Below are 57125 nucleotides of genomic sequence, written 5' to 3'. Positions count from 1 at the left end.
AACCACTGGGCGGTGATGTAACGCCTGCGCATCACGCGGCGTCCTCGGCGTGACCTGACACGTGCGCGCACGAAGCGCCCGTCCGGCGGCACTGGCCATCGGCCTCCAGCCAGGGATGGGCGTGGCCGACGCAGCCGGTCTGGCAGATGACATTGCTGGCCTCGGCCATCGCGACGGCCTCGGCAGCGGCACTCGCCACGCGGGCGCGGCGCGCCAGGGGACGCATCACGCCGGCCGTGTTCAGGCCCCAGAGCATGCAGCTGCGCGCCATGACGAGCTGCGCGCGCAGCTGCACCACCTCCCTCTCGAGTGCGTCCATGCGCTGCGTGCAGGCCTGCACCTGTTCGCTCAGGCGGCGTTGCGCACTGGCGAGCTGGCGCGTGAGCACGGCATGTTCGATGGCGATCTCGCGCGCGGCCATGCTGTCGTGCCGCGCGATGCGCAGCGTGGTGGTGGTGTATGTCATGCGTTGTGGTCCTTCCCTGGCAAGGGCGGACCGCCGGCCGCGATGAGCAATTGCGGCACGCCGTCGGCCGCGCGCGCGGTGCTGGCCTGCACCTGCCACACGCCCTGCACCAGCGCGGGTTGCAGCACGCGCACCGGGTGGCCGCTGGCGCGCAATGCGCCACCGTCGAGCACCCACACGCGATCGGCATAGCGCAGCGCGAGGTTGGGGTCGTGCAGCACCGCGAGCACACCCACGCCCTGCTCGCGCGCCCAGCGTTGCACGGTGCTCAGCGTGTCGTGCTGGTGGCGCAGGTCGAGGGCGGCGGTGGGTTCGTCGAGCAACAACCAGCGCGGCGCACCATCGGCGCTGGGCTCCCAGATCTGCGCCATCACACGCGCCAGTTGCGCGCGTGCGCGCTCACCGCCGCTCAGGCTGGCGATGGCGCGCTGCGCCATGTGCGCCACACCGGTGGCCTGCATCGCCGCCCGCACGATCGCGGCCTCGTTCGGTGAGGGCTGCAGGTGGTGCGGGTAGCGCCCGAGTTCCACCACCTCCTGCACGCGAAAGTCGAACGCCACCGCGGTCTCCTGCGGCAACACCGCGCGGTGGCGCGCGAGCTGGTGCACCTGCGCGGGCGAGACGGCCTGGCCGTTGAGCGTCACGCGGCCGCTGTCGGGCGCGCGCAGGCCTGCGAGCACCGAGAGCAGCGTGGACTTGCCCGCGCCATTGGGACCGAGAATGGCACCGACCTCGCCGGGCGCGAGTTGCAGGTCCACGCCCTGCAGCAGCGTGCTGGTGCCGACGCGCACGCCCACGCCTCGCGCGCAAAGGCCTTCGCCCTCGGTCAGCGTCGGCGTGTCGAACACGTGGTCATCGGCTTCGACGCCGCTGTCAAACCAGTGCGGACTTTCACCACCGGGCATTTCGCAACACGCGCTGCGCCAGTCGGCGTCGAAGCGGCGCGCGTTCACAAGCGCCTCCCGTGTGCGCTGCGCAGCAACAGCAAAAAGAACGGCACGCCCACCACCGCCGTGAGCACGCCCAGTGGCAGCTCGGCGGGTTGCAGGATGGTGCGCGCGACCGCGTCCGCCAGCAGCACGAGCACAGCACCGAGCAGTGCGGAGCCGGGCAGCACCCAGCGGTGATCGGGCCCGGCCACCAGGCGCACCATGTGCGGCGCGACCAGGCCGATGAACCCGATGATGCCGGTGGTGGCCGTGACCGCACCCACGGCCAACGCCGTGGCCACGATGGCGATCTGCTTCACGCGTTCGATCGACACCCCGAGCAGCACGGCCTGCGCTTCGCCGAGCGCGAGCGCGTTGAGCGGGCGCGCCAGGCGCAAACCCACCGCACCCGCGATCAGCGTGATGGCACCAACCAAGGCCACCGCGCTCCAGCGCGCGCCGCCCAGGCTGCCGAGCAACCAGAACTGCAGGTTGCGCAGTTGTTCGTCGGTGGCCAAAAAATTCAGCAAGCCCAGGCCGGCACCGGCCAGGGCGTTGACCGCGATCCCGGCCAGCAGCATCAGTCCCACGCGGGTGCCGCCCTCGCCGCGCGAGAGCAGGTAGATCAGCACCGTGACCGCGAGGCCACCGCCAAAGGCCATGAGCACCAGCGTCCAGCTGCCGAGCGAGCGCGGCATGTCGGGGAACCAGGCGTTGCCCATGACGATGGTGAAGCCCGCGGCGAGCGCTGCGCCGCTGCTCACCCCGATCAGCCCGGGGTCGGCCAGCGGGTTGCGGAACAGGCCCTGCATGAGCGCGCCGGCCATGCCCAGACCCGCGCCGGCCACCAGCCCCAGCACCAGGCGCGGCAAGCGGATGTTGAAGAACACGAGCTCGGCGCCGCTGCCGTTGCTGTTGCCAGTGAGCGCACCCAGCAGCACGCCCGGCAGCTCATGCAGGGGCAGGCTGTACGCGCCCTGGCCCGCGGCCCACAGCAGCGTGACCAGCAGCAGCGCACCGAGCGACCACAGCAAGGCGGGGCCCGGGAGGCGGCGTGGCGCGAGCGACCTGCGCCACAGGGGCAGCGCCGTGGTGCTCACGCACGCACCACGCGGTTGTGCAAGCGCTCGACCACGTCGGGCAGGCGCGGGCCGAAGCCGAGCAGTTCCAACGCGTCCAGGTGCACCAGTGCGTTGGTCGAAGCGCGGCGCGCGTGCGCGGGTGTCAACGCGAGTTCGGGGCGTAGCCAGAATGTCGCCTCGCCGCCGATGGCATCGATGCCCTGGGTCGTGGTCAGGACGATGTCGGGCGCCGCTTGCGCCATGGCTTCGGCGGTCATGGGCCGGTAACCCTTGAAGCCGCTGAGCGCGTTGCGCGCGCCGATGAAACGGATCATCGCATCGGCCGCCGTCTGCTCGCCCGACACCATGGGGCTTGCGCTGTGCGAGAGCACGAACAGGATCTTCGGCCCGGGGCCTTTCGCCGAATGCACGCGCGCGCCCACCGCCTGCCAGCGCGCGTCGAGCCGCGCTTGCAGTTCGCGCGCGGCGGCTTCGCGGCTCGCGGCGCGCCCCACGGCCGCCACCTTGCGGCGCACCTCGTCCCAACTGTGGTCGGCGTGGATAAGTTCCACGCGCACACCGGCACTGCGCAACTGGTCGAGCACCACCGGCGGGCCGGCGTCGGTGCCGGCGATCAAGGCATCGGGCCGCAACGCCAGCAGGCCTTCGGCGGAGAGCTGGCGCATGTAGCCCACCTTGGGCGTGGCCAGCGCAGCGGCGGGATAGAGGCTGGTGGTGTCGGTGCCCACGAGCTGGTCTTGCGCGCCGAGCGCGTACACCACCTCGGTGATGCCGCCGCCCACGGTGATCAGGCGCGGCGCGCCGGTGGCGGCCATCAGAACCAGCGGCGACCCCGCCACGGCCATGGCCGAGAGCCCTTGCAGCGCGCGCCGGCGAGTGAGACAGGATGGCACGGTCATGGCAAGCGCCCCACGGGTTCGAAGCCGGGCGTGTTCTGCCCGATGTGCCAGCACACGCCCGAAGGGTCGATCACCACGAACTCGGTGATGCCCCAGGGCTGCGCCTTCACCGGCGTGATGCGCACGCCGTAGCGGCCGGCGATGTCCCGCGCGTCGACGTGCGCGCGCCAGGCCTGCACGTCCGGCACCAGCAGGTGCATGGCGAGGTTCTCGGCGAGTGCGGCCTCGTAGAAGTCCTGCAGCAGGAAGGCACTGCTGTCGACGCAGAAGTACGCCACGCCGCCGCCTTCGGAACGCTGGGTGAAGCCCAGTTCGGCATAGAAGCGCTTGGACAGTTCGAAATCTTTCGCGGGCACGAAGGCCTTCAGTTCAACCGCGCGCAGCGCGGTGGCGGTGCCGGCGCTCATGCCGCGGCCGCCACGCGGGGTTGCTGCAGGTGCGCGACGATCTGGCGCCACGCGGGCAGTTCGTTCTGACCCGGCTTGCGCGCGCCGAAGAACATGGCCATCAGTTCGCCGCGATCATCGAACGCCTCGACCGACGTCACCACGCCATCGGCGGTGGGTTTCTCGACCACCCACACTTGTTCGATCAGGTCTTCGCGCAGGTGCAAGTTGAAACCCGGGTCGAGCACGTTGAGCCAGGTCTTGCCGTGGTTCTCCATCGGCTCGATGCGCTGGACCGGGCCGGTGTGGATCTGGATGCAGCCCGGGCTGCCGACGAAGACCATGATGGGCGTGCCATCGAAGGCCGCTTCCATCAGCAGCTCGCGCAGCGCCGCCTTCTCCACGCGGTGCGTGAAGCGGCCCTCGACCAGGCGAAAACTGTGCTGGCGTTCGAGCCCGAACTGCTTGAGCAGGCCAAAGAACTGGTGCGTGTCGGCCATCGCGCCCCACGCGGCGCTGAAGGCGGCGACATCGGGTGCGGGTTGCGGTGCGGGTACCGTCGGCTCGGTCCGTGTGACGAACTCAAGCGCGGGTTGCGTGTCGGTGTGCTGCTCGATCAGGGCTTGCCACGCATTCAGGTCGGTCTGTTCGCGGACATAGATCTTGTGCACCGCCACGCCATGTCGGTCGAAGAACTGCAGGCTCGGCGGGCCCATGCCGGGTCGCGACTTCAAGGCCTCGGCCACCGCGAAGCCGGCGTGCCATTGCGCGAAGAACAGCCGCAGGTCGATGTCTTCACCCAAGGCCAGTCCAACGGGGCCACTGGCCGAGACCTTCTGGTACACGCCGGTCTTCTCATGCACCACGGTCTCGTTGCGCGTGAGCGCCATGAGCGGGCCAAAGACCTCGAGTGCCTGCAGCAAACCCAACCAGTCGCTGCGCAACCCCGTGGCGTGCAAGGGTGCGTCGTGCGTGCCGGTGTGGGCTGCGATGGCAGCGCCCTCGCTCAGACCGATCGCTTCGGCGGCTTCCTTGGCGCGCAGACCGCTGGCGCGTGCGGCCTGGAAAGCGGTTCGGATGTCGTGGGTGTTCATGGTTTTCTCCTGGCGGTGGGCGCGTCACTGCACGCTGGTGGGAATGGGGTGCCACAGGGGCGTGGGTCGACGTTGTGCGGCGGCGGCCTCGGCGGTGTTTTCCAGCTCCAGCTGCCAGCGCGTGCGCAGGTTCGCCACCATGATCTGCATGGGCGGCGAGAGCTGCGGGTGCGCCGACAGGTAGAGCAGGTTGGAGACCAGCTTGCGCGCCATGAGCGCTCTGTGCGGGCAATCGCGCGCGCTCTGCGCGTAGCCGGTCATGAGCGCGAGCGTGCCGGCCAGCAGGGCCTCCATGCTGGGCAGCGTGTACTCCTCGTCCTGGGTGTCGAAGCGGGCGTCGTGTGTGGCGGCGGGCATGGCGTGTGGCTCCTGTGAAGTGGCTGTCTGAAAAGCGGAGGCTAGAAGTCGGTGACCAGCGCCACCGAGATGGCGCGGCCCGGCGCGGTGTAGGCGTCGAGCACCGGCGAGTTGGCGGCCACGCCGATGACGTTGCCCCACTCCCAGTACTTGCGGTCCGTCACGTTGTGGAGCGCGGCACTCAGGCGCGTGGAACGGTTGAGCTGCCAGCTCGCGCGCAGGTCCAGCGTGGTGTACGACGGTGGCGCGAACTGGTTGGCGATGTTGGGCGTGGTGGTGTTGATGTCGCTCATCGACTTCTTCGCCGTGTGCGCCAGCGACGCGCCGAGGCGCCAGTCGCCGACGCGGTGGTCCACGCCGAGCACGAGGCGCGCCGGGTTGACGCTGTTGAGCGGCACGCCCAGGCGCGTGTCCTTGCCCTTGGTCTGTCCGTAGGCCAGGCGCAAGTCGGTCGCCGCGCCCAGCGCGAGCTTGCCCTTGAGTTCGAAGCCGCTCAGGCGCACCTGGCCGCGGTTGATCGCCTGGTAGGTCAGCGGGTTGGCGGGGTTGCCCGCCGTGCCGCTCACGGGCACGAGCTCGTCGATGAAGTCCTTGTAGCGGCCGCTGAACACCGCCGCTTCCCATTGCACCGGGCCCACCTTGTCGCGCGCGCCCAACTCCAGCGTGCGGCTGGTCTCGGGTTTGAGGTTCGGGTTGGGAATGGTGCGGTAGCTCGCCGGGATGTTCTGGAAGTTGTTGTTGAGCTGCAGCGCGCTTGGCGCCTTGAAGCCGGCGGCCACGTTCGCGAACAGATTGAGTTCCGACGCTGGCCGGAAGATCACGCCGAGCTTGGGCGAGAGCGCGGAGTCCGACAGACTGGCGGGCTGCAACGGGTACAGCGGGTGGCTCTCGGCCTTGAGGTCGAAGCGGTCGTAGCGCAGCGCGGGAATCACGCTCCAGTGCTCGGTGGCGAACTCGCTCTGCACGAACAGCGCGGAGTTGGTCTCGCGCGTGGGCGGGAAGCGTTTGAGCGGGTAGGTTTCGTAGCCCGGCGCGCCGGTGCCGGTGACGAGGTTGTCCATCTTCGAGACCGACACGTCGACACCGTAGACCAGCTTCTGGCTCCAGTCGGCGCCCAGCGCGCGCGTCTTCTCGGCTTGCAGCACCCCTTGCCAGAGTTTCTCGGTGTAGGCGACGTCGCGCGAGCGGCTGGTGGGCGCGGGCGATGTGCGCAGCTCGCTCGCCAGCTCTTGCGATTCGGCCTGCTGGTAGCCGACGGTGGCACGCAACTCATCGGCCCAGGCCGTGCCGAGCTTGAAGCGGCCGTCCCAGCTCAGGCGCGTGCGCTGCATGTCGGTGGTGCCGTCCAGATCCAGGGTGCCCGTTGCGGTGGCGGTACGGCCGCTGTAGGCCTCGACCTCGCCCGACTTGTCGACGTGCTCCAGCGCCAACGTGTGGCGCTGCCCGCCACCGGGCGTGAGCACCACCTTGCCCAGTGCGGAGACGCTCTTGTCTTTCTGCGGGTTGGGTGCGGTGCGGTCGCTGTTGAGGGCGTGGTTCTCGCCCATGTTGTCCAGCGCTTCGCTGCGGCCCAGTTGCACGCTGCCCAGCCATTGCAGGGTGTCGCTGGGTTGGCCCACGAGCGTGACGCCCACGCCGCGGCTGTTGTCGTCGGAGCTGGCCTTCAGGCCCACGCGCCCGCCGAAGGCCTGACCGGGCTTGAGCAGGTCCTTGGGCTCGGTGGTGAACATCGCCACCATGCCGGCCAGGCCGTCCGAGCCATACAGCGCCGAACTCGCGCCGCGCACGATCTCCACGCGCGAGATGAGGCCGAGGTCGTAGTAATCACGACCGAACGAGGCCGAGCCGAACACGCCACTGGTGAGTTCGCGCGGCACACGGATGCCATCCACCGTGAGCAGCACGCGGTTGCCATCGAGGCCACGCAGGTTGAAGCCGGCGTTGCCCTCGCGCCCGTTGGAGCCCACCTGCGGGCCGTTGACCGCGCTAAAACGCTGCGCCGCGCGGCGCACGCTCATGTTCGGGATGTCGCGCGCCAGGTCGCGGATGTCCTGCACGCGCGCCGGATCGAGGTCCTCGCCGGTGATCACGTCGACGCTGGCGGGCACGTCCTCGATCGCGCGCTCGCTGCGCGATCCACTCACCACCACTTCGCGCAAGGTGGTGGGGGCGCTGGTCTGCGCCTGGGCCGAGCCCGCCATGAGCGCAAGGCAGGCCAGACACAGCGGGCTGAACGCCTGGCGGGGGCGGGAAAGAGAATGGGGGAGTTTGAGATGGGGAGCAGCCAAGACGGCACCTGAATCCAAAGAGGGTTGGAGGACGAGGCTGGCGTCATGGCCACGGGGCTTGGCCCATGGACTGGCTGGCAGAGGGCCCATTATATGAGAACGATTCTCATTTGCAAGCTGTACCGATTCTCAAAACTGAATCGCCGATGCACTGCGCGCACAATGCGCGCCTGTCAACAAAAAAATGGAAGGAACACCCATGAAAGGCGACGCCAAAGTCATCGGCCATCTACAAGCCCAGCTCAAGAACGAGCTCACGGCGATCAACCAGTATTTCGTCCACTACCGCATGCTCAAGCACTGGGGTCTGGACAAGCTGGCGGCCAAGGAATACGAAGAATCCATCGGCGAAATGAAGCACGCCGACAAGCTGATGGACCGCATCTTCACGCTCGACGGCCTGCCCAATCTGCAGGACCTGGGCAAACTCAACATCGGGGAAGACGTGCCCGAGATCCTTCGCAGCGACCTTGCGCTGGAAACCGGCGCGCAGCACACCATCAAGGACGGCATCGCCCACTGCGAATCGGTGCGCGACTACGTCTCGCGCGATCTGCTGCAAACCATCCTGGACGACACGGAAGAACACATCGACTTCCTGGAAACCCAGATCGATCTGGTCGATAAAGTGGGCATCCAGAACTACCTGCAAACCCAGATGGGCGAGACCAGCTGACCAGCGGCGTCCCGTATTCACCACAAAGCCCCGCCTTGCACGGGGCTTTTTTACGCCTATTGAATACGATCAATTATCATTTGCGAACTTGTTGCGGCCAGCACGGCCTTTAACCCGGTTCCAACACCCATGATCGTTTGCGTTTGCCATCGCGTCAGTGACCAGACCATCGCACGTTGTGCGCGGTCGGGCATGGCGTTTGACGACATCCAGCTCGAGCTGGGCGTGGCCACGCAATGCGGCCAGTGCGAGTCCGGCGCCCGTGCGCTGTGGTCGGAATGCACGCCGCACCAAGCGGTGGTGCACCTGCAGTTGCACCCTGCCTCGCTGCCCGCCCAGGTCGCAGCGACCTGATCGCCGCTCGGCGATCCACCCCCTGGCTTTCCCTGCCCGCCCCATTTCGGGCCACAACGCTGCCGCATACTGCGGCCAGCGGTGCTGGATCGCATCGGCATTCCCTTCTGATATGTCACAAACACTTCAACGCCTGATGCAGTTTTAAAAGCAAGGGTTTTCCCGATCGTCGCTTTAGAATGCGCAATTCATTTCCGCATTGCAAGACAACAACTCGCCGGAGACACGAGCATGAGCATGGAAAACACCGTTGAGAACAAGCGCGCCGAACTGCGCCGAGCAGCACTCAAGTACCACGAGTTCCCGGTTCCCGGCAAAGTGGCCATCGCCGCCACCAAGCAACTCGTCAACCAGCGCGACCTGGCGCTGGCTTATTCGCCCGGCGTGGCCGCGCCCTGCGAAGAAATCGTGGCCGACCCGGTCAACGCCTTCAAATACACCAGCCGCGGCAACCTGGTCGCCGTCATCACCAACGGCACCGCCGTGCTCGGCCTGGGCGACATCGGCCCACTGGCCGCCAAGCCGGTGATGGAAGGCAAGGGCGTGCTGTTCAAGAAGTTCTCGGGCATCGACGTGTTCGATATCGAGATCAACGAAAAAGACCCGGACAAGCTGGTCGAGATCATTGCCTCGCTCGAACCCACCTTCGGCGGCATCAACCTCGAAGACATCAAGGCACCCGACTGCTTCTACGTCGAGCGCAAGCTGCGCGAGCGCATGAAGATCCCGGTCTTCCACGACGACCAGCACGGCACGGCCATCGTGGTCGGCGCGGCCATCCTCAATGGCCTGAAAGTCGTCGGCAAGGACCCCAAGAAGATCAAGCTCGTCACCTCGGGCGCTGGCGCCGCCGCGCTGGCCTGCCTGGGTCTGCTGGTCAAGCTCGGCATTCCGCGCGAGAACATCTGGGTGACCGACCTGGCGGGCGTGGTCTACGAAGGCCGCACCGAGCTGATGGACGAGGACAAGATCCAGTTCGCCCAGAAGACCGATCAGCGCACCCTCTCCGAGGTGATCGATGGCGCCGACATCTTCCTGGGCCTCTCGGCCGGCGGCGTGCTCAAGCCCGACATGGTCAAGAAGATGGCGGCCAGGCCGCTCATCCTGGCGCTGGCCAACCCGAACCCCGAAATCTCGCCCGAAGACGTGAAGCTGGTGCGCGACGACGCCATCATGGCCACCGGCCGCACCGACTACCCGAACCAGGTCAACAACGTCCTGTGCTTCCCCTACATCTTTCGTGGCGCGCTCGACGCCGGCGCCTCGACCATCACCGACGAAATGGAAATCGCGGCGGTGCACGCCATCGCCGAACTGGCGCAGGCCGAGCAGAGCGAAGTCGTGGCCGCGGCCTATGCCGGTGAAAAACTGGCCTTCGGCCCCGAGTACCTCATCCCCAAGCCGTTCGATCCGCGCCTGATGATGAAGATCGCGCCGGCCGTGGCGCAGGCCGCCGCCGACAGCGGCGTGGCCTTGCGGCCCGTGCCCGACATGGCGGCCTACCGCGAGAAGCTGCAGAGCTTTGTGTTCGCCTCGGGCACCATCATGAAGCCGATCTTCGCGGCGGCAAAAATCGCGGCGCGCAAGCGCGTGGCCTATGCCGAAGGTGAAGAAGAGCGCGTGTTGCGCGCCTGCCAGATCGTGGTCGACGAAGGCCTGGCGCGCCCCACGCTGATCGGCCGCCCCGAAATCATTGCCCAGCGCATCGAGAAATTCGGTCTGCGCCTGCGCGAAGAACTCGACTACGACATCGTCAACGTCGAACAGGACAGCCGCTACCGCGACTTCTGGCAGACCTACCACCGCCTGACCGAACGCAAGGGCGTGACCCAGCAGCTGGCCAAGATCGAGATGCGCCGCCGCCTCACCCTGATCGGCGCCATGCTGCTGCACAAGGGCGAGGTCGACGGCCTGATCTGCGGCACCTGGGGCACCACCCAGCACCACCTGAAGTACATCGACCAGGTGATCGGCAAGCGCGTTGGCGGCAGCCCCAGCACGCCACAAGACGTTCAGATCTATGCCTGCATGAACGGCCTGATGCTGCCGGGCCGCCAGGTGTTCCTGGTGGACACGCACGTCAACTACGACCCCACGCCCGAGCAGCTGTGCGAGATCACCGTCATGGCGGCCGAGGAAATGCTGCGTTTTGGCCTGCAGCCCAAAGTGGCGCTGCTCTCGCACTCCAACTTTGGCTCCAGCGACGAACCCAGCGCCGTGAAGATGCGCCGCACGCTCGCGCTGCTCCAGGAACAGGCTCCCTGGCTGGAGGCAGACGGCGAAATGCACGGCGATGTGGCACTGGACGCCGACGCGCGCGCTGCGCTCATGCCCAACAGCCCGCTCAAAGGCGCGGCCAACCTGCTGGTGCTGCCCAACATTGATGCGGCCAACATCGCCTACAACCTGCTCAAGACCGCCGCTGGCGGCAACATCGCCATCGGCCCCGTGTTGCTCGGGGCGGACAAACCGGTGCACATCCTGACGCCCAGCGCCACCGTGCGCCGGATCGTCAACATGACAGCCCTGACGGTTGCGGACGCAAATGTGTCGCGTTGAAGCCCGTTGAAAAAGCAAGCACTAACTCTTTCACACATTTCCGACGCCAAGGCTTGCTGATGAATTCAGCAAAGCCTTGCAATTCACCCCCATCTCAGGCACACTAGCGCGCTTGGATTTCAGGGTTAACCCGCCCTCTCAATGCGAAAAAATTGCTGCTTTCGTGCTATTTTTTGCAAATCAGTGGCGGGTTGGCGTCATCAGGAGCTTGGGATTTCATGGATCTGAAACAGATCCGGGCTCGTTTCAGAAGCACCAGGGAAGTGGCCATCAAGGCCTTAGCGACCGTGATGGTCGTCGCGCTTGGCACCGTTGCGGTGCAGGCCCGCTCCCCCGATGCAGCAACGGTCAGACCGAACCCCGTGGTGGTGGTGTCGGGTTTGCCGTTGCAGGGCCAGGAGGTCATGGGCCGGATTCTGCAAGGTGGTCCGTTCCGCTACGACAAAGACGGCTCGGTGTTCGGCAATCGCGAACGCTTGTTGCCGGGCGAGAAGCGTGGGTACTACCGGGAATACACGGTGCCCACTCCCGGGGTGCGACACCGGGGAGCCCGACGGATCGTTTGTGGCGGGTTCAAGCCCCGAGCCCCTGAAGCGTGTTATTACACCGAAGACCACTACAGCAGCTTCCGGCTGATCGTGCAGTGACCCTTCGGTGGTGTGAACAGTTTTTTAACTTTGACCTTAGAAAGAGACGCGGAGATGGATACGCCACTTCGTAACGTACGCCCCAATATCGTTCAGTCGATTCGCGCCCACGGCGTGAAAGACCTGCAGGCTGCGGCCGAGCATTTGGGGCATCACTTTCTGTACGCCAACCTGGCCAAAGCCCAGAGCAAGCAGGACGTGTTGGAACTGATCGCAGCGCAGTACACCTTGCCCTCGCACTTCGGCAAGAACTTCGATGCGCTTTACGACTGCATGACCGACATGGTTCACAAGTCGGGCCCGCAAACCGGCTTCATCGTGGTGCTGGAACACATTCCCGCGCACGCCAAGTTCGACAAGGAAGCGCGCGAGCAATTGCTCGACATCTTCCGCGACGCCGCCGACTACTGGTCCGACCGCAAGATCCCCTTCCGCTGCTTCTATTCGTTTTCGGTAGCGCGCGCCCCCAAGGGTGAAGAACCGATCGAAGTGCAGACCGACGAGCCCATGCCCACCGACAAGATTCTGGACGTGAGCCCGATGGCGCTGCGCATGAGCAGCCCGTTCAACGCGGGTTACTGGCTGGCAGCCGCCTGACAGTACGCACCTCGCGGTGCAACGCAAAAAGCCCCGACCTTGTCGGGGCTTTTTTATGTCTGTGTGGTTTGCACCAACGCGACGTACTCGGCCACAGGCACCTCTTCGGCCCGGCGCTGCAGGTCGAAGTCACCGCTGTAGCCCTGCTCGTCGAGCCAGCGGCCCAGGGTGTTGCGCAGAATCTTTCGGCGCTGGCTGAAGGCGACTTGCACCATCGTTGAAAAGCGCCCGATGTCGATCGCTGGCGGCTCTGCAAGCGGCAGCATGCGCACGATGGCGCTGTCCACGCGCGGCGGCGGATCGAAGCTCTCGGGCGGCACGAACAGAACGTTATCCATGGCGTAGCGCCACTGCAGCATCACGCTCAGGCGGCCGTAGTCGGCGGTGGCGGGACGCGCCACCATGCGGTCGATCACCTCCTTCTGCAGCATGAAGTGCTGGTCCTGCACCACCGCGACGTGGTCGAGCAGATGGAACAGGATGGGCGTCGAGATGTTGTAGGGCAGGTTGCCAACCACGCGGATCCTGGGCACGGCCAGCCGCTCGGCCAACGCGCTGAAGTCGACCTTCAACACGTCGGACTCGATCACGTCGAGCTGCCCGTGCGAGCGCAGGCGCGCGGCCAGGTCGCGGTCGAGTTCGATCACGGCCAGCCGACCCAGGCGCTCGACCAGGGGTTGTGTGAGCGCGGCCAGCCCCGGGCCGATTTCGACCATGGCATCGCCCGGTGAAGGCGCGATGGCCGACACGATGGCGTCGATGATCGCGGCGTCGGTCAGGAAGTGCTGGCCAAAGCGCTTGCGGGCGATGTGCTTCATGTGTTGTCGCCGTCCCTCGCCCGGCCAGCCTTGTGCGTCACGGCTGCGGCGCTTCCCGGAGTTCGACGAACGCGCGGCCTCGCACGTCCTGCGCCCAGGTCGTCAAGGCCTCGTCGACCTTCTTCTCGCGCACCAGACCGCGCACCATTTCGCGTTGCTCACGTGGCGACAGCGCGCTCTGCCGACGCTCTTCCACGCGGATGAGGTGCACCCCGAAGCGCGACACCAGCGGCGCGGACATTTCACCCGGCTTGAGATCGCTCATGGCCTGTTCGAACTCGGGCACGAACTGGCCGGGATTGGCCCAGCCCAGGTCACCACCCTGGCTGGCCGAGCCGTCCTGGCTGTTTTCGCGGGCCAGGGCCTCGAAGGTCGCCTGGCCGCTGGCGATTTGTTGGCGGTAGGTGGCCAGGCGCGCCACCGCGTCGGCTTCGCTGAGCTGGGCACTGGTGCGCAACAGGATGTGGCGCGCACGCGTCTGCGTGATGGCAGTGCCCGGCATGCCGGCCTGGCGTTTGTCGACCACTTTGAGCACGTGAAAACCGGCCGGGCTGCGCAAGGGGCCGGCCACGCCACCCACGTTGAGCGAGCGCGTGGCGTTGACGAACAGCTCGGGCAGGCGGTTTGCTGCTCGCATGCCGAACAGGCCGCCGCTTTCCCGCTCGGGCGCATCGGAAAATTCGCGAGCCACCGCGGCGAAATCGCCACCGGCGCGGGCCTGGTCGGCCGCCTTCTGCGCGCGCGCCTGCAATTCCTGGACGCGCTGCTCGCTGGCGCCCTCGGGCACCGTTACGAGCACGTGCCCCAGATTGAGTTCGAGGTTCTCGACCGTGCCGGTGCCTTGCTGTTCGCGGATGAAGTCGTCGATGTCGGCCTCGGTCACGCGCACGCGCGTCTCGACCTGGCGCTCGCGCACGCGCTGCAACAGGAGTTGCTGGCGCAGGTCGGCGCGAAAGCGGTTGATGTCCAGGCCTTCGGTGACAAGGCGCCGGCGCAACACCTCGGGCGTCATCTGGTTTTGTGCGGCGACGCTCAACTCGGCTTGCGTGACAGCGGCTTCGTCCACGGTGATGCCGAGTTCGGTGGCCTGTTGCAGTTGGACGCGCTCGTTGATGATTTGCTCGAGCACCTCGCGCGCCAGCACGTCGCGCGACGGCAGGGCGCCGCCTTGCTGGCGCAGCTGCGGCTCCAGGCGCAGCAGGCGCTGGCGCACTTCGTTGTTGGTGATGGGCTCCGAGTTGACCAGGGCGACGATGTAGTCGGCCGTGGCTTGCGTGCCGGACGGTGCGGCGGCTGCGCTGGCGTTGCGCGGCAGATTGAGCTGGCCCGACGGGCGTAGGCCTTGTGCCTGCGCTGCACAAGCCCAGAACAGGGAGGCGCACAAGCACCAGGTGGGCAGGCGTGAGGAAGCGATGAAGCGGTCAGTCATATTGTGTGAACCGGCTGGGCGGGTTGATTTCTTCGCGCAGGTATTGGTAACGCGGCACGTTTTCCTTGAGGGTCTTCAAGGGGTTGGAGCCGAGACGGGAGAAGCCGCTGAATTCCAGCTGGAACAGGATGCGCTGGTTGGCGGTGAGTGCGCTGCGTTGCAGGCGCTCGACCACGACGCGGCCAATCCAGCAACCGGCATCGTACTCAAAACCGGCCACGAGATCGACGACCTTGCGGTCGGGCACGCTGTAGTTGATGCGGCCGACGGCGTACCACTGGCCCTCACCGAGGGCACGCCCTGGCACGCTGGTGCGCGGCGTGTCCCACAGGTCGTTGAGCGGCCATTGCCAGCCGAATTCGTATTGCTCGCTCACACCGCGCTGCAAGCGGTAGGCGGCACTGAGCACGCGGTAGCGGCTGGGCGTATAGCGCGCGGCCAGCGTGGTGCGCACCGACTCGCGGCTACCTGGGCTGTACTGGAAGTTGGTGTCCACCATCCACTTCGGGCTCCACTGCACGCGCGTGGCGAACAGGATGTCGCTCAAGCGTTCGGCCACCGGGTCGCCACCGGGCAGGCCGCTGGCGTTGGGCAGGAACACGTTCTGGTTGCGAATGAGGTAACGCTGTGCCAGGCCGACGCGCACGATCTCGGCGCCCGAATCCGGGTCGAGCAGGCGCGAGCTTGCGCCGACGGTGATGGCACGGGTGTCGGAAATGCGGTCGTTGCCACCGAACACGTTCTCCGAAAAGATGGTGGCGAAGTTGAAGTCGTTCGCCGCCGAGTCGTAGTTGGGCAGCATGCTCTGGTCGCGGTACGGCGTCCAGGTGAAGAAGGCGCGCGGCTCCAGCGTCTGCACGAAGTTGCGGCCGAAGTAGCGGGCGTCGCGTTCGAAGATCAGCCCGCCATCGAGGCTGACGGTGGGCAGCACGCGCGAAGCGGTGCGCGATCCCGTGGAGATCGGGTTGTCGAACTGGTACTGGGTGGCGTGCAGTTGCGCGCGCGGCTTGATGAACCAGCCCGGCGCCTCCCAACGCCGGCTCAGGTCGGCGATGGCGAGCGAGCGCGAACCATTGGTTTGCCTGGTGAGCAGCGGATTGGACTCGAAGCGCGTGTACTCGCTGGTCACCGACCAGTTCCAGTCGTTGATGCCCGCGATGCGGGCATCACCACGGCTGTAGCGCAGCGCAACCGACGGCATGCGGTCGTAGGGCGGCGTGATGGGCGAATCGATGTCCTGCAGCGTCTGCCATTTGTAGGCGCCTGCGCTGAACGCCCAGGGGCCCCGGCCCCAACTGTAGATGGCATTCGCGGCCAACAATCGGTTGGTCAGCGAAGCGGTGGCGCGCGGAAAGTCGCGCCAGTAGTTGTCGTCGCTCACCCGGTTGATGTCGAGCCGCAAACCGGCCGATCCACCCAGCCCCAAGGGCGAGCCACTCAGGTTCTGATCGTGCAGCCAGGCGTAGCCCCAGCGGTTGGCGTCGCGCAGCGGGTCGGACGGCATGAACGCGCCGCGCACCTGGCCGGCGTAGTTCGGCTGCAGGTAACGCACCTCGGCGCCCAGGTCGACACCGCGCTTGCTCATCAGCGTGGGGTAGAGCGTCGCGTCCAGGTTGGGCGCGATATTGAGGTAGTAGGGAACCGTGAGCTCGAGCCCGTTGACGTTGTCGAGATTGATCGTGGGTGGCAGCAAGCCCGACTTGCGCTTGTCGCTGAGCGGGAAGGTGAAGTACGGCCAGCCCAGGATGGGCACGCCTTTGAACTCGACCACGCCGCCCGTGGCTTTGCCCATTTCCTCGACGTTGTCGAACTCGATTTTGGTGGCACGCACAAGCCAGGCGGGCATCCAGTCGGCACCGGGCGTGCGCGGGCAGGTGGAATAGCGCGCGTTGTGCGCCACGCCATGGTCTTCGTCCAGAAAATCGATCCGGCTGGCGTCGCCCTTCCCTTCGTTCTGCAGCAACGTGAACTCAGGCTTCTCGAACTGGCCTTTGAACGTGTCCACGTTGAGCTGCAGCTCCGGGCCTTCGAAGCGGTCGCCACCGCGGTTGATCAACACATTGCCCGTGGCCTTCGCCTCGCTGTTGCGCTGGTCGAACTCCAGCCGGTCGCCCTTGATCACCATGTCGTGGCGGCGCAGCTCGGCGTTGCCCTCGACGGTGGTCACGCTGTCGGTCTGGCTCTCCAGGCGGTCGCCCGAGACAAAGGTCGGCGCCTGCTTTTGCACATCTTCGGGCAGGTTCTCCTGCAACATGCCGCTGCTCTTGAGCTGAGCCGCTGGCGCGGGCGCCACGGGTTCGTCGCCATCGCCCGACTGCGCATGCACCCAGCCGGGTGCGACAAGTGCGCCGAGGGCGATCACGGCGAGCAGGCCATGCACCGCCCGCGTCACGGGCGCTGCCACGAACAACGGGGCGGCGAGCGGGCCGCGCATGCGGTGGGTGGTCGGCGGAACGTTGCGGCGGTTCAAGGAAATGGGCTTCGATGGCCAGGCCGCCAGAACAGGCATGAAAGCCGGCTGCCGCCTGCAGAGGGGTTTGTAGAATCTTCGGGCATTATCCACTGCCCGACCACCGGTCGCGCCCTTCGGAAAACTCCTCCCACCCCAGCACCCGCATGACCCCGTCTCACCCCGCCGTTGCCTGGGCCGAACCCGCTCGCGAAGCTGCCTTTCACGCCTGGCTCTCGCCGCTGACCACACGCCTGGGTCTGTTGCCCGACACGCTGCGCCCGGCCTCGGCGGACGCGAGCTTTCGCCGCTACCTGCGCATCGACGCGCAAGCCGGTGGCAGCCTGATCGTGATGGACGCGCCGCCCGCGCACGAGAACTGCCAACCCTTCGTGCACGTGGCCGAGCTGATGCGCGGCGCCGGCCTGCTGGTGCCCGAGGTGCTGGACTGGGACGCGCCGCAAGGCTTCATGCTGCTGAGCGATCTGGGGCACCAGACCATGCTCGACGGCATCGACGCTGCCCACCCGCAAGCCAACCATGCGCGCTACATGCAAGCGCTGGACGCGCTGCTGGCCTGGCAACTGGCCTCGAAACCCGGCGTGCTGCCGCCTTACAACGAGGCGCTGCTGCGCCGCGAATTGCAGCTGTTCCCCGACTGGTACCTGCAGCAGCACAAAGGCCTCACGCTGAGCGCCGCGCAGGCACAGACGCTGCAGAAAGCCTTCGACACCGTCGTCGCGCACAACCTCGCCGCGCCGCAGGTCTACGTGCACCGCGACTTCATGCCGCGCAACCTGATGTTGCCACTGCAACCCGGTGATACGCCGGCGCAGCAGCTGGGGGTGCTCGACTTCCAGGACGCGGTGCATGGCCCCATCACCTACGACATCGCCAGCCTGATGCGCGACGCGTTCCTGACCTGGGAAGAAGACTTCGTGATCGACGTGACCGTGCGCTACTGGGAGAAGGCGCGCAAGGCCGGCCTGATGGACTTCGAAGACTGGCACAGCGACTTCGGCGCGTTCTACCGCGGCGTCGAATGGATGGGCCTGCAGCGCCACCTGAAGGTGGCCGGCATCTTCGCGCGCCTCACGCTGCGCGACGGCAAGCCCAAGTACCTGGCCGATGCGCCGCGTTTCATTGGCTACATCCGCCACACCGCGCACCGCTACCGCGCGCTGGGTCCGTTCCTGAAGATGCTCGACGAGATCGAAGGTCTGCAGGCGGCATCGGGCTACGCCTTCGGGCGCGTCTGAGCGCCATGCCGCGCTTCTTCTGCCCGACACCGCTGCTGGAAGGCCAGCCTCTCGCGCTGCCCGCCGCATCCGCCCGCCACGTGCAGGTGCTGCGCCTGCAGCCGGGGCAGACCATCACGCTCTTCAACGGCGACGGCGGCGAGTGGGATGCCTCCATCACCCGCATGGGCCGCAGCGATGTGGATGTGACGGTGGGCACCCACCACGCCACCGAGCGCGAGCCGCAGCGCGCGGTGCACCTGGCCATGGGCATGCCGGCCAACGAGCGCATGGACTGGCTGGTGGAGAAAGCCGCCGAGTTGGGGGCGACCAGCCTGCAACCGCTGCACACCGCGCACAGCGTGCTGCGCCTGAGCGGCGAGCGCGCGGCGAAGAAGCAGGCGCACTGGCAGTCGGTCGCGGTGGCGGCCTGCGAACAATGCGGTGGCAACCGTGTGCCTGCGGTGCATGGGGTGGCCGATTTCGCGGCCTGGCTCAAGGCGCTGCCGTCGGGCGATGGCGCGCTGCGCTGCCTGCTGTCGCTGGCCGAGGGCACCCAGCCTCTGGCACAAGCGCTCGCCCGGGCGCCGCTTGAGGCCGATGCTTTGTTCCTCAGCGGGCCCGAGGGTGGGCTCAATCCCCAGGAAGATGCGCTCGCGCGCGCGGCGGGCTTCGTGCCGGTAACGCTCGGTCCGCGTGTGCTGCGTGCCGAAACGGCCGCGCTGGCGGCCCTGGTGCTGGCGCTGGGCGGCTAGGTCAGCCGCCGACCGCACGCGCCAACGCGGCGCGCGCGAGCAGGCGTGTGGAATCCAGCGTGGGCAGCGGTGAATTCGCGTCGCTCATGATCAGCGGGATCTCGGTGCAGCCCATCACCACCGCGTCACAGCCCGCGTCTTTCAACGCCGCGAACACCTGTTGAAAGCGCACCACGCTCTCGGGCTTGAACACACCGCACACCAGCTCGTCCATGATGATGCGGCCGATCGCGTCGCGGTCCGCCGCGCTCGGCCGCACCGCTTGCAAACGGTGCGCGGCGAGTTTTTCGGGGTAGACCTCGCTGTTCACCAGCCAGTGCGTGCCCGTGATGCCCAGGCGCCGGTAACCACGCTGCACGGCCGCCTGCGCCACCACCTCGGCGATGTGCAGCCAGGGCCTGGGCGAGTGCGGTTCGACCAGGTGAAACGCCTGGTGGATGGTGTTGTCCGGGCAGATGAGAAAGTCCGCGCCGATCGACGCGAGCTTGCGCGCCGAGGTCAGCATCAGGTCGGCGACGCCTTGCAGGTCGTTGCGATCGAGGGCATCCACATAGTCCGCCAGCGAGAGCGAATGCAGCGATACCTCGGGGTGCGCGTGCGGGCCGAGCAGTGCCGCGCTCTCGGCGCAAATGGTCCGATAACAAAGCGCGGCGCCCTCGGCCGAGCAGGCGACGATGCCGATGTGTTGGGGTGTCATGAACAGGTCTCCGGTGAGCCTGCTCACTATAGCCAGGCGCGCTCCTTCACACCTTCTCAGGCGGCAGACAAACGAAACACCGCCACCGATGCGTTGAGCCGCGCAGCCTGGTCCTTCAAGCTCTCGGCAGCCGCTGCGCTCTCCTCCACCAGTGCCGCGTTCTGCTGCGTCATCTGGTCCAGCTGGGTCACCGCCACGTTGACCTGCCCGATGCCGTCGCTCTGCTCGCCCGAGGCCGCCGTGATCTCGCCAATGATGTCGGAGACGCGCTGCACCGAGCCCACGATCTCGCTCATGGTCTGCCCCGCTTCGGCCACCAGGCGCGAACCCGTTTCCACCTTGTCCACGCTCGCACCGATCAGGCCCTTGATCTCCTTGGCCGCTTGCGCCGAACGCTGCGCCAGGTTGCGCACCTCTCCGGCCACCACCGCGAAGCCCCGGCCTTGTTCACCCGCGCGCGCGGCTTCCACCGCCGCGTTCAGCGCCAGGATGTTGGTCTGGAAGGCGATGCCGTCGATGACGCCGATGATGTCGTTGATCTTCTTGCTGCTGTGGTTGATCTCGTCCATCGTCGTCACGACCTGACCGACCACCTCGCCACCGCGCACGGCGATCTCCGCCGCACTCGCGGCCAGCTGGTTGGCCTGGCGTGCCGCGTCGGCGCTCTGGCGCACGGTGCTCGTGAGTTGCTCCATGCTGGCGGCGGTTTCCTGCAGGTTGCTCGCCGCTTGCTCGGTGCGCGCGCTCAGGTCCTGGTTGCCCGAGGCAATTTCGCTGCTCGCCACTTCGATGCCGGCGCTGGACGCGTGCACCTCGCCCACCAGGGTGCGCATGGACGTCTGCATCGCCGCCAGCGCGCCCATGAGGCTGTTGGCGTCGCGCACCGGGGGCGTCGCGCCGCTGAGGTCGCCGTCGGCAATCCGGCGCAGCGCACCGCGCGCCACGGCGGGGTCACCGCCGATTTCGCGCTGGAGCGTGCGCTGCACGACCAGCCCCAACACCACGGCCACCGACAGGGCCAGCAAGGCCAGGCCGATCGCCATCGCGCGGGCGCGATCGGCCTCGGCGTTGACCTGCTGGTGCGTTTGTGCCGAGAGTTCTTGCGAGGCCTTGCCCAGTTGCAGCAGCTCGCCGCGCAGCTTGCGCCAGGCCGGTGTTTCTTCCGCGTTCAGCAGCTGCATGGCATCCGGCACGCTGGTCTTCACCAGTGCCAGCACCTTGTCCTGCGCCTGGGCCTGGGCGGCGCGCAAGCCGGCCACCGGTGCGAGCGATGCTTCGATCGGCGTGCCCTTGGCGGCCGCCAGGGTGGCCAGGTGCGCGTCGTCGAACGCCGCGCGCGCGGCGTCCAGGTTCTTGTAGCCCTGGGCATTGCTCGGGTCCAGCAGGACGTTGCGCAGCGCCTGGCCCATCTGCAGGCCTTGTGCGTACATGTCCTGCAGGCCGCTGGCCGTCGCCTGCTCGGTCTTGATGTAGCGATCGAACCGGGACTGCGTCTGGGTCAGCGACCAGATGCTGCCCCCCAGGCCGGCCACGAAGAGCGCGGCGGGGGCGATGAAGGCGAGCAGGAGGCGTTGGTTGAAGTTCATGTCGGCAGCGGCAACAGGATCACGTCAGGCGGCAGACGATGGCGTGGGCGCATCGATGCGGAACACCCGCACCACGTCGGCCAGGCGGGCGGCCTGGTCTTTCAGGCTTTCGGCGGCGGCCGCGCTCTCTTCGACCAGCGCCGCGTTCTGTTGCGTCATCTGGTCGAGCTGCGTCACGGCCGTGTTGACCTGGCCAATGCCGTCGCTCTGCTCGCCCGCGGCGGTGGTGATGTCGCTGATGAAGGCCGAAACCTTTTCCGCGTTGGCCACGATCTCGCCGATGGTGCGACCCGCTTGCGCGACGAGACGCGAACCGTCTTCCACCTTGCCCACGCTGGTGTCGATCAGGCTCTTGATCTCCTTGGCCGCTTGCGCCGAACGCTGCGCCAGGTTGCGCACCTCGGCCGCCACCACCGCAAAGCCCCGGCCTTGCTCGCCAGCGCGCGCGGCTTCCACCGCCGCGTTGAGCGCGAGGATGTTGGTCTGGAACGCGATGCCATCGATCACGCCGATGATGTCGCTGATCTTTTTGCTGCTGTGGTTGATCTCGTCCATGGTGCTGACCACCTGGCCCACGACCTGACCACCGCGCACCGCCACCTCGGCATTGGCCACGGCCATTTGCGTGGCCTGGCGCGCCGCGTCGGCGCTCTGGCGCACGGTGCTGGTAAGTTGCTCCATGCTGGCCGCGGTTTGCTGCAGGTTGCTCGCCGCCTGTTCGGTGCGCGCGCTCAGGTCCTGGTTGCCGCTGGCGATCTCCTGGCTGGCCGTGCCGATGCTGTCGGTGGAGTTGCGCACCTCGCCCACGATGCGGGCCAGCGACGCCTGCATGTCGCCCAGGGCGCGCATGAGTTTGGCGGTTTCGTCCAGGCCGTCGGCGTGCACCGGGCGCGTCAGATCACCCTGGGCGATCGCGCTGGCCAGCTGTTGTGCCTCGTCGAGCGGGCCGCAGATGCTGCCCATGTTGGACCAGGTGGTGGGCACCACCACCAGCGCGGCGATGGCCACGGCCAGGCCAAACAGCATCAGCGCCTGTTTGCTGGTGTCCTTGCCGGTCTGGCGCGCGCTGGCGGCCTCGGCCATCAGCGTTTCTTCGACGCGCTGCATGCTCTGCAGCAAGGCGTCAAAGCTGGTGTGCGCGCGGTTGAGCATGCGGTTGGCCACGGTGGCGGAGTCGTAGCCGCTGCTCTCGAGCTGGCGCGTCACCGGTTCGACCGCGCCCACGTATTGCTCGAGTTGCTTCTTCATCTCGAGCACCACCGCGTTGTCCTGGTCTTCCTGGCCGCCGAGCAGGGTGTCCATCTGGCGCTGCGCCTCGTCGCGCGCGGCCAGCCACTGGGCCTTGGCCTTGAGCACCTGCTCGGGCTTCTCATAGGCAATGACCATGTCTTTCTCGAAGCTGCCCATGTTGCGCAGCGCGACCTGCAGGCGCGAGAGCGTGAGCGTCTCCTCGAACGAGGTGGCCACGAAGGTTTCGTTGACCGCGTGCAAACGCCCGATGCCCCACCAGCCGGCACTGCCGACCAGGGTCAGCAGCAGCAGCACGACGCCAATGGCGCCCATCATGCGGGTACGAATGGAAAACTGTCGCATCAGGTGTTGCATGTCGGTCTCTCTCTTCTTTCTTGTGTCGCTGTTGAAAGGGGAATCGGCCGTCGATTCAGAAACTTTCCCAGTCGCCTTCGCTGCTGCTGGCAGCGGTGGCCACGATCGGGGCGGCTTTGGCGGCGGGCGGGGTCACGCTCGCCGTTGCGGGTATCGGCGTCCGCCGCTCGGGCGCGCTCGGTGTGGGTGCGCTCGGCGCAGGCAATGCCGCCGCGCGCGGGCGTTCGACCGGCAGCTGGCGCGGCGCGGCCTTGGCCGGCATGGGCATGGGCCCTGGCACAACGCGGCGTGACAGCGTGGGCGGGGCCTGCACCGGGACGGCCGCGCTGCAGCTGTCCAGGCGGAACACCTGCACCACTTGCACCAGGCGCGCAGCCTGGTCCTTCAGACTCTCGGCGGCCGCCGTGCTCTCTTCGACCAGCGCGGCGTTCTGCTGCGTCATCTGGTCCAGCTGGGTCACCGCCACGTTGACCTGGCCGATGCCGTCGCTCTGCTCGCCCGAGGCCGCCGTGATCTCGCCAATGATGTCGGAGACGCGCTGCACCGAGCCCACGATCTCGCTCATGGTCTGCCCCGCTTCGGCCACCAGGCGCGAACCCGTTTCCACCTTGTCCACGCTCGCACCGATCAGGCCCTTGATCTCCTTGGCCGCTTGCGCCGAACGCTGCGCCAGGTTGCGCACCTCTCCGGCCACCACCGCGAAGCCCCGGCCCTGTTCACCCGCGCGCGCGGCTTCCACCGCCGCGTTCAGCGCCAGGATGTTGGTCTGGAACGCGATGCCGTCGATGACACCGATGATGTCGTTGATCTTCTTGCTGCTGTGGTTGATCTCGTCCATCGTGGTCACGACCTGACCGACCACCTCGCCACCGCGCACGGCGATCTCCGCCGCACTCGCGGCCAGCTGGTTCGCCTGGCGTGCCGCATCCGCGCTCTGGCGCACGGTGCTGGTGAGTTGCTCCATGCTGGCGGCGGTTTCCTGCAGGTTGCTCGCCGCTTGTTCGGTGCGCGCGCTCAGGTCCTGGTTGCCCGAGGCAATTTCCACCGACGCGGTGTTGATGCTGTCGGTGGCGCTGCGCACCTGGCTCACGGTCTGGATCAGCGACACCTTCATGGCGTTCAGGGCATTGAGCAGGGCACCCAACTCATCCTGCCGATCGGTCTTCACTTCACGCGTCAGATCGCCACTGGCCACCGCCGTGGCCATCGCCACGGCCTCGTGCAACGGCGCCGTCACCGACACCGTGATGCGCCAGGCCACCAGCGTGGCCACCGCGACGGCGCCGGCGGCCAGCATCAGAAGCCACATCACGCTCTGGCGAATGGTGGTGGCCGACTGCGCCACGGCGGCCTCGACCAGGCCGTTCTGGAAAGCCTGCAACTCACCCTGGGCGCTGCTGTAGCGGTCGGCAGCGGGCATGACGGTGGTGTTCAACTGCCGGATCGCCGTGTCGAGGTCACCCGCCTTGAGCGTGTCGAAGAAGGTCTTGCGCACGGCCATGTAGTCGCCACGCGCGTCGGAAATCCTGGCCAGCAAGGCTTTGCCTTCGCTGCTCGTGATCTCCGCTTCCAGTGTTTTCTGCAACTCGCTGATGCGCGCCGAGGTCTGCGCCACCAGGGGCTTGAAATGGGCGTCGACGTCGGGATCGGCGCGCGACTTCGCCACCGCCAGTGCGCGGTTGATGTTCAGCCGCGTGCCCGCTGCCCACTCGTTGATCGCCGCCGCGTGCTGCTCCAGCACGACCACCCGCTCGGTGGCGACCTGCGCGGTGCGCAGTGCGTTCCACGCCAGGGCCGTCAGCGCCAGCAGCAGCACGAGCACGCTGGCAAAGCCGAGGCTCAGCCGCTGGCTCATCTTGAGTCGATGGAAGGACATGTGTGGAAACTCCGGGTCGGGTGCGATGGGCGGCAGGCGCTGTGGTCCGGCTTGTTTACTGCAGTGCCTGGGTGGCGCTGTCGGTCAGGCCCATGTCGCGGCCGGACATGAAGGCTTCGATGTCCATCAGGATCAGCATGCGTTCGCCCACGCTGGCGATGCCAGTGATGAACGTGGTGTCCACGTTGCTGCTCATCTCGGGTGCGGGTTTGATGACGTCGCCAGCGAGCTCCAGCACGTCCGACACCGAGTCCACCACCGCGCCGACCACGCGGCCGTGCACGTTGAGCACGATCACCACGGTGAAGCCGTTGTATTCGACCTTCTCGCAACCGAGCTTGATGCGCAGGTCCACCACCGGCACGATCACGCCGCGCAGGTTGACCACGCCTTTGATGAACGAAGGCGAGTTGGCGATGCGGGTGGGCTCTTCGTAGGACCGGATTTCCTGTACGCGCAGGATGTCGATGCCGTACTCCTCGCCGCCCAGGCGGAAGGTCAGGAATTCGGCGCCGGCCTGCTGCTGCGTTGCGGTGGCCCGGGTGCTGTCGTTGCGGGCTAGGTGGGTGGCTTCGTTGCGCATGTCCATGGATCGGTCCTCGATGTGACGGGTTGGTCCATGGGATATCGGCCACGACGGCGGCGGCTGAAGCGGGAAAAAGGCCGGAAATGACCCCCATTCGTCGGCGGCAGGGGTGCCGAGCAAGGGAAACCCCCGGTGAGCGTGCACTCACCCCAGCCCTCTTCCCCGGGAGAGGGCGCTAGAAGCGCCCGCTCAGCTCGAGAAGCGGAACACCGCCGTGCTGGCCATCAGGTTCGGCAGCACGCGGACCTCCCGGCCCTCGTGCAGCCCGAAGCTGTCTTCAATGGTCAAGCCATTGCGCCGCGCCAGCACCTCGAAATCGGCGTGCGTGCCCACGCGGATGTTCGGCGTGTCGTACCACTGGTATGGCAGGCGCTTCGTCACCGGCATGCGGCCCTGCAGCACGTGCAAGCGGTTCGGCCAATGCGCGAAATTCGGGAAGGCCACCACGCCCAGGCGTCCCACGCGCGCCGTTTCGCGCAGCATGGTCTCGGCGTTGCGCAGGTGTTGCAGGGTGTCGATCTGCAGCACCACGTCAAAAGCGTCGTCGTCGAACATGGTCAGGCCATCTTCGAGGTTGAGCTGCAGCACATTGACGCCGCGCCGCATGCAGGCCAGCACCTTGGCGTCGTCGATCTCCACGCCGTAGCCGCTGCACCCGCGCGTGCCTTGCAGATGGGCCAGCAAGGCCCCGTCGCCGCAACCGAGGTCGAGCACGCGCGAGCCCGGCGGCACCAGGCGGGCAATGGACTCCATCAAGGGCTTCTCGCTCATGCCAGGCCTCCGGAGATGGTCTGATCGAAATAGGCGCGCACCGCGTTCAGATAGCGCGGATCGTCCAGCAGGAAAGCGTCGTGACCGTGCGGCGCATCGATCTCGGCATAACTCACGTCGCGGCGGTTGTCGAGCAGGGCCTTGACGACTTCGCGGCTGCGGGCGGGTGAAAAGCGCCAGTCGGTCGTGAAGCTCACGAGGAAAAACTTCGCCCGGGCGCGCGCCAGCGCGGCGGTGAGGTCGCCGTCGAACTCGCGCGCCGGGTCGAAATAGTCGAGCGCGCGCGTGATCAGCAGGTAGGTGTTCGCGTCGAAGTACTCACTGAACTTGTCGCCCTGGTACCGCAGGTAGCTCTCGATCTGGAATTCCACATCCTGCGTGGTGTAGCGGTAAGCCAGCTCGGCCGCGGCTGTCGGGTCGTCGGCATCGATCGAGCGCAGGCTGCGCCCGAATTTCTCGTTCATCACGTCGTCGCTGAGGTAGGTGATGTGGCCGATCATGCGGGCGATCCGCAGCCCGCGCCGAGGCAGCGTGCCTTCGCGCAGGTAGTGGCCGCCGTGAAAATCGGGGTCGGTCACGATGGCGCGGCGCGCCACCTCGTTGAAGGCGATGTTCTCCGCCGTGAGGTTGGGCGCACTGGCCACCACCACCGCGTGACGCACGCGCTCGGGGTATTGCAAGGTCCAGCTCAGCGTCTGCATGCCGCCCAGGCTGCCGCCCATGACGGCGGCCAGGGTCTCGATGCCCATGCGGTCGAGTAACCGCGCCTGGGCGTCGACCCAGTCCTCCACCGTGACCACCGGAAAGTCCGCGCCCCAGGGCGTGCCGGTGGCGGGGTTGGTGTGGGTGGGGCCGGTGGAGCCGAAGCAGGAACCCAGGTTGTTGACGCCGATGACGAAAAACCGGTCGGTGTCGACCGGTTTGCCCGGGCCGATCATGTTGTTCCACCAGCCTTCGCTGCGCGCGAGCGGCTGGCCGTTCTCGTCGGCGTACCAGCCCGCGACGTGGTGCGAGGCGTTGAGCGCGTGGCAGATCAGCACGGCATTGGAGCGGTCCGCGTTGAGCGTGCCATAGGTTTCCACCACCAGCTCGTAGGCTGGGAGGACGGCGCCGCTGCGCAGCGGCAGCGCCTCGGTGAAGCGAAAAGTACTAGGAGTGACGATCAAGGTCTGTCCTGGGGGCGGTGACCGCCAAAAAAAAACCCGGTGCCGCCAAGAGCGAGACCGGGAATCTCCCCTTTAGCGGCATTTTTAAAGCGCCCGCAATCTGGAACAAATCGGCGCTGGGGCGACAGTATAAGTTCAAGTGCCCTGGCGTGAGATTCCGCAGTAACCCCAGTGCGTGTTGCGGCCACGCATCGGCGCTTTTGCAGCTTTGCACATCCTGAAAAATAGTTAGTACTTGCGGGACATTCAGCGCATAATCGCCCGGCGAGCGTCGTAGGCGCTCGTTTTGACAAGTGATCGGTTGGTTTCGCGCGCTACAGGTTTTGTGTGCTACGGGGCTCCATCGCTATTTTTCTCAGTGTTATTAGGAGTCCCATCCATGGGCAACAAACTGTACGTGGGCAACCTGCCCTACACCGTGCGTGACGAAGACCTTCAACAAGCTTTCAGCGCCTATGGTTCTGTCAACAGCGCCAAGGTCATGATGGAACGCGAAACCGGCCGTTCCAAGGGCTTCGGCTTTGTGGAAATGGGCAGCGATGCTGAAGCGCAATCCGCGATCGAAGGCATGAACGGCCAGTCCCTGGGTGGTCGTAGCCTGGTGGTCAACGAAGCCCGTCCGATGGAGGCACGTCCTCCCCGCACCGGTGGCTTCGGTGGCGGCGGTGGCCGCAGCGGTGGCGGCGGCTTTGGTGGTGGCGGCGGCGGCGAAGGCGGTTTCCGCAGCCCCTACGGCGGCGGTGGCCGTCGTGAAGGCGGCGGCGGCGGTGGCCGCGGCGGCTACTGATCTCCCGAACCTGTCGGCCTGAACGGCCGACACGTCAAAAAGCCCTGCGGCATTGCCCCAGGGCTTTTTTCATGGTCGCAAGGCCCGGCTTGTTCCGGGCCGGATCAGCGACCTTCCCCTTGGCGGTGTTTGCGCGGGCGACCGGCGAGCAGGCGGTCGAACACCGCGTTGGGCAACAGGCGCAAGAGCTTGGCCACCACGCCCATCTGCCAGGGAATCACGCGGTAGCTGGTGCGCGCCTGGATGGCGTTGAACGCGCGATCGGCAAACGCCTCGGCGCTCAACAGGAAGGGCATGCTGTAGCGGTTCTCGCGCGTGAGCGGCGTGTCCACGTAGCCGGGCAGCAAGGTGACCACGGCCACGCCGCTGCCGCGCAGTTCGCCACGCAGGCTTTCACAGTAGGCCACCACGGCGGCTTTGCTGGCGCAGTAGGCGCCGTGCCCGGGCAGGCCCCGGATGGCCGCGACGCTGCCAATGCCCACGAGCGCGCCGGCGCCGCGCGCGCGCATCGCGTCCACAAAGGGGTGAAATGTGGCGGCCAGGCCGGTGTTGTTGGTGGCGAAGGTGCGCGCCATGACGTCGATGTCGGCGCGCTCGGCAGTGTCCATGCCCACGCTGATGCCGGCGTTGGCGATCACCACGTTGGGCACACCCTGGGTCTGCAGACAGGCTTGGCCCGCGGCCACGATGCTCTGGGTGTCGGCCACGTCGGCGCCATAGACGCGGCATTGTGCATCGCCATAGCCCCGGGCAGCCGCCCAGGCCTGCATGTCGTCGGTGCGGCGTGCCACCAGCGCAAGCCGGTAGCCCGCACGGGCAAAGCGCTCGGCCAAGGCCTGGCCGATGCCGCTGGATGCGCCGGTGATGAACACCAGCGGCCCATGGCTGCTCGACGGCTGGGGTGGCGTGGGGTCCATGGGGTCGATGGGGGTGGGGCTGTTGTCAGCGAGGCGCCAACTGGACCTTCACACGGCCCTTGAACCGCGCCACCTGGTCCTCGCCGGTGTAGTCCAGACTGTCGGCGACAAGGCGGTCGCTGCCGCGCAGGAGAACGACCGGGCGATCGGAGACGATGCGGTCCGGGTCGAGGTAGATGTGCAGGAATTCACCCTGGAACTCCAGCCGTGGTTGCGCCTTGCCGTCGAGCCCGGTGCCGGCCTCGCGCACGATCACCGCGTTGCCTTCGAGCACGAACTCGGTGTTGTCGCCGTTGGTGGTGACCAGGCGAGCGCTGGCCAGCATGGGCAGTCCGTTGTCGCCGATGTGGCGGATGCGCGCGCTGTCGATTTCGACCATGTCGGTGGCGGGAAAGTGGCGCGCTTCCGCGCCAGACACCTGTGTCTTGAGTTCACCTTTGGCGTCGAAGGATTTGACCGAAAACCGGCGCATGAAGTAGTCGGGCTCGCTGCTCACGGCACGCGGTGGCTCGGCGGCTTGGGGCGCCGGCGTGGCCCGCAGCAGCCAGTAGGACGCCAGCGCCAGCAGGCCCATGAGCATCACGGGCAGGTAGATCGACAGGCTGTCCATGAGCTTGCGCTTGCGGCGCGGGGCCCGCGGCTCGGCGGCGGTGCGATCGACGCTGTCGAAGAAGTCGAGGGGATCCGAGGTGCTCACCGCGAGGCCGCTTCCAGTTCAAGCGCGTAGCGGCCGTGGGCGATCAGCAGCAGGTCGCACAGCTCCCGCACAGCTCCCGCACCCGGCAGGCGCTGGGTGACGTGCTGGGCCACGGCCAGCACCTCGGCGTGCGCGGTGGGCGGCGCCACGGCCAGCGCGGCGCGGCGCAGCAGGGGGAGGTCGGGCCAGTCGTCGCCCATGGCCGCGGCCGCGCTCCAGTCCAGCCCGAGTTCGCTCAGGATGGCTTCGGCCGCTGGCGCCTTGTCTTCGGTGCCCAGGCGCAGGTGCACCACGCCGAGTGCCGCGAGGCGCGTGCGCAGGGCAAGCGAATCGCGCCCGCTCACCACGGCGGGCGTGATGCCGGCGCGCTGCAGCAGCTTGATGCCGTAGCCATCCAGCGTGTGGAAGCGCTTGAGGGTCTCGCCGGTGTCGCCGCAGTACAGGCCGCCATCGGTGAGCACGCCATCGACGTCGAAGAACACCACGCGCACGGCTTGGGCGCGCAGCAGCAGGGCGGGGGAAAAGTTCAGCACGGGGCGCAGCGGGGTCACGGTCAGATCACCTTCGCGCGCATGAGGTCGTTGCTGTTGAGCGCGCCTTGCAATCGGCCGGCGCTGTCGACCACCAGAACGCTGGTGATCTGGCGGGCTTCCATGAGGCCGGCGGCTTCCACCGCGAGGGCGTCTTCGCGCACGGTCAGCGGGTTGGCGTGCATCACGTCGCGCGCGACCATGGAGCGCAGGTCGGCGCTGCTGCCGGTCTTTTCGATCAGGCGGCGCAGGTCGCCGTCGGTGAAGATGCCGAGCACGCGTTGATCGGCGTCGACGATGGCGCTCATGCCCAGGCCCTTGGCGCTGATCTCGCGCATGAGGTCCATCAGGCCGGCGTCCGGGGCCATCCGGGGCACGGCGTCGCCGCTGCGCATGACGTCGCTGACATGCGTGAGCAGCTTGCGCCCGAGCGCGCCGCCCGGATGCGAGCGCGCGAAGTCGTCGGCCTTGAAGCCGCGCGCGTCGAGCAAGGCCACAGCCAGCGCGTCGCCCAGCGCGAGTTGCGCGGTGGTGCTGGCGGTGGGGGCGAGGTTGTGTGGGCAGGCTTCCTTGTCCACCGAGGCATCGAGCACGACGTTGGCGTGGCGCCCGAGGGTGGAATCGAGGCGGCCGGTGATGGCCAGCAATGGCACGCCCATGCGTTTGATCAACGGCAGGATCGCCGTGAGCTCTTCGCTTTCGCCGCTGTTGCTGATGCCCAGCACGAGGTCGGCGCTGGTGATCATGCCCAGGTCGCCATGGCTGGCCTCGGCCGGGTGCACGAACATGGCCGGCGTGCCGGTGGAGGCGAGGGTGGCGGCGATCTTGCGGCCGATGTGGCCGCTCTTGCCCATGCCCATGACGACGACGCGCCCCGGGATGTCGAGCACGAGTTGCATCGCGCGGGCGAAGGATGCGTCCAGGCGCTGCGCCACGGCGGTCACCGCTTGCGCCTCGATGCTCAGGGTGTCCTGCGCCATCGCCATGGCACGGGCGGGCTCGAAAGTGTGGGGCACGGTCATGCGGCAATTATCGCCGCGGGGCTGTCACAGCGCGCTCGGTCAGCCAGTACCATCGGTTCATGAACTCCCTCGACATCGCCCTGCTGTACCTGCTGGCTGCCGTCACGGGAGTGGTGGTCTGCCGCATGCTGCGCCTGCCACCCATGCTGGGTTACCTGGTCGTGGGCGTGCTGATCGGCCCGAACGCGCTGGCGCTGGCGCAGAACTCGGGGGGCATCCAGTATCTGGCGGAATTCGGCGTGGTGTTCCTGATGTTCGTGATCGGGCTCGAGTTCAGCTTGCCCAAGCTGCGCGCCATGAAGCGGCATGTGTTCGGGTTGGGCATGTCGCAGGTGGTGCTGACCGTGCTGCTGACCACCCTGGGTTCGCTGCTGCTCACGGTGGTCCTGCCAACCTGGTGGAACGTGTCGTGGCAGACCGCGCTGGCGCTGGGCGGCGTGATGGCGATGAGCAGCACGGCCATCGTGATGAAGATGGTGGCCGAACGCCTGGAGCTGGAGTCCGAGCATGGCAAACGCGTGTTGGGCATCTTGCTGTTCCAGGATCTGGCCGTGGTGCCGCTGCTGGTGATCGTTCCCGCGCTGGCCGCCGAGCCCGAGTTCCTGCTGCGCGCGCTGGGCTGGGCCACGCTCAAGGCGGTGCTGCTGCTGGGCCTGTTGCTCACCGGCGGGCAGCGGCTCATGCGCTGGTGGCTGACACAGGTGGCGCGCCGCAAGAGCGACGAGCTGTTCATGCTCAACCTGCTGCTCATCACGCTCGGCCTGGCGTGGTTGACCGAACACGCCGGCCTTTCGCTGGCGCTGGGCGCGTTCGTGGCGGGCATGCTGATCTCCGAAACCGAGTTCAAGCACCAGGTGGAAACCGACATCCGGCCGTTTCACGACGTGCTGCTGGGCCTGTTTTTCATCACCATCGGGATGATGCTGGACTGGCGTCTGGTGCTCGACCGCTGGCCCATGGTGCTGCTGCTGCTGACGGGATCGATCGCCTTCAAGCTCGCGCTCATCACCGGCATCACACGCAGCTTCGGTGCGCCCGCGGGCGTTGCGCTGCGCACCGGCTTGTACCTGGCGCAAGCCGGTGAGTTCGGCCTGGTGTTGCTCACGCTGGCCGGGCAGAACGACCTGGTGCCGCCGCAGCTGTTCAACCCGATCCTGGCCAGCATGGTGATCTCCATGCTGCTCACACCCGTCGCCATCCTGTATGCCAACCGCATTGTCACGCGGCTGGTGAGCAGCGACTGGTTGATGCAATCGGTGCAGATGACCAGCATCGCGCGCAAGGCCATCAACGCGGACAAGCACGTGATCATCTGTGGCTATGGCCGTTGCGGGCAGAACCTGGCGCGCTTGCTGGAAGCCGAGCATATTCCCTACATGGCGCTGGACCTCGACCCCGACCGCGTGCGCCAGGCCGCCGCTGCAGGCCATTCGGTGGTGTTTGGCGACGCCGCGCGCCTGCAGGCGCTGATGGCGGCCGGCCTGCACCGCGCCAGCGCGGTGGTGGTGACTTACCTGAACACCGCCAGTGCACTCAAAGTGCTGCACCACGCCCACGCGCAGGCGCCCCATGTGCCGGTGGTGGTGCGCACGGTGGACGACGCCGACCTTGAAAAGCTGCGCGGTGCCGGCGCCACCGAAGTGGTGCCAGAGGCCATCGAAGCCAGTTTGATGCTCGCCAGCCACGCCTTGGCGCTGGTGGGCGTGCCCATGCGGCGCGTGATCCGCGTGGTGCAGGACCAGCGCGATGCGCGCTACAACCTTCTGCGCGGCTACTTCCACGGCGCCGACGACGACGGCGCCGACGAGATCGACCACGAACGCCTCACCACCATCACCCTGCCCAACGGCGGGCGAAACGTCGGAAAGACGGTGGGCAGCCTGGCTCTGCATGCGGTGGGTGTGCGGGTGGTGAGCCTGCGCCGCGCCAGCGGGCGATCACCCCCCTTCGATGACGAGACCGTGTTCGAAGGCGGTGACACCGTGGTGATCAGTGGCAAGGCGCCCGCGCTGGCGTTGGCCGAGCAAAAGGTGCTGATGGGCTGAAAGCGCGGCGCGCACTTCGTCGGCCACCCGCTGCCGCACAACGGGGAAGCGCGGCCATGGCGTCGCACCCGCCAGCACAATGCCTTCCACGGCCCGCAGAGGGGCCTCCGTTTTCTGCCCATGGTCTGACTCAGGGTCACCATGGTCTACCGCCCCGGTCTTCGCACCGGGGTTTTTTTTGCGCACGCCGATAATGGGCGTCCCTTTCGGACCGAACCCATGGACACCTCTGCCTTTCTGAAGTCGCACATCCGCACCGTGCCCGATTGGCCCGCGCCGGGCGTGCAATTCCGGGACATCACGCCCTTGCTGCAGGACCCCAAGGTCTTTCGCGTGTTGATCGACACCTTTGTGCATCGCTACATGGATCCCGCGCTGCGCCCCAACGTGGTGGCGGGGCTGGATGCGCGTGGGTTCATCATCGGCTCGGTGCTGGCCTACGAGCTCGGGGTGGGTTTTGTGCCGATCCGCAAGAAGGGCAAACTGCCATTCACCACGGTGGAAGAAACCTATGAGCTCGAGTACGGCAGCGCCACCGTGGAATTGCACACCGACGCGGTCAAGGCGGGCGACCGCGTGGTGCTGATCGATGACCTGATCGCCACCGGCGGCACCATGATGGCCGGGCGGCGGCTGCTGGAGAAACTGGGCGCACAAGTGATGGAAGGCGCGGCCATCGTCGATCTGCCCGAACTCGGTGGCTCGCAAAAGCTGCGCGCCTCCGGTCTCCAACTTTTTACGCTGCTGGATTTCGCCGGCCACTGACCGGCCGGCAGCGGCTTCAGAGCTTGCCGTGCTGGGTGTCGCTCAGTGCGTCGAAGTCGCTGAGCGCTTCGGGCGGCATCTCCATCCTCGCTTCGGCCGGCGTGCGATACGCCGGCGCGGGCACGCTCCGCAGCGCTTGCCTGAAGGCCTGCACCTCATCGTCGCCCACCGGTTGAGCGGGACCGCCGGCCGGCTTGGCGACCGGCGGCATGGTGGGCACCATGCCCGGCGCCATCAACACCGTCTCGCGGCGCGTCTGCACCTTCACCGCAGCCCTCAACGCCATGCCCACCTGGTCGTGCACCGCCTTGCGGCGCCAGTACACCGAGCGCACCGCCATCTCGTGCCGCGTCTTCGCGCTTTGCTGGATCCAGCGCTCGATCTCGAGCAGGTATTCGTCGGGCATGGATTGCGCGGGCAAAGCCAGATCGACCAGCACCAGAAAGCTGTCGCCGTTGGCATCGAGCGTGAGCACCTTGAATTCGTAGCTGGTGGACAGCACGCCGGCGCGGATGAGCGACTCGCGGACCACCGAAAAGAGCTGGTCGCGCCGCAGGATGCGGCGTCCGCGCCGAGGTGAAATCAACGGCAGCGTGGTCTGGCTGAACCGTTTGCGCGCCCTGGTGAATGAGCCCTTGCCGCCAACGGCGGACTTTTTGGCCTGGAGCCAATTCATCAAAGACATGAGGTGAGTGTGCTTCATGAACGCGCACGCAAAGGGTTGAAAAAACGGCGCAAAAGCGCCTTCATTCGGGTGCGCAACCGAGCCAGACTCAAGTCACCGCCACCCGTTTGGGTCGGTTGTACATGCGCCGCGCGAGCACCGCCGACATGGCCACGGCAACCTCCAGGGCGATCTCCGGGTAACGCGTCGACAACTCGCGAAAGCGCAGCGGCGTCAGGCACCAGAGTCGGCAGTCGCTGCCGGCGTGCACCGTGGCGCTGCGCGGCAGGTGGCTGAAGAACGCGCCCTCACCCAGCAAGGAACCGGCGCCCACCACGGCAATGCGCACGCGATCGCGCGAATCCTCGTAGTGCACCGAGAGCGAGCCGCTTTCGACGAAATAGACGGTGCGGTCCTTCACACCCTGTTCGAGCAGCACCTGCCCCTGCTGCAAGACCGCGGGTTGCAGGTAGTTCGCCAACAGGGGCCACTGGCTGTCATTCAGGTTCAGAGGCATGGCGTCCAACGCATTGCTCGCACGCATGGCCTGGGCAAGACCTTGAATGTCAAAGCGCGCGGACGGAGGCAGCTGGGCGTTCATGCGGTCAAGATAACCGTGCGCCGCAGCGGCACGCAAGCCTGCCTTTACCGCTGCTTACAGTTGCACTCTCGACGGTCGGCGATCACCCACGGGCGGTACGCCCGGCCTCATTTGCCGATGCAAAAACGCGAAAAGATTTCACCCAGCAGGTCGTCGGCGGTGAACTCCCCTGTGATCTCACTCAGGGCGTGCTGGCCCAGGCGCAACTCTTCCGCGAGCAGATCAAGGTGCTCGGCGCGCGCGCGCAGCAGGTCACTGGCAGCGTCGAGGTGCTCGCCGACACGGCGTAGCGCCTGCAGATGCCGCTCTCGCGCCATGAACAGGCCGTCGCCCCCGTGTTGTTGCCAACCGGCGAGCTTGAGCAGGCGCTGGCGCAAGGCTTCCAGGCCGGTACCGTCGCGAGCGGAAATGGCGAGCGCGTCCGACTGCGCCTGAACGGCGGCGGGCGCGTCGCCGCCCACCTGGTCGAGCTTGTTCCAGACATGCAGCACCGGCACGCCATGCGGCAGCGTGGAAGCCAGGCTGGTAGCAATCGACGCGTCGGCCTCGCGGTAACCCACGCTGTCGCGGCGGCCGAGGTCGTGCAGGAACAGCACCGCATCGGCCTTCTGGATGCGGCTCCACGCGCGCTCGATGCCGATCTTCTCGACGGCGTCCACGTCGGCGCTGTCGCGCAGGCCCGCAGTATCGACCACATGCAGCGGCACGCCTTCGATCTGGATCGTCTGCTGCACCACGTCGCGCGTGGTGCCCGCCACCGGTGTGACGATGGCGAGTTCAGCGCCCGCCAGGGCGTTGAGCAGCGAGCTTTTGCCCGCGTTGGGCTGACCCGCAATGACGACCTGCAAACCATCGCGCAGCAGTGCGCCCTGGCGCGCCTGCGCCTGCACGCCCGCCAGCGCCTCTTGCAGGCGTTGCAACTGCCCGGTGGCGTCGGCCTTCTGCAAAAAGTCGATCTCTTCCTCGGGAAAATCCAGCGTCGCCTCGACCAGCATGCGCAGGTGGATCAACGCATCGCGCAGGCCGTGAATGCGATCGGAGAACACGCCCGCGAGCGAGCGCGAGGCGCTGCGCGCGGCTGCCTCGGTGCTGGCATCGATCAGGTCGGCTACGGCCTCTGCCTGGGCCAGGTCGAGCTTGTCGTTGAGGAACGCACGCTCGGTGAACTCGCCGGCGCGCGCCGGGCGCAGCGTGGACGCGGCCTCGCGCGCCACTTCCAGACAGCGCGCCAGCAACAACTGCAGCACCACGGGCCCGCCATGTCCCTGCAGCTCAAGCACGTCTTCGCCGGTGTAGGAATGCGGAGCGGGAAACCACAGGGCCAGACCATGGTCGATAGGCTGGCCGACGACATCCGAGAAAGGCAAATAGGTGGCCTCGCGGGGTTTCGGTGAACGCCCCAACAAGGCCCGCACAAAGGGCTCCAGCCCTCGCCCGGACACCCGCACGATCCCCACACCGCCACGACCCGGCGCGGTGGCGATGGCAACGATGGGGTCACGCGAGGCAGCGAGCATAACGAGCGAGCATAAAAGACAAAGGGCCTGCACAACGCAGGCCCTTCACCGGAGAAAAAAACTCCTCCAGGGGCGTCATGGGTCCGGCTCCACCGGCCCAAGACGCCGCCCCCTTCAGGGGGAAGCCGCGTCAGCGGCGCAGGGAGTCACTTGAAACTGGGCATGTTGAATTTCAACGGCACGCCCATGCGCGTGTTGATGAACGCCTGCTGTGCGATGGTCAACACGTTGTTCGTGATCCAGTACAGCACCAGGCCGGACGGGAAGAAGAAGAACATGACGGAGAACATCAGCGGCATGAGCCACATCAGCTTGGCCTGCATCGGATCTGGCGGCAGCGGGTTGAGCGCGGTCTGGATCATGGTGGTGATGGTCATCACCAGCGGCAGGATGAAGTAGGGGTCGGGCGAGGACAGGTCGGTGATCCAGGCCATCCACGGCGCGTTGCGCATTTCCACGCTGGACAACAGCACCCAGTAGAGCGCGATGAAGACGGGGATCTGGATGAGGATCGGGAAGCAGCCACCCAACGGGTTGACCTTTTCCTCGCGGTACATCTTCATCATTTCCTGCTGCATGGCCTGCGGGTTGCCCTTGAGGCGCTCGCGCATTTCCATGATGCGTGGATTGATCTTCTTCATCTTGGCCATGCTGCGGTACGCGCTGGCGTTGAGCCAATAGAACGCAGCCTTGATCAGCACCACCAGCAGCACAATGGACCAGCCCCAGTTCGCCACAAAACCGTGGATCTTCTCGAGCAGCCAGTACAGCGGCTTGGCCAGAATGGTGAGCCAGCCGTAGTCCTTGACCAACTCCAGGCCCGGGGCAATCTTCTCCAGCACCTTCTCTTCCTGGGGTCCCAGGAACAAGCGCGACTGCCGGCTCAGGCTCTGGCCCGGCTCGATGCTGTCAAGCGAGGTGATGCTGCCGACGGAGAACAGGTTGTTGTCGATCTTGCGCGCAAAGTTTTCGCGCGCCACGCCATCGTCCAGCAACCAGGCGGAGGCGAAGTAATGCTGCACCATGGCCACGTAACCGTCGCTCGACGACTTGACGAACTCGGCCTTGTTCTTTTCGATGTCGGCGAACTCGACCTTCTGGTACTTCTTCTCGTTGGTGTAGACGGCTGGGCCGGTGAAGGTCGAATAGAAAGGCGTCTCGCTGCTGAGCTTGCTGCCGTCGCGCACCAACTGGAAGTACAGCTGCGGCTTCACCGCCTGCCCACCAACGTTCTGCACCTCGTGCTGCACGCCGATGGCGTAGCTGCCGCGCTTGATGGTGTACGTCTTGACCAGTTTCACGCCGCCCACCTCGGCCGACTCGAAGCGCACCTGCAGCTCGTTCTGGCCATCGGCGAGCGTTGTGGGGTTGCCCACCAGGGCCATGGGGGTCTTGTGGGTCGGGAAGTTGCCACCGATAAGGCCGGTCTGCGCCACATAGATGTGCTCGCCACCCTGGGTGAGCAGCGTGAACGGCTGCTCGCTCTGGTCCTTGCTCTGGCGCGTGGCCTCTGCGTGCTTGAGCAACTGCGAACCGATCAACGAACCGCCCTCGCTGTTGAACACCAGCTTGAAGAGGTCGGTGGTGACTTCGTGGCGCTGGGCCACGGCGCCAGGGGCGGCAACCGGGGCCTCACCGCCAGTCGCGGCGGCGTTCTGCCCGGCAGCGGCCGCCGGCACACCAGCGGTGGTGCTGCCTGCGGCCGGCTGGCTGGTGGATGCGGCAGGTGCCGTCACGGCAGGCGCAGCGCCCGGGAAAAACGTGGGTTTGTGGCCATTGTGGATCTGCCACTTGTCCCAGATGAGGACCATCGACAAACCAAAAATGACCCACAGAATGGACCGACGGATGTCATTCATGACAGGTTCTTCTTTTCGCAGGAAGGAGAAATCAGGCTGGAAAACAGCCGGGGCGTGGTGGTGGGCACCGGGTCATGGCCGCCCTGGCACCACGGATGACAGCGGGCCAGCCGCCGCAATGTGAGATAGCCGCCACCCACCGCGCCATGGCGCTCCAGTGCGGCGATGGCGTAGAGCGAGCACGACGGCTCGAACCGGCAGGCGTTGCCCAGCCACGGGCTGAGCAGTAGACGGTACCCCTTGACCAGACCGAGCAGGCCCAGACGCGGCCAGTCAGACAGCATGGCGGACCTCCGCAGGCTTCGCCGTGCGTGACGCGGAGCGGGGCGCCAACAGCTGTTCAAGTTCGGCGCGCACGGCGCGTTTGAGCGCGTCGGACGTGGCGCTGACGAATTGCTGGCGGCTGAACTCGCTGCGCAGGCGCACCACGTGCGCAGCCTGGGGCAGGCTCGCGGCCTGGTGGCGGGCGATCTCGTAGATCTGGCGGCGAATGGCGTTGCGCGTCACGGCGCGCTTGGCCCAGCGCTTGGGCAGCATCACACCCAGCCAGGTATCGGCCACGGGGAACAAAGCCCGACCCTCACCCGCGCTGGAGAGCGCGGCGCGGTGCAAGGCAAAGTGGGGGGTTTTGGCCACGGGGGCACCGGCCATCACGGCCTGGAACTGTTGCCGGGACCGCAGCCGCTGGATCACCGCCGAATCGTCCGGGTCACGCGGTGAGGGAGCCGAGCGAGTGGACGCCGGCAGAACAACACGCGAAGCCTCAGACGGCCAGGCGCTTGCGGCCCTTGGCGCGGCGTGCGTTGATCACGGCACGGCCGCCGCGGGTCTTCATGCGGACGAGGAAGCCGTGGGTGCGGGCGCGGCGGATCTTGGAGGGCTGGTAAGTGCGTTTCATGATGGTCGTCTGTTGAAATCGGGGAAACCCGCAATTATCGCAAATAAAACCAAGGTGCGGCAAGCACTTGGCGTTCGGTGCGCGCGTGCCACTTGAAGAAAGCGGCTTATCGGGCAGGTTGTCGGCTTGGCTTTCGCAGCCGTCCGACCGCCTTGTGGATAAGTTGTCTGGCGCTCTACAATGGCCGGATTGCCCCGAGACATTTGTCCACAACTCCAACGGTTCCCCTATTCCAGCATGATCGAGGGCATTCCCCCTGACACCTCCCCGGCCGACAGCGCATCGAGCACGGTCTCGCTCTGGCCTGCCTGCATGGACCGGCTGTCGCAAGAGATTCCCGAACAACAGTTCAATACCTGGATCAGACCCCTGTCCGCCACCGTCGCACCCGACGGCTCCCGAGTGGTCCTGGCCGTGGCCAACCGGTTCAAGATGGACTGGATCCGGGCTCAATACGCGTCCCGCATCACCGCCTTGCTGGAGGGCATTCAGGGTACACCAGTAACGCTTGAGTTGGTGCTCGCTCCGCGCGAAGGACCCAGCAGGACCTCACCTCTGCCCCGCGCGACGCAAGACCCTGTGCTGGCGGAACTGCCCGATCTGGCGCCGGTGGAAGTCGCCGTGCCCAGCGGACCCAAGACGCGGCTGAATCCGGCGCTGGCGTTTTCCACCCTCGTGGAAGGCTCGGCCAACCGCATGGCGCGCGCCGCGGCGATGCACGTGGCGGGAAGCCTGGGGCAGCTCTACAACCCGCTGTTCATCTACGGCGGCGTGGGCCTGGGCAAAACCCACCTGGTGCATGCCATCGGCAACCACCTGCTGGCAGACCGTCCACAGGCCAAAGTTCTCTACATCCACGCGGAGCAGTTTGTCTCCGATGTGGTCAAGGCCTATCAGCGCAAGACTTTCGATGAATTCAAGGAGCGCTACCACTCGCTCGATCTGCTGTTGATCGACGATGTGCAGTTCTTCGCCAACAAGGAGCGCACCCAGGAGGAGTTTTTCAACGCCTTCGAGGCTCTGCTGGCCAAAAAGAGCCATATCGTGCTCACCAGCGACACCTACCCCAAGGGCCTGGCAGACATCCACGAACGGCTGGTGTCGCGCTTCGATTCGGGCCTGACGGTGGCCATCGAGCCGCCCGAGCTGGAGATGCGCGTTGCCATCCTGATCAACAAGGCGGCGGTGGAGAACGCGGTGATGCCCGAGGAAGTGGCGTTTTTCGTGGCGAAGAACGTGCGTTCGAACGTGCGCGAACTCGAAGGCGCGCTGCGCAAGATCCTGGCCTATTCGCGGTTCAACCAGAAGGAAATCTCGATCCAGCTCGCGCGCGATGCGTTGAAAGACCTGCTGTCGATCCAGAACCGCCAGATCAGTGTGGAGAACATCCAGAAAACGGTGGCCGATTTCTACAAGATCAAGGTCGCCGACATGTACAGCAAGAAGCGCCCGGCCAGCATCGCCCGCCCGCGCCAGATCGCCATGTTCATTGCCAAGGAGCTGACGCAGAAGAGCCTGCCCGAAATCGGGGAATTGTTTGGTGGCCGCGACCACACCACGGTGCTGCACGCGGTGCGCAAAATCGGGGCCGAGCGCCAGCAGAACACCGAGCTGAACCAGCAGCTGCACGTGCTGGAACAGACGCTCAAGGGATGAGGCCACAAAAAAGCGAAAATAGCGGGGATTTGGCCCACACAACGAAACGGGGCCACCGGGAGGCAGGGGCCGGCCGACAAGCAACCAGAGAAGAAAGAGTCTGACATGATCGTTTTGAAATCGACCCAGGACAAAGTACTGGCCGCGCTGCAATCCGTGGCGGGCATCGTGGAGCGCCGCCACACCTTGCCGATCCTGGCCAACGTCCTGCTTCGCAAGACCGGTTCGCAGGTGCAGCTGACCACCAGCGACCTGGAAATTCAGATCCGTACCACCGCCGAGCTGGACGGCGACAGCGGCAACTTCGCCACCACGCTGGGCGCGCGCAAGCTGATCGACATCCTGCGCACCATGCCGGGCGACCAGACGGTGAGCCTGGAATCGAGCGCCGGCAAGCTGATCCTCAAAGGCGGCAAGAGCCGCTTCACGCTGCAAAGCATGCCCGCCGAAGATTTCCCGCTGGTGCAGGAGTCGGCCAGCTTCGGCCCCGTGTTCTCCGTGCCGCAGAAAACGTTGAAGAACCTGCTGGGCCAGGTGTCGTTCGCGATGGCCGTGCACGACATCCGCTACTACCTGAACGGCATCCTGTTCGTGGCAGAAGGCAAGCAGCTCAGCCTGGTCGCCACCGACGGCCACCGCCTGGCATTTGCCTCCGCCACGCTGGATGTGGAAGTGCCCAAACAAGAAGTGATCCTGCCGCGCAAGACCGTGCTGGAACTGCAGCGCCTGCTCTCCGACAAGGAAGGCGCGATCGAGATGCAGTTCGCCGCCAACCAGGCCAAGTTCAGCTTCGACGGCATGGAGTTCGTCACCAAACTGGTCGAGGGCAAGTTCCCCGACTACAACCGCGTGATCCCGAAGAACCACAAGAACATCGTCACGCTCGGCCGCCAGCCGCTGCTGGCCTCGCTGCAACGCACGGCCATCATGACCAGCGAGAAGTTCAAGGGTGTGCGTCTGAACGTCGAGCCCGGCGCGCTGCGCGTGGCCTCGAGCAACGCCGAGCAGGAAGAAGCGGTCGACGAGCTCGACATCGACTACGGTGGCGACACCATCGAAATCGGCTTCAACGTGACCTACCTGATCGACGCGCTGCAGAACATGTCGCAGGAGATGGTTCGCATCGAACTTTCCGATGGCAACAGCTCCGCGCTGGTCACCAACCCCGACGACAACGCCTTCAAATACGTTGTCATGCCCATGCGCATTTGAGGCCAGCCACTCCGCTTGCCTGCGCCTTCCAAACCCGCGAACACCGCGGGTTTGGCGTTTACTGAGATCGAGAAACTTCACCATGTCCGACGCCAACAAGCCCGCCGAATCCGTCAACACCGGTGCGGCCCAAGCCGACAGTTCCAATTTCCAACCCGTCATTGACGCCAACCAGGCCGGCGCCAGCGAAGGCTATGGCGAGGGTTCGATCCAGATCCTGGAAGGTCTGGAAGCCGTGCGCAAACGCCCGGGCATGTACATCGGCGACACGTCCGATGGCACCGGCCTGCACCACCTGGTGTTCGAGGTGGTGGACAACTCGATCGACGAAGCGCTGGCCGGCCATTGCGACGACATCGTCGTGACCATCCACACCGACAACTCCATCAGCGTGGTGGACAACGGCCGTGGCATCCCCACCGGCGTGAAGATGGACGACAAGCACGAGCCCAAGCGCTCTGCCTCGGAGATCGCGCTGACCGAACTGCACGCCGGCGGCAAGTTCAACCAGAACAGCTACAAGGTCTCGGGTGGTCTGCACGGCGTGGGCGTGAGCTGCGTGAACGCACTCTCGCAGTGGCTGCGCCTGACGGTGCGCCGCGAAGGCCATGTGCACCAGCTCGAATTCGCGCGCGGCTTCGTGCAGAACCGCGTGATCGAGTCCACGCCTACCGGTGTTGAAATCTCGCCCATGCGCATCACAGGCGCGACCGAGAAGCGCGGCACCGAAGTGCACTTCCTGCCCGACTACGAAATCTTCCGCGAGAACGCCGACTTTCACTACGAGATCCTGTCCAAGCGCCTGCGCGAACTCTCGTTCCTCAACAACGGCGTGCGCATCCGCCTGAAGGACGAGCGCAGCGGCAAGGAAGACGACTTCTCCGGTGCCGGCGGCGTCAAGGGCTTCGTCGACTTCATCAACAAGGGCAAGACCGTTCTGCACCCCAACGTGTTCCACGCCATGGGCGATCGCCAGAGCGACCAGGGCACGAACATCGGCGTGGAAGTCGCGATGCAGTGGAACAGCGGCTACAACGAGCAGGTGCTGTGCTTCACCAACAACATCCCGCAGCGCGACGGCGGCACCCACCTGACCGGCCTGCGCGCGGCGATGACGCGGGTGATCAACAAGTACATCGAAGAAAGCGAAATGGCCAAGAAGGCCAAGGTGGAAGTGACGGGCGACGACATGCGCGAAGGCCTGTGCTGCGTGCTGAGCGTGAAGGTGCCCGAGCCCAAGTTCTCCAGCCAGACCAAAGACAAGCTGGTCTCCAGCGAAGTGCGCGGCCCAGTGGAAGACATCGTGAGCCGCCTGCTGGCCGACTACCTGCAGGAGCGCCCGAACGACGCGAAGATCATCTGCGGCAAGATCGTTGAAGCGGCGCGCGCGCGTGAAGCGGCGCGCAAGGCGCGCGAAATGACGCGCCGCAAAGGCGTGCTCGATGGCATGGGCTTGCCCGGCAAACTGGCCGACTGCCAGGAAAAAGACCCGGCGCTGTGCGAGATCTACATCGTCGAGGGCGACTCCGCCGGTGGCTCCGCCAAGCAGGGCCGTGACCGCAAGTTCCAGGCGATCCTGCCCTTGCGCGGCAAGATCCTGAACGTGGAGAAAGCGCGCTACGAGAAGCTGCTCACCAGCAACGAAATCCTGACGCTCATCACGGCACTCGGCACCGGCATCGGCAAGGCCACGGGCGTGGGCGGCACGGCGGGCGTGGACGACTTCAACGTCGCCAAGCTGCGCTACCACCGCATCATCATCATGACCGACGCCGACGTGGACGGCGCCCACATCCGCACGCTGTTGCTGACCTTCTTCTACCGCCAGATGCCCGAGCTGGTCGAGCGCGGCCACATCTATATCGCGCAACCGCCGCTCTACAAGGTGAAGGCCGGCAAGGAAGAGCTGTACCTGAAGGACGCCTCGGCGCTTGATGGCTTCTTGCTGCGTATTGCGCTGAAAGACGCAAGCGTGTTCACCGGTGGCGCCACGCAAGCCACGCTGAGCGGCGACACGCTGGGCGAACTCGCGCGCAAGCACCAGATCGCCGAAAGCGTGATCGCGCGCCTGTCCAACTTCATGGACGCCGAGGCCCTGCGCGCGATTGCCGATGGTGTGTCGCTCAATCTCGACAGTGTGGAGCAGGCCGAAGTCAGCGCCGTGGCGCTGCAGGTCAAACTGCGCGAACTGACCACCACCGGCGTGCCCGCCGAAGTGGCGGCCGAGTTCGACGTGCGCACCGACAAGCCAATCCTGCGCATCGGCCGCCGCCACCACGGCAACATCAAGAGCAGCGTGCTCACGCAAGATTTCGTGCACGGCGCCGACTACGCCGCGCTGGCCACCGCCGCCGAAACCTTCCGTGGTCTGCTGGGCGAGGGCGCGAAAGTGCTGCGCGGCGAAGGCGACAAGCAGAAGGAAGAGAAGGTCAACGACTTCCGCCAGGCCATGCGCTGGCTGATCAGCGAAGCCGAACGCACCACCAGCCGCCAGCGCTACAAAGGCCTGGGCGAGATGAACCCTGAGCAGCTGTGGGAAACGACAATGGACCCGAACGTGCGCCGCCTTCTGCGCGTACAGATCGACGATGCGATCGAGGCCGATCGCGTGTTCACGATGCTGATGGGCGACGAGGTGGAGCCGCGGCGCGACTTCATCGAGACGAACGCGTTGCGGGCGGGGAATATCGACGTTTGAGGCGCCTGTAGGTAGCCTCAAAAGCTGAGAAAGCGGGACCCATAAGCAGAGAAAACTGCGGACGTTGGCCGTTGAGTGGGCTCTCGGCATATCAGCCGCGGATTGCTACCCACAACGAAAGGGTGCTTTGAGTCCTGGTCCGGCACCTTGAGCTAACCCGCGGTGCAGGTGGCCTGGATGATGTTGTTCATGTGGAAAGAATATGACGGTTCTGATACTGCACCTTAGCGACATTCACATTCGAGGCGACAAGGACCCAATCCTCAAACAAGGGGACCAAATAGCGGCCTGCACTTTTGCGTCGTTGCCAGAAGCAACTGCCGTCTTCGTCGCTGTTACCGGTGACATTGCCTATAGCGGCGACAGAGCCCAATACGAGACGGCGCGCGGACTTTTCGAGTCAATTCGAAAAAGCATTCAGGCGGAGAAAGACCTGCCTGTGCACTTTGTCATGGCTCCCGGAAATCACGACTGTGACTTCTCCCTGAGCAATGCACCCAGGCAACTCACTCTTGACGCCATTCGAGAAAAACCTGAGAAGCTGGACGATGACGTCATCGCTCTTGGCGCCTCGATTCAAGGTGCATATCGCGATTTTTCTGAAAGCTTCGAAAGCCCCGGGGAAACCAGAGTTGGAGACCAACTATGGACTTCACATAGATTCTCAGTCGAGGGTGTTGAGCTCATTTTTGACTCCCTCAACGTGTCGTGGTGTTCGAACATTCACGAAACACCTGGAACACTCATTTTCCCTGTCGAACGCTACAAGAATCGTCGCAACGATGTTGCCGACTACAGGGTTGTCCTTATGCATCATCCGCTGAACTGGTTCAGCCAAACGATGTACCACCCGTTGCGACAACTTGTTCGCGGCTTGGCAAATGTGGTTGTCTCTGGCCATGAGCATGTAGGCGGAGTGGGTGAAGACATCAACGCGGAGACCGGCCATAGTGCATATATCGAAGGATGTGTTCTCCAAGGACATCACGGCCTCGCTGAGTCATCTTTCAACGTCGCAATCTTCAACCTCGTAGAAGGCACCTATCAAAATACCCGCTACAAGTGGGATGGTGCAGCGCGCTACCTCGCAACCGAAGAAGGTTCGTGGTCTGATTTCAGAACGCTTCCAAAAAAGGTCCGGAACGAGTTCGAAATTAGCTCCCATTTCGAGCAACTACTTTCCGACCCCGGGGGGATTTTTGGTGCCCGGGGTGCTCCACTCGCATTGCGAGACTTGTATGTTTACCCCGATGTTCATGCCCACCAGTCCAACGATGAACGCAGGGTTAAGGTTCCACTCAACACCACCATTTTTCATGGCTCGTCCCGTCTAGAGGGAGGAGTGCTTTTGACGGGAGAGGAGAAGTCTGGGGCGACCAGTCTTTTGTACATGCTGTTTAAGCATTTCCATGAAAGAGGCCTCGTCCCGGTCTACCTTAGAGGGGCTGAATTAAGAACTGTTTCCGAGAGAGAGTTCGACCAAGCAGTTGCTAAAGCCGTCGAATCGCAGTATGGGCCAGGGAGCAGCGCACGTTACGCCCAAGTACCGAAGACCAACAAGCTTTTGCTTCTTGATGATTTCGATGATGGCCCCATTCGCCATGGTGCGTCTCGCGCCAAGCTTTTGGTTATGGCCTCATCCCGATTCAACAGATTTTTGTTTACTGCAAACGATAGCTTCGATTTCAGTGGAACAATTCGCCCTCACACTGAGGGAAAGCTCGCCGACCTCGAAGAGTTCAAGCTCCTGCCGTTTGGTTTTGCCAAGCGGGCAGAGCTTGTCAAACGGTGGCTCTTGCGGACCTCATCCGACGGCTCGCTTGATGAAGGACAGCTCCTTCAGCGGTGCGATGCCGCAGAGCGCGTCCTCAATGAAGTGATGGCAAAAAACATCGTGCCATCGCTTCCCTTGTATCTCCTGACCTTGCTGCAAAGCTACGAATCAGGCGTTCAAGGAGGATTTGAGGAAAGTGGACTCAGCGAGTACTACGACTTTCTGCTAAAGGCGGGGTTGGAGTCGGCGCAAATTCCCCGGAATCAATGGACAGGCATTATTGAATACTGTGCGCATCTTGCGTGGCAGCTTCATGCCACGGAGAACAAGGAGCTCTCTGAGGAAGAGTTCCGCACGTTCAATGAGCGATATTCAAAAGAGCAAGTACGTGTTGAACTATCCGCCCGAGTCGCTTCGCTTGTAAGGGCACGAATACTTGCACAGCATGGGGACTTCTTCCGCTTCCGGTATCACTACATCTACTACTATCTGAAGGGGAAATACCTCTCCAGAAAAATGAATGATTTGGAAGTGCAGGCGTATGTGCATAAGTGCTGCGCGCATCTGTATGTGCGAGAAAACGCAAATACGGTGCTATTCCTAGCGCATCATTCTTTTGAAGACCCGTTATTCTTGCGGTGCGTAGTAGACGCGGTGGAGAAGCCATTCTCGGCATACCGTGCAGTTGAGTTCACAGGAAGGGACACCGTCGAAATCAGAGACTTCGTCAAAGACCTCCCTGCATTGACGTACTCGGGCAAGAGCCCAGAGCAGGCAAGGCAAGAAGCAAATCACCGCCGAGACGAGCTTGATGACGGTAGTGACGGGTTAGCAGACCGAAAGGAAGACCTGGAGGAAGACGAGTTTGTTGCGCACGTCATCTCACTGTTCAAAGCAGTTGAGATTCTTGGTCAAATCCTCAAGAATCAAATCGAGCGCATACCAAGAAATCAACGCGTTGACTTGCTGAGCAAGGTCATGCACGGCCCTTTGAGAGCGGTTACCGCCTACTTCAACTTGTTCACAAATGACCAAGCAGCGGTTTTGACTGAATTGACAGACATGTTGGCAAAGCGCAAAGAGTCGGGGACTGAGGAGGAGCGCAAAAAGATTGCGCAGCAACTCGTCGCTTGGCTGTTGCAGACGTCGACGGCAGGCTTCCTGTTGAAGGCAATTGTCTCGACAAGTTCCGACGCACTTATTGATGACATACGTGCAGCGGCCGGAACCATCGGGTCTCCCGCAGCGCGGCTTATTGCCACCGGCGTGAAGTTGGATAGTCCGGGGAGACTACCGCAGCGAGAGATGGAAAAGCTCTTGGACGACTTTGGAAGTGATTTCATCGCCGCGCGCGTGCTCCAGATGTTGACGCTCCGCCGTCTATACATGTTCAAGACTGACGAGCGCGATAAACAGTGGCTAGCAAGTAAAAATATAGTGACGCTGCCCTATCAACACGCCGTCGAATACAAGACGAGAAAAACCAAGTTGCTTGGCAACGCGTGACCCCCTGAACACACAGTTTCTGCCGCATCATGTCGCTCCTTCGAATACTCTCAATTCACAAGTTGCTCTCGCCCTCCTCAACAATCGACTGTGAAGTGGACGCCCCCAAGGAGTCACATCTGCTTGAAAAACACCTCGCGGCACAGGATGGAACGGCTAGCGCAGACAAGGAGTCAACTGGAACGTCGCCCGGGGAGAGCACTGCGTCTTCGTCCGGGACTGACCCTGTCACCAGATTTTGAATCCGTTATCAGTCACAACTGTTAGCGACCGCGCCTTAACTCCACGGGTTCACAGCTGGTCTGCGCGCCCTCTGGGGACCGTCGTCGCCCTTTGGGCCTCCGCCGAAGCCCTACGGGTTGAGTACCTTGTCAATGGTTTCCCGGCCTTCATCTCTGACTGGCTCAGATTTGAGAGACTTCACACAGGCGTGACCCGCCCGCAAACTTGCCAACCAGCTGGAGCATACCGATGCCAAAGATTTTGCCGTGGGACGTGCTCAGCAATGACTTCCAAGACGGCCTGCTGGGCTTCCCCCAGTTTCCCGGACGGGTTGCTTAGCCCGTTGGGCTTTGCTTTCGATGCACAGGGTGACACGCCCCTGCTGCCCAATGAGCAGGTAGCTCAACGGGCAGCTCCAAGCCGCCATACAAGCCATCAAGCGTCGGATGGATTCTGGTTCTTAGCGGCGACTTCATGATCGCGATTGGTTCGCAAGAGAAGATCAAGCCCGTATTGGATCAGGAGTTCCCCGAATTTTCAGGCGAGAGACAAGGGTGGTGGACGAGTCTTGATATTCCAAGCCGCATTCGCCTGATTGGTGAGAAGGTGCGCGCTGCTGGCGGAGCCCGAATCGGTGCCTATGGAGGTGTTTATGCGATCTCCTCAGAGATCATCCATGGATCTGTGTTTGGAACCGCCTATTTCTACAGTTCCGGGGCGGCCGATCCAAGAGCGAGGAAGGCCTCAGGCAGGGCGTCTTGCGGCAGCGCATCGATATCTTGTCTGCCTTAGCGCACGCTACGTCGGGTTTCTTGGTTGCATACGAACGACTGACGTTTTTCCACCGCTTCAAACGCGGTTCTGAAGTCCTCTAACGGATAGCAGGCGGAGGACGTCGGACGTATCTTGCCCTGCTGCGCTAGATCGAACAGCGCTGTCATCGTCCCCCGAAGCCGCTCTGTGTACCGCTTGCATTCGTCCTCCTTCCAAAGGTCCTGCGGCCGGCCGACCTGCAGCTCCTGGCTCAATCAGGTGGAGCGCTTCTTCGCCTTGATCACCGACAAGGCCTGCCGTCGTGGCTCGTTCACTGGTGTGAAGCAGCTTGTGCAGCGCATCGACCAGTTCGTCGCACACCACAATGCCCACGGTCAATCCTTTAAATGAACCGCCACGTGGGGTGCGACGTTCTTGGCGCTGGCCGTAGCAGGGGGAGTGTGGCTGTAGTTTTTACTCGATGGCCTTGGTCATGTCCTCGACGACCTTCTTGGCGTCACCGAAGACCATCATGGTCTTGTTCATGTAGAACAGCTCGTTGTCCAGGCCGGCGTAACCCGCGGCCATGGAGCGCTTGTTCACGATCACCGTCTTGGCCTTGTAAGCCTCCAGGATCGGCATGCCGTAGATCGTGCTGCCCTTTTGCAAGGCGGCGGGGTTCACCACGTCGTTGGCGCCCAGGATGATCGCCACGTCGGCCTGGCCGAACTCGCCGTTGATGTCTTCCATCTCGAACACCTGGTCGTACGGCACCTCGGCCTCGGCCAGCAGCACGTTCATGTGCCCCGGCATGCGCCCGGCCACCGGGTGGATCGCGTACTTCACGGTGATGCCCTTTTCGGTCAGCTTGTGCGCCAGCTCTTTCACCGCGTGCTGCGCACGGGCGACCGCCAGGCCGTAGCCGGGCACGATCACCACGGTCTCGGCGTTGCCCAGCACGAAGGCCGCGTCGTCCGCGCTGCCGCTCTTGACCGGGCGCGCTTCGGCCTTGGCGCCGCCGGCGGTCGCGGTCTCACCACCGAAGCCGCCCAGGATCACGTTGAAGAACGAGCGGTTCATGGCCTTGCACATGATGTAGCTCAGGATCGCGCCCGACGAGCCCACCAGCGAGCCGGCAATGATCAGCATGGAGTTGTTCAGGCTGAAGCCGATGCCCGCCGCCGCCCAGCCCGAGTAGCTGTTGAGCATGGAGACCACCACCGGCATGTCCGCGCCGCCGATGGGGATGATGATGAGCACGCCCAGGATGAAGCCCAGCGCGATCACCAGCACGATGTCCATCCAGCTCTGCGAGTGCCAGAAGCCGAAGCAGAAGAACACCACCGCCAGGCCCAGCAGCAGGTTGAGCTTGTGCTGGCCGGGGAACTGCACCGGTGCGCCCTGGAACAGGCGGAACTTGTACTTGCCCGAGAGCTTGCCGAAGGCGATGACCGAGCCAGAGAAAGTGACCGCGCCGATGAAGGCGCCCAGCGCGAGTTCGATGCGGTTGCCACCCGGGATCGGCGCACCGTTGGCGACGATGCCGAACGCCCAGGGCTCGGCCACCACGGCCACGGCGATGCAGACCGCGGCCAGGCCGATCATGCTGTGCATGAAGGCAACCAGTTCGGGCATCTTGGTCATCTCGACCCGGTTGGCCATGAGGGCGCCGATGGCGCCACCCACGACCAGGCCACCGAGCACCCAGGTCATGCCCTGGGCTTTGCCGCCAGAGAGTTCGATGATGAGCGCGGCGGTGGTCAACACGGCAATCGCCATGCCGGTCATGCCGAAGATGTTGCCCCGGATCGAAGTGGTCGGGTGCGACAGGCCCTTCAAGGCCTGGATGAAGCAGACGCTGGCGACGAGGTACAGCAGCGTGACGAGGTTCATGCTCATTTCGCGGCCCCTTCAATCGCTGCGGGTGCCTTGCGTTCTTTCTTCTTGAACATTTCCAGCATGCGCCGGGTGACGAGGAAGCCACCGAAGACGTTGACCGCGGCCAGCGCCACGGCCAGCACGCCCATGGTCTTGCCCAGGTTCGTCTCGGTCAGCGCGGCGGCCAGCATGGCACCGACGATCACGATGGCGGAGATGGCGTTGGTCACGGCCATCAGCGGCGTGTGCAGCGCGGGTGTGACGTTCCACACCACGTGGTAGCCCACGTAGATGGCCAGCACGAAGATGATGAGGTTGAGAACGGTGGGGGATACGGCTTCCATGGGATTTCCTGATGGGTTGGGGACAGCACTGAAGGTCCGCCCTACAAATTCACTGCATTCTTTTTTTGAGTTCGCCGTTTTGCGTCATCAGACAGGCCGCAACGATGTCGTCGTCCATGTCCACCTGCACCGCCGTGGCGTCTTTGGGCAGCACGAGCTTGAGGAAGTCCAGCACGTTGCGCGCGTACAGCGCGGACGCATCGGCGCCCACCATGGCCGCCAGGTTGGTTTCACCCACGATGGTCACCCCGTGCTTCACCACGGTCTTGTCGGCCTCGGACAGCGGGCAGTTGCCGCCCACACCGTCTGCGCCTTTGCCCGCGGCAATGTCCACGATCACGCTGCCCGGTTTCATGGCCTTGACCATGTCTTCGGTGATCAGCACCGGCGCGGCACGCCCGGGGATCAGCGCGGTGGAGATCACCACATCGGCCTGGGCCACGCGCTTGGCCACCTCGACCTTCTGGCGTTCCAGCCAGCTCGGGGGCATCGGGCGGGCATAACCACCCACGCCTTCGGCCGCTTCTTTCTCTTCGGCGGTCTCGTACGGCACGTCGATGAACTTGCCGCCCAAGGACTCGATCTGTTCCTTCACGCTCGGGCGCACGTCGGACGCTTCGATCACCGCGCCCAGGCGCTTGGCCGTGGCAATGGCCTGCAGGCCGGCCACGCCGACGCCCAGGATCACGACACGTGCGGCCTTGACCGTGCCCGCCGCCGTCATCAGCATGGGGAAGAAGCGCTGGTAGTGGTGCGCGGCCAGCATCACGGCCTTGTAGCCGGCGATGTTGGCTTGCGACGAGAGCACATCCATGCTCTGCGCGCGCGTGGTGCGCGGCGCGGCTTCGAGTGCGAAGGCGGTGAGCCCCGCGCTGGCCATGCGCTGCAGGCCCGAAGCGTCGAAGGGGTTGAGCATGCCGACCACGGTCGCGCCCGACTTCATCTGCGCGAGCTCGCTGTCGCTGGGCGTGCGCACCTTGAGCACCAGGTCGCAACCGAGCGCGCCGGCGGCGTCGGTGATTTCTGCACCGACGGCCGTGTAGGCCGCGTCGGTCGCGCTGGCGGCAACGCCGGCGCCCGACTGCACGCGCACGGTGTGGCCCTGCGCGATGTATTTTTTTGCCGTTTCCGGCGTGACGGCCACCCGGGTCTCACCCGCAATGGTCTCAGCGGGTACGCCAATCTGCATGGTTCTTTTCCTTGTTATCGTTTCTTGGCGCGAGCTGGCATCACACCCGTTTGAAAACTACCGCAACGCCCTGCCCCACACCTACACATCGTGCACAACGCGTAGCAGCCACTAATAGCGTGCAAGCGATGCACCACTGTTAAGCGGATCCCGCTCCCGGATCAAGAGATGGCACGAGCCTATCCAGGAAATGCCAAAGGAAGCATCCAGGCGACATGGCAAGAAGCCATGTCGCCACGCGAAGGCTGCCTCAGAAGCTATGTCGCATGCCCACATCCCATCCAGTGGAGATGCGGTTGGCGCCTGTCCGGGCACCGTTGAGAGCCACCGAAGCACCACCCGAATTGCTCACGCGCGCGACGGTCGTGTACAGCGCGGTTCGTTTGGAGAAGCTGTGCACATAGCTCAGTGCCAGCTTCTTCGACTCGGGCGTACCCACCGCGTTGGTGCGGTGAGTCGAGTAGGCTGCGCGCAACAAACCCGCTGCACCGACTTTCGCATGCGCGCCGAAGACGCCCCCGCGCGACTGCAAGGTGCCGAGACGATCGCGGCTGAGCATCCCCATCAGTTTGACGCCGCCCAGATCGTAGGACGCTGCGACGTTGCGCTGCGTGGCATCCCCCGCGGCGTAGTGAGTCTGACCCCAGCCCACACCGCCGACAAAAGCTCCCGCCTGATAGGACAGGCGAATGCCATTACCGGTGCCGTCATCCTCGGTCGGGATGCCAGTCATGTTCTCACCACGATAGTGCGCCAGATTGACCACCAGACCACCAAGCATGCTCGGGGAGTAGTAGAAGAGGCCGTTGGAGGCACGAGCACTGGTCGGCCCCGTGATGATGTTGGTGTAATTCAAGGCAGCGCCCGCACCCACCAACCCGAGCGGATCGCCGATACCAAAGTTTAGGTACTGTGGAACATAGTCACGTCCGGCCCGGACTTCGCCCCAGGCCCCGCCCAGTCGGAGGTAAGAGGCACGGCTAAAAACCAATCCACCCGATACGACGCCCGAGTTCTGATTGTTGGTATTGGTGCTACCGCCCGTTCCATCGTCGGCGTTGTAGCCGGCTTCGAGTGCAAAGCCGGCGGACATACCACCGCCCAAATCTTCGTTGCCACGTAAGCCGAAACGGTTGGGGCTCAGAGCGCCGCGGCCGAGCATGGTTCGATCGCTCACCGATCCGTTCCCACGGGTGACGGCCACATCAATGACACCGTACAGGGTGACCGAAGTCTGTGCGTTGGCCGCACACGCTGCGCCGAACGCCGATAGCAACAAGATTGATTTTTTCATTTGCGGGATCCATACGGTTGTGCGATTGACGAACGCTGCAAATGCAGCCGACGAATCGTAGGTAGCGCATGCCTTCAGACCTCCAAGGGTTTGTGCGAACCTTCGAAAAATCTCAAACCCTATCGCCCGAACACAGTCCATGATCTGAGGCAGCCCCGCACGGGCCAATACCCGGCTCACGGTGGTCGTCGAGATGCCTACGTAGCGCGCAATTCGCGACTGCAGCATGCGGCGTTTGCGTAGTTCTACTATGAGTAAGGCCTTGAACTAGTCGATAGCACTGCTTGAGCGTGCCGGCCTAGAGGACGCATCGGCCAGGGAGGCTTCGCCGCCTGAGAGATGCTGGCCTAGCCACTTGAGGGCGGTTTGCGCTGTCACTCCTTAGGCAGCAGCGGCCTAGGCGCATCCAGATTCGCCAAGGTCATCTGTTGACCATCTCGAATCGGCGAGCGAAGGTAAGTCGAGCATGCCTATAGGAGTTCGTCCGGTTGGGGTCCTGAGTGGATTGGGTGTTTGGCGATTTCCAGTCTCTCAAACCCAATCCGGACGAAGGCCGGATACAACCTATTGAAGCTTCATATCTAGGGGCACTTCGACCTTCGGACGTCGCACCAGATCTTCGACGGGGCGAAGATCTGGTGCGACGTGCTGACTCATCAACTCGACGTGAACCAGGATGGCCCTGCAGTGATGAACCAACAATGAGCCAGTATCCGTCAGGTGAAGTCCTCGGTGATCCCTCATGAACAGTTGAGTACCAAGTGCGTCTTCCAGCATACTCAGCCGGTAGCTGCCCGTGGACAGCGAACAATGCAAACGTTTGACCGCGGCCGACAGTGAGCCCATATCGGCACACAGGACGGCCAGACGCACCGACACCAGATCAAACCGGGCGAGATTGATGCAATAACGATTGGCGTCGGACGTCGAGATGAAGACGGCATCCGACTCCTGCACGGGCTGTTCGTCCACATCAAGATCTTTGCAATTCGGCACCGAGGACCTCGGAAACGCAGGCAGCAAGGTTTCAGCGGGGGGTGTCGCCTTCGAGGGTGATGCGATTGAGCACACGCTCGGCCTCGCCGTAGTCATGCACGGCATAGTGCATGGTGCAGCGGTTGTCCCACATGACGACGTCGCCCTGCTGCCACATATGGCGGTAGACGTTGTCCGGGGTGGTGGAGTGTTCGTAGAGAAAGTCCAGTAGCGGGCGACTCTCGGCCAGGGTCATTCCTTCGATGGAATGTGCAGTATCGGGGTGGCCGACGTAGAGAGCTTTTCGACCGGTCTCAGGATGCGTGCGCACAATAGGGTGAACTGCCGAAGGCACCTCTCCGGCGCCGCGCATTCTGGCCAGACGCAGTCCTTCGAAACGCGCGCGCAGGCCCTGGATCATTTGCTGCAGGGTCGGAGACAGGCGGTCATAGGACTGGTACTGGTTGCACCACATGGTGTCGCCGCCGCGCGGCACCACGACGGCCGACAAGATGGAAATCTTGGGCGGCACTGGCGTGTAGATGGAGTCGGAGTGCCAGGCTTCGGTGGAGGCAGTTTCCTTGGGAATCTTCGTGACCTGGATGAGTCCCGGGAAACCTGGCACGCTGGGCGACAGGGGGTTGTTTTGCGCCGGATTTCCCCACAGCCCAGCGAACGCCACGTGAGCCGCGGGCTGCAGATACTGCTTGCGATAGACCAGGACGCCGTGCTCGAGAAAGGCGCGATGCAGCACGTCAAAAGTGGGCTTGTCGATCGGCTCGTTCAGATTGACGCCCTCAACTGACGCCCCAACCGAACCCGTCAACGGTGTGATCTGTATGCTCATGAGTGGCTCCTTTTTCAATCGACGAGAAGGATGATCTTGCCGATGTGCTGATCGCGCTGCATCCAGGCCTGCGCCTCCACCACCGCTGCGATGGAGAAGGTCCGGTCGATGGGCAGCTGGACCTTGCCGGCCTGCAGGAACGGCAGCATGTCGCGCGCGCATGCCTGGATGCACTCCAGGCGTTCTTCCTCGGTGCGGGTTCGGAACGTCACCCCGATCAACTGCAAGCGCTTGAGCCAAAGCGTGCCGAGATCGATTTCGGCCTTGGCCGAGCCAAGACGGGCAATATGAACCAGACGGCCTTTGACCGCGAGGCTTTCCATATTCGCCTGAAAGACCGTTCCGCCTACGGTGTCGACAATGAGGTCAACCCCGCGGTTGGAGGTGGCGGCCATGACCGCATCCACTTGGGATTCATTCGATGCGTTGACGCCCACATCGACACCGAACCGCGCCAAGCGATCGAGCTTGGCCGCCGAGCGCGACGAGGCGATCACCGGCGAGGCGCCCAGCAGCGAGGCGATCTGGATGGCCGCCACGGCGACTCCGCCTGAGGCACCGTTGATCAACACCGATTCGCCCGCACGCACCTTGCCGTTGGTGACCACCGCATCGTGCGCGGTGATGAACACATTGGGAAACGCCGCCGCCTCCGCCCAGGAGAGGCCATCGGGCACACGCATCATGGCCAGCGGATCGCACAGCACATACTCCGCCTGGCTGCCCCTCGCATGACCCATGACGCGCTCACCTTCGGACCAGCCCGTCACCTGCGGCCCCACTGCGGCGATTTCGCCAGCGAATTCGATGCCTGCCGTGAAGGCCGCGCCCGAGCGTGCTTCACGCACCCGGTTGATGTCCCCGCGGTTCACACCGGCCGCACGCACCCTGACTAGCACTTGGCCAGCCTTTGCCACAGGAGTCGCGACCTCCTGCCACTCGACCTTGCCGCCCTGCGGGCTCGGTTCTACGCGAACTGCTTTCATTGCTTGTTCCTTTGCTTTGATGTGTTGCCCCACTTCGACGGGTTCACCCTTCGGCCAAAGCCTTGTTGTTCCCGTCCACGAGGGCTGCTGCCCTCGTTCGTGGCCGCAAGAATATTCCCATTCTTTTTCCAAGTCAACATAAACATACATAGGAGTATGACCTATGGAATTACTTTAAT

At 64.9% G+C, this 57125-nt stretch carries 51 protein-coding genes, 3 pseudogenes and 1 riboswitch (1 of these 55 running past the window's edge); of the genes and pseudogenes, 16 read left to right on the top strand and 38 right to left on the bottom strand.

The window, feature by feature from the left end; genetic code table 11:
* Window positions 1-21, top strand: partial view of a DUF1513 domain-containing protein gene (locus FFS09_RS18740; protein WP_137920413.1) — the final stretch only. The gene continues 1077 nt to the left of window position 1, outside the view; the window shows 21 of its 1098 coding nt (coding positions 1078-1098); its start codon lies beyond the left edge, outside the window; its stop codon occupies window positions 19-21.
* Between the two features lie 10 nt (window positions 22-31).
* Here the strand turns inward: FFS09_RS18740 and FFS09_RS18735 are convergent, their stop codons facing one another.
* Genes FFS09_RS18735 through FFS09_RS18700 form a run of 8 tightly spaced genes read right to left on the bottom strand, consistent with a single transcriptional unit; the run spans window position 32 to window position 7501 of the window.
* On the bottom strand, window positions 32-466 hold the full coding sequence (locus FFS09_RS18735) for a hypothetical protein (RefSeq protein WP_137920412.1): 435 nt from the start codon (window positions 464-466) through the stop codon (window positions 32-34).
* The gene (locus FFS09_RS18730) at window positions 463-1419 is read right to left on the bottom strand and encodes a heme ABC transporter ATP-binding protein (RefSeq protein ID WP_354595883.1); all 957 of its coding nucleotides are present in this window, start codon (window positions 1417-1419) and stop codon (window positions 463-465) included. The genes FFS09_RS18735 and FFS09_RS18730 overlap by 4 nt, the downstream gene beginning before the upstream one ends.
* Entirely contained in the window at window positions 1416-2495 is a 1080-nt protein-coding gene (locus tag FFS09_RS18725) for a FecCD family ABC transporter permease (RefSeq protein WP_137920411.1), read from the bottom strand. The genes FFS09_RS18730 and FFS09_RS18725 overlap by 4 nt, the downstream gene beginning before the upstream one ends.
* Window positions 2492-3376 (bottom strand): heme/hemin ABC transporter substrate-binding protein, encoded by an 885-nt coding sequence (locus tag FFS09_RS18720; protein ID WP_137920410.1) that lies wholly within the window; start codon window positions 3374-3376, stop codon window positions 2492-2494. The genes FFS09_RS18725 and FFS09_RS18720 overlap by 4 nt, the downstream gene beginning before the upstream one ends.
* On the bottom strand, window positions 3373-3783 hold the full coding sequence (locus FFS09_RS18715; protein ID WP_137920409.1) for a VOC family protein: 411 nt from the start codon (window positions 3781-3783) through the stop codon (window positions 3373-3375). The genes FFS09_RS18720 and FFS09_RS18715 overlap by 4 nt, the downstream gene beginning before the upstream one ends.
* On the bottom strand, window positions 3780-4856 hold the full coding sequence (locus FFS09_RS18710; RefSeq protein ID WP_137920408.1) for a hemin-degrading factor: 1077 nt from the start codon (window positions 4854-4856) through the stop codon (window positions 3780-3782). Before FFS09_RS18710 ends, FFS09_RS18715 begins: the two co-directional genes overlap by 4 nt.
* A gap of 24 nt (window positions 4857-4880) precedes the next feature.
* A complete protein-coding gene (locus tag FFS09_RS18705; RefSeq protein ID WP_137920407.1) occupies window positions 4881-5213 on the bottom strand; it encodes a hypothetical protein in 333 nt (110 codons plus the stop codon).
* 41 nt (window positions 5214-5254) lie between these two features.
* Window positions 5255-7501 (bottom strand): TonB-dependent hemoglobin/transferrin/lactoferrin family receptor, encoded by a 2247-nt coding sequence (locus FFS09_RS18700; protein WP_171020093.1) that lies wholly within the window; start codon window positions 7499-7501, stop codon window positions 5255-5257.
* Between the two features lie 199 nt (window positions 7502-7700).
* Here FFS09_RS18700 and bfr point away from each other — a divergent pair, with 199 nt between their 5' ends.
* The 5 genes and pseudogenes from bfr to FFS09_RS18675 all read left to right on the top strand — a co-directional run.
* Entirely contained in the window at window positions 7701-8177 is a 477-nt protein-coding gene (gene bfr, locus FFS09_RS18695; protein ID WP_137920405.1) for a bacterioferritin, read from the top strand.
* Window positions 8178-8306: 129 nt separating this feature from the next.
* Window positions 8307-8531 carry a (2Fe-2S)-binding protein gene (locus FFS09_RS18690; protein ID WP_137920404.1) on the top strand — a complete coding sequence of 75 codons (225 nt, stop codon included), beginning with the start codon at window positions 8307-8309 and terminating at the stop codon, window positions 8529-8531.
* Window positions 8532-8768: 237 nt separating this feature from the next.
* Window positions 8769-11090, top strand: coding sequence for an NADP-dependent malic enzyme (locus tag FFS09_RS18685; RefSeq protein WP_502703745.1), 2322 nt, complete (start codon window positions 8769-8771; stop codon window positions 11088-11090).
* Between the two features lie 218 nt (window positions 11091-11308).
* Entirely contained in the window at window positions 11309-11737 is a 429-nt protein-coding gene (locus FFS09_RS18680; protein WP_252374423.1) for a guanyl-specific ribonuclease, read from the top strand.
* A gap of 54 nt (window positions 11738-11791) precedes the next feature.
* Window positions 11792-12187, top strand: a pseudogene (locus FFS09_RS18675) (barstar family protein); the annotation flags it as partial.
* A 200-nt stretch (window positions 12188-12387) separates the two neighbouring features.
* On the opposite strand, the gene rsmA reads toward FFS09_RS18675, so the two are convergent.
* Genes rsmA through FFS09_RS18660 form a run of 3 tightly spaced genes read right to left on the bottom strand, consistent with a single transcriptional unit; the run spans window position 12388 to window position 17015 of the window.
* Entirely contained in the window at window positions 12388-13152 is a 765-nt protein-coding gene (rsmA, locus tag FFS09_RS18670; protein WP_137920401.1) for a 16S rRNA (adenine(1518)-N(6)/adenine(1519)-N(6))-dimethyltransferase RsmA, read from the bottom strand.
* Window positions 13153-13189: 37 nt separating this feature from the next.
* Entirely contained in the window at window positions 13190-14581 is a 1392-nt protein-coding gene (locus tag FFS09_RS18665; RefSeq protein ID WP_137920400.1) for a peptidylprolyl isomerase, read from the bottom strand.
* Window positions 14574-17015: an LPS-assembly protein LptD gene (locus FFS09_RS18660; protein ID WP_137920427.1), complete on the bottom strand. Its 2442-nt coding sequence runs from the start codon at window positions 17013-17015 to the stop codon at window positions 14574-14576. Before FFS09_RS18660 ends, FFS09_RS18665 begins: the two co-directional genes overlap by 8 nt.
* 182 nt (window positions 17016-17197) lie before the next feature.
* On the opposite strand from FFS09_RS18660, the gene FFS09_RS18655 reads away from it, so the two are divergent.
* Window positions 17198-18289 (top strand): aminoglycoside phosphotransferase family protein, encoded by a 1092-nt coding sequence (locus FFS09_RS18655; protein ID WP_137920399.1) that lies wholly within the window; start codon window positions 17198-17200, stop codon window positions 18287-18289.
* 5 nt (window positions 18290-18294) lie between these two features.
* Entirely contained in the window at window positions 18295-19023 is a 729-nt protein-coding gene (locus tag FFS09_RS18650) for a 16S rRNA (uracil(1498)-N(3))-methyltransferase (protein WP_137920398.1), read from the top strand.
* 1 nt (window position 19024) lies between these two features.
* Here the strand turns inward: FFS09_RS18650 and FFS09_RS18645 are convergent, their stop codons facing one another.
* From FFS09_RS18645 to metX, 7 genes are all read right to left on the bottom strand, one after another.
* A complete protein-coding gene (locus FFS09_RS18645) occupies window positions 19025-19720 on the bottom strand; it encodes an aspartate/glutamate racemase family protein (RefSeq protein ID WP_137920397.1) in 696 nt (231 codons plus the stop codon).
* 56 nt (window positions 19721-19776) lie between these two features.
* Entirely contained in the window at window positions 19777-21306 is a 1530-nt protein-coding gene (locus FFS09_RS31435; RefSeq protein WP_137920396.1) for a methyl-accepting chemotaxis protein, read from the bottom strand.
* Window positions 21307-21330: 24 nt separating this feature from the next.
* A complete protein-coding gene (locus tag FFS09_RS31430) occupies window positions 21331-22911 on the bottom strand; it encodes a methyl-accepting chemotaxis protein (RefSeq protein WP_137920395.1) in 1581 nt (526 codons plus the stop codon).
* Between the two features lie 55 nt (window positions 22912-22966).
* The gene (locus tag FFS09_RS18630; RefSeq protein WP_137920394.1) at window positions 22967-24787 is read right to left on the bottom strand and encodes a methyl-accepting chemotaxis protein; all 1821 of its coding nucleotides are present in this window, start codon (window positions 24785-24787) and stop codon (window positions 22967-22969) included.
* A gap of 55 nt (window positions 24788-24842) precedes the next feature.
* Window positions 24843-25376, bottom strand: a complete 534-nt coding sequence (locus tag FFS09_RS18625) for a chemotaxis protein CheW (protein WP_137920393.1) — start codon at window positions 25374-25376, stop codon at window positions 24843-24845.
* A 186-nt stretch (window positions 25377-25562) separates the two neighbouring features.
* Window positions 25563-26144 carry a methionine biosynthesis protein MetW gene (gene metW / locus FFS09_RS18620; RefSeq protein ID WP_137920392.1) on the bottom strand — a complete coding sequence of 194 codons (582 nt, stop codon included), beginning with the start codon at window positions 26142-26144 and terminating at the stop codon, window positions 25563-25565.
* Window positions 26141-27310 carry a homoserine O-succinyltransferase MetX gene (gene metX, locus FFS09_RS18615; protein ID WP_137920391.1) on the bottom strand — a complete coding sequence of 390 codons (1170 nt, stop codon included), beginning with the start codon at window positions 27308-27310 and terminating at the stop codon, window positions 26141-26143. Before metX ends, metW begins: the two co-directional genes overlap by 4 nt.
* Window positions 27311-27361: 51 nt before the next feature.
* Window positions 27362-27437, bottom strand: a riboswitch (SAM riboswitch).
* Window positions 27438-27689: 252 nt separating this feature from the next.
* Here metX and rbp point away from each other — a divergent pair.
* Window positions 27690-28097 (top strand): RNA-binding regulator, encoded by a 408-nt coding sequence (gene rbp / locus FFS09_RS18610; protein ID WP_137920390.1) that lies wholly within the window; start codon window positions 27690-27692, stop codon window positions 28095-28097.
* Window positions 28098-28201: 104 nt separating this feature from the next.
* On the opposite strand, the gene FFS09_RS18605 is transcribed toward rbp, so the two are convergent.
* The 4 genes from FFS09_RS18605 to FFS09_RS18590 are packed head-to-tail and all read right to left on the bottom strand — an operon-like array spanning window position 28202 to window position 31263.
* Window positions 28202-29014 carry an SDR family oxidoreductase gene (locus FFS09_RS18605; protein WP_137920389.1) on the bottom strand — a complete coding sequence of 271 codons (813 nt, stop codon included), beginning with the start codon at window positions 29012-29014 and terminating at the stop codon, window positions 28202-28204.
* 25 nt (window positions 29015-29039) lie between these two features.
* Window positions 29040-29711, bottom strand: coding sequence for an LPS export ABC transporter periplasmic protein LptC (gene lptC / locus FFS09_RS18600; RefSeq protein WP_252374422.1), 672 nt, complete (start codon window positions 29709-29711; stop codon window positions 29040-29042).
* Window positions 29708-30253 (bottom strand): KdsC family phosphatase, encoded by a 546-nt coding sequence (locus tag FFS09_RS18595; RefSeq protein ID WP_137920425.1) that lies wholly within the window; start codon window positions 30251-30253, stop codon window positions 29708-29710. Before FFS09_RS18595 ends, lptC begins: the two co-directional genes overlap by 4 nt.
* An 11-nt stretch (window positions 30254-30264) precedes the next feature.
* Window positions 30265-31263, bottom strand: a complete 999-nt coding sequence (locus FFS09_RS18590) for a KpsF/GutQ family sugar-phosphate isomerase (protein WP_137920388.1) — start codon at window positions 31261-31263, stop codon at window positions 30265-30267.
* Between the two features lie 59 nt (window positions 31264-31322).
* On the opposite strand from FFS09_RS18590, the gene FFS09_RS18585 reads away from it, so the two are divergent.
* Entirely contained in the window at window positions 31323-33308 is a 1986-nt protein-coding gene (locus FFS09_RS18585) for a monovalent cation:proton antiporter family protein (RefSeq protein WP_137920387.1), read from the top strand.
* A 219-nt stretch (window positions 33309-33527) separates the two neighbouring features.
* Complete coding sequence (locus FFS09_RS18580) at window positions 33528-34073, top strand: adenine phosphoribosyltransferase (RefSeq protein WP_137920386.1); 546 nt, start codon at window positions 33528-33530, stop codon at window positions 34071-34073.
* 16 nt (window positions 34074-34089) lie between these two features.
* On the opposite strand, the gene FFS09_RS18575 is transcribed toward FFS09_RS18580, so the two are convergent.
* The 7 genes from FFS09_RS18575 to rpmH all read right to left on the bottom strand — a co-directional run bounded on the left by FFS09_RS18575 (window position 34090) and on the right by rpmH (window position 39612).
* Window positions 34090-34758: a hypothetical protein gene (locus FFS09_RS18575; RefSeq protein WP_137920385.1), complete on the bottom strand. Its 669-nt coding sequence runs from the start codon at window positions 34756-34758 to the stop codon at window positions 34090-34092.
* Between the two features lie 88 nt (window positions 34759-34846).
* Window positions 34847-35338 carry a Crp/Fnr family transcriptional regulator gene (locus tag FFS09_RS18570; protein ID WP_137920384.1) on the bottom strand — a complete coding sequence of 164 codons (492 nt, stop codon included), beginning with the start codon at window positions 35336-35338 and terminating at the stop codon, window positions 34847-34849.
* Window positions 35339-35445: 107 nt separating this feature from the next.
* On the bottom strand, window positions 35446-36855 hold the full coding sequence (mnmE, locus tag FFS09_RS18565; RefSeq protein ID WP_137920383.1) for a tRNA uridine-5-carboxymethylaminomethyl(34) synthesis GTPase MnmE: 1410 nt from the start codon (window positions 36853-36855) through the stop codon (window positions 35446-35448).
* 146 nt (window positions 36856-37001) lie between these two features.
* On the bottom strand, window positions 37002-38714 hold the full coding sequence (gene yidC, locus FFS09_RS18560) for a membrane protein insertase YidC (RefSeq protein WP_137920382.1): 1713 nt from the start codon (window positions 38712-38714) through the stop codon (window positions 37002-37004).
* Window positions 38711-38998 (bottom strand): membrane protein insertion efficiency factor YidD, encoded by a 288-nt coding sequence (gene yidD / locus FFS09_RS18555; protein WP_137920381.1) that lies wholly within the window; start codon window positions 38996-38998, stop codon window positions 38711-38713. Before yidD ends, yidC begins: the two co-directional genes overlap by 4 nt.
* Window positions 38988-39404 (bottom strand): ribonuclease P protein component, encoded by a 417-nt coding sequence (gene rnpA / locus FFS09_RS18550; RefSeq protein ID WP_137920424.1) that lies wholly within the window; start codon window positions 39402-39404, stop codon window positions 38988-38990. Before rnpA ends, yidD begins: the two co-directional genes overlap by 11 nt.
* 73 nt (window positions 39405-39477) lie before the next feature.
* Entirely contained in the window at window positions 39478-39612 is a 135-nt protein-coding gene (gene rpmH / locus FFS09_RS18545; protein ID WP_006299042.1) for a 50S ribosomal protein L34, read from the bottom strand.
* Between the two features lie 237 nt (window positions 39613-39849).
* Between rpmH and dnaA the strand changes: the two genes are divergently transcribed.
* From dnaA to FFS09_RS18525, 4 genes are all read left to right on the top strand, one after another.
* Window positions 39850-41268 (top strand): chromosomal replication initiator protein DnaA, encoded by a 1419-nt coding sequence (dnaA, locus tag FFS09_RS18540; RefSeq protein ID WP_137920380.1) that lies wholly within the window; start codon window positions 39850-39852, stop codon window positions 41266-41268.
* Window positions 41269-41373: 105 nt separating this feature from the next.
* Window positions 41374-42480, top strand: coding sequence for a DNA polymerase III subunit beta (gene dnaN / locus FFS09_RS18535; RefSeq protein ID WP_137920379.1), 1107 nt, complete (start codon window positions 41374-41376; stop codon window positions 42478-42480).
* 82 nt (window positions 42481-42562) lie between these two features.
* On the top strand, window positions 42563-45178 hold the full coding sequence (gyrB, locus tag FFS09_RS18530) for a DNA topoisomerase (ATP-hydrolyzing) subunit B (RefSeq protein ID WP_171020092.1): 2616 nt from the start codon (window positions 42563-42565) through the stop codon (window positions 45176-45178).
* 202 nt (window positions 45179-45380) lie between these two features.
* A complete protein-coding gene (locus FFS09_RS18525; protein WP_137920378.1) occupies window positions 45381-48458 on the top strand; it encodes an anti-phage protein in 3078 nt (1025 codons plus the stop codon).
* A 1010-nt stretch (window positions 48459-49468) separates the two neighbouring features.
* Here FFS09_RS18525 and FFS09_RS31590 read toward each other — a convergent pair.
* Window positions 49469-49621, bottom strand: a complete 153-nt coding sequence (locus tag FFS09_RS31590) for a zinc-binding dehydrogenase (protein ID WP_171020091.1) — start codon at window positions 49619-49621, stop codon at window positions 49469-49471.
* A 64-nt stretch (window positions 49622-49685) separates the two neighbouring features.
* Here FFS09_RS31590 and FFS09_RS18515 point away from each other — a divergent pair.
* Window positions 49686-49838, top strand: a pseudogene (locus FFS09_RS18515) (IS630 family transposase); the annotation flags it as partial.
* 69 nt (window positions 49839-49907) lie between these two features.
* On the opposite strand, the gene FFS09_RS18510 reads toward FFS09_RS18515, so the two are convergent.
* The 8 genes and pseudogenes from FFS09_RS18510 to FFS09_RS18475 all read right to left on the bottom strand — a co-directional run bounded on the left by FFS09_RS18510 (window position 49908) and on the right by FFS09_RS18475 (window position 56946).
* Window positions 49908-51332, bottom strand: a complete 1425-nt coding sequence (locus FFS09_RS18510) for an NAD(P)(+) transhydrogenase (Re/Si-specific) subunit beta (RefSeq protein ID WP_137920376.1) — start codon at window positions 51330-51332, stop codon at window positions 49908-49910.
* The gene (locus FFS09_RS18505; RefSeq protein WP_137920375.1) at window positions 51329-51655 is read right to left on the bottom strand and encodes an NAD(P) transhydrogenase subunit alpha part 2; all 327 of its coding nucleotides are present in this window, start codon (window positions 51653-51655) and stop codon (window positions 51329-51331) included. The genes FFS09_RS18510 and FFS09_RS18505 overlap by 4 nt, the downstream gene beginning before the upstream one ends.
* A gap of 49 nt (window positions 51656-51704) precedes the next feature.
* The gene (locus FFS09_RS18500; RefSeq protein ID WP_137920374.1) at window positions 51705-52844 is read right to left on the bottom strand and encodes a Re/Si-specific NAD(P)(+) transhydrogenase subunit alpha; all 1140 of its coding nucleotides are present in this window, start codon (window positions 52842-52844) and stop codon (window positions 51705-51707) included.
* A 250-nt stretch (window positions 52845-53094) separates the two neighbouring features.
* On the bottom strand, window positions 53095-54138 hold the full coding sequence (locus FFS09_RS18495; protein ID WP_137920422.1) for a porin: 1044 nt from the start codon (window positions 54136-54138) through the stop codon (window positions 53095-53097).
* 135 nt (window positions 54139-54273) lie between these two features.
* A pseudogene (locus FFS09_RS18490) lies at window positions 54274-54574 on the bottom strand (IS481 family transposase); the annotation flags it as partial.
* A 128-nt stretch (window positions 54575-54702) separates the two neighbouring features.
* Entirely contained in the window at window positions 54703-55110 is a 408-nt protein-coding gene (locus FFS09_RS18485) for a LysR family transcriptional regulator (protein ID WP_171020090.1), read from the bottom strand.
* Window positions 55111-55165: 55 nt separating this feature from the next.
* Window positions 55166-55960 (bottom strand): TauD/TfdA dioxygenase family protein, encoded by a 795-nt coding sequence (locus FFS09_RS18480; protein WP_137920372.1) that lies wholly within the window; start codon window positions 55958-55960, stop codon window positions 55166-55168.
* Window positions 55961-55974: 14 nt separating this feature from the next.
* Window positions 55975-56946, bottom strand: a complete 972-nt coding sequence (locus tag FFS09_RS18475; RefSeq protein ID WP_137920371.1) for a zinc-binding dehydrogenase — start codon at window positions 56944-56946, stop codon at window positions 55975-55977.
* Window positions 56947-57125: the final 179 nt, after the last annotated feature.

The organism is Hydrogenophaga sp. 2FB, assembly GCF_005503365.1.
Lineage (GTDB): Bacteria > Pseudomonadota > Gammaproteobacteria > Burkholderiales > Burkholderiaceae_C > Hydrogenophaga.
The sequence above is the reverse complement of the archived record's forward strand: the minus strand, read 5'-3'. Positions and strand labels throughout refer to the sequence as shown.

Bases quoted from the DNA above. Each gene is read 5' to 3' on its own strand.
- FFS09_RS18505 (WP_137920375.1), bottom strand. From the start codon at position 51,655: ATGGAAGCCGTATCCCCCACCGTTCTCAACCTCATCATCTTCGTGCTG.
- FFS09_RS18625 (WP_137920393.1), bottom strand. From the start codon at position 25,376: ATGGACATGCGCAACGAAGCCACCCACCTAGCCCGCAACGACAGCACC.
- FFS09_RS31435 (WP_137920396.1), bottom strand. From the start codon at position 21,306: ATGAACTTCAACCAACGCCTCCTGCTCGCCTTCATCGCCCCCGCCGCG.
- FFS09_RS18680 (WP_252374423.1), top strand. From the start codon at position 11,309: ATGGATCTGAAACAGATCCGGGCTCGTTTCAGAAGCACCAGGGAAGTG.
- FFS09_RS18650 (WP_137920398.1), top strand. From the start codon at position 18,295: ATGCCGCGCTTCTTCTGCCCGACACCGCTGCTGGAAGGCCAGCCTCTC.
- FFS09_RS18500 (WP_137920374.1), bottom strand. From the start codon at position 52,844: ATGCAGATTGGCGTACCCGCTGAGACCATTGCGGGTGAGACCCGGGTG.
- FFS09_RS18605 (WP_137920389.1), bottom strand. From the start codon at position 29,014: ATGGACCCCACGCCACCCCAGCCGTCGAGCAGCCATGGGCCGCTGGTG.
- yidD (WP_137920381.1), bottom strand. From the start codon at position 38,998: ATGCTGTCTGACTGGCCGCGTCTGGGCCTGCTCGGTCTGGTCAAGGGG.
- FFS09_RS18525 (WP_137920378.1), top strand. From the start codon at position 45,381: ATGACGGTTCTGATACTGCACCTTAGCGACATTCACATTCGAGGCGAC.
- rsmA (WP_137920401.1), bottom strand. From the start codon at position 13,152: ATGAAGCACATCGCCCGCAAGCGCTTTGGCCAGCACTTCCTGACCGAC.
- dnaA (WP_137920380.1), top strand. From the start codon at position 39,850: ATGATCGAGGGCATTCCCCCTGACACCTCCCCGGCCGACAGCGCATCG.
- FFS09_RS18710 (WP_137920408.1), bottom strand. From the start codon at position 4,856: ATGAACACCCACGACATCCGAACCGCTTTCCAGGCCGCACGCGCCAGC.
- FFS09_RS18705 (WP_137920407.1), bottom strand. From the start codon at position 5,213: ATGCCCGCCGCCACACACGACGCCCGCTTCGACACCCAGGACGAGGAG.
- FFS09_RS18655 (WP_137920399.1), top strand. From the start codon at position 17,198: ATGACCCCGTCTCACCCCGCCGTTGCCTGGGCCGAACCCGCTCGCGAA.
- mnmE (WP_137920383.1), bottom strand. From the start codon at position 36,855: ATGCTCGCTGCCTCGCGTGACCCCATCGTTGCCATCGCCACCGCGCCG.
- FFS09_RS18660 (WP_137920427.1), bottom strand. From the start codon at position 17,015: ATGCGCGGCCCGCTCGCCGCCCCGTTGTTCGTGGCAGCGCCCGTGACG.
- FFS09_RS18480 (WP_137920372.1), bottom strand. From the start codon at position 55,960: ATGAGCATACAGATCACACCGTTGACGGGTTCGGTTGGGGCGTCAGTT.
- FFS09_RS18585 (WP_137920387.1), top strand. From the start codon at position 31,323: ATGAACTCCCTCGACATCGCCCTGCTGTACCTGCTGGCTGCCGTCACG.
- FFS09_RS18715 (WP_137920409.1), bottom strand. From the start codon at position 3,783: ATGAGCGCCGGCACCGCCACCGCGCTGCGCGCGGTTGAACTGAAGGCC.
- bfr (WP_137920405.1), top strand. From the start codon at position 7,701: ATGAAAGGCGACGCCAAAGTCATCGGCCATCTACAAGCCCAGCTCAAG.
- FFS09_RS18720 (WP_137920410.1), bottom strand. From the start codon at position 3,376: ATGACCGTGCCATCCTGTCTCACTCGCCGGCGCGCGCTGCAAGGGCTC.
- rbp (WP_137920390.1), top strand. From the start codon at position 27,690: ATGGGCAACAAACTGTACGTGGGCAACCTGCCCTACACCGTGCGTGAC.
- FFS09_RS18475 (WP_137920371.1), bottom strand. From the start codon at position 56,946: ATGAAAGCAGTTCGCGTAGAACCGAGCCCGCAGGGCGGCAAGGTCGAG.
- FFS09_RS18630 (WP_137920394.1), bottom strand. From the start codon at position 24,787: ATGTCCTTCCATCGACTCAAGATGAGCCAGCGGCTGAGCCTCGGCTTT.
- FFS09_RS18690 (WP_137920404.1), top strand. From the start codon at position 8,307: ATGATCGTTTGCGTTTGCCATCGCGTCAGTGACCAGACCATCGCACGT.
- FFS09_RS18580 (WP_137920386.1), top strand. From the start codon at position 33,528: ATGGACACCTCTGCCTTTCTGAAGTCGCACATCCGCACCGTGCCCGAT.
- FFS09_RS18495 (WP_137920422.1), bottom strand. From the start codon at position 54,138: ATGAAAAAATCAATCTTGTTGCTATCGGCGTTCGGCGCAGCGTGTGCG.
- FFS09_RS18575 (WP_137920385.1), bottom strand. From the start codon at position 34,758: ATGTCTTTGATGAATTGGCTCCAGGCCAAAAAGTCCGCCGTTGGCGGC.
- FFS09_RS18510 (WP_137920376.1), bottom strand. From the start codon at position 51,332: ATGAGCATGAACCTCGTCACGCTGCTGTACCTCGTCGCCAGCGTCTGC.
- FFS09_RS18590 (WP_137920388.1), bottom strand. From the start codon at position 31,263: ATGACCGTGCCCCACACTTTCGAGCCCGCCCGTGCCATGGCGATGGCG.
- dnaN (WP_137920379.1), top strand. From the start codon at position 41,374: ATGATCGTTTTGAAATCGACCCAGGACAAAGTACTGGCCGCGCTGCAA.
- metW (WP_137920392.1), bottom strand. From the start codon at position 26,144: ATGAGCGAGAAGCCCTTGATGGAGTCCATTGCCCGCCTGGTGCCGCCG.
- FFS09_RS18665 (WP_137920400.1), bottom strand. From the start codon at position 14,581: ATGACTGACCGCTTCATCGCTTCCTCACGCCTGCCCACCTGGTGCTTG.
- rpmH (WP_006299042.1), bottom strand. From the start codon at position 39,612: ATGAAACGCACTTACCAGCCCTCCAAGATCCGCCGCGCCCGCACCCAC.
- FFS09_RS18570 (WP_137920384.1), bottom strand. From the start codon at position 35,338: ATGAACGCCCAGCTGCCTCCGTCCGCGCGCTTTGACATTCAAGGTCTT.
- FFS09_RS31590 (WP_171020091.1), bottom strand. From the start codon at position 49,621: ATGACAGCGCTGTTCGATCTAGCGCAGCAGGGCAAGATACGTCCGACG.
- FFS09_RS18685 (WP_502703745.1), top strand. From the start codon at position 8,769: ATGGAAAACACCGTTGAGAACAAGCGCGCCGAACTGCGCCGAGCAGCA.
- gyrB (WP_171020092.1), top strand. From the start codon at position 42,563: ATGTCCGACGCCAACAAGCCCGCCGAATCCGTCAACACCGGTGCGGCC.
- FFS09_RS18735 (WP_137920412.1), bottom strand. From the start codon at position 466: ATGACATACACCACCACCACGCTGCGCATCGCGCGGCACGACAGCATG.
- yidC (WP_137920382.1), bottom strand. From the start codon at position 38,714: ATGAATGACATCCGTCGGTCCATTCTGTGGGTCATTTTTGGTTTGTCG.
- FFS09_RS18645 (WP_137920397.1), bottom strand. From the start codon at position 19,720: ATGACACCCCAACACATCGGCATCGTCGCCTGCTCGGCCGAGGGCGCC.
- FFS09_RS31430 (WP_137920395.1), bottom strand. From the start codon at position 22,911: ATGCAACACCTGATGCGACAGTTTTCCATTCGTACCCGCATGATGGGC.